Below are 56,130 nucleotides of genomic sequence, written 5' to 3'. Positions count from 1 at the left end.
GGCGCTGACAGCACGCCGATACCGAGTAACGCGGTGATCACCAACGCTGGCATTCGTCGATGCATGCGATGCCTCCCCGTGCCGGGACCATCCCGGCTCGGCATCGACAATTGCAGATGGGTGCTAGCCTCCGCTGCCCTGCCGCGGCGCGTACATGATCAGGGCGACCCCGGCCAGGCAGACGGCGGCGCCGATCACGTCCCAGCGGTCCGGGCGGAATCGGTCGACGACCATGCCCCAGAGCAGCGAACCGGCCACGAAGACGCCACCGTAGGCGGCCAGGATGCGGCCGAAGTGGGGGTCGGGCTGCAGGCAGGCGACAAAGCCGTACGCACCGAGCGCGATCACGCCCGCGGCGATCCACCACAGTCCGCGGTGCTCCCGCCAGCCCTGCCAGATCAGCCAGGCACCGCCGATCTCGGCGAGGGCCGCGAGCAGGAACAACAGCAGGGAACGGGCGATCGTCACGACGGAGAAGTTACCCCGTCCTGGTGCCCGCCCTCGGCGTCGCGGTCGCGGCGGTCGCGGTGGTGGTCGCCGCCCACCAGGCCAGCACGGCGACGTAGGCGATGGTCGGGTACCGCATCGAGCCGGTGGCGGAGACCAGCGCGTATCCGGCGCCGAGCAGCAGCGCGGTGACCAGCCGCAGGGTCGGTGCGAGCGGGACGGTCAGGCCGGTCGCGATGCCCAGCAGCGTCGCGCCGAGCATGTCGAGCGGCAGATCGGTTCCGGTCACCCGCTGCAGACCGACACCCAGGGCGGCCATCGCGACCGGCAGCGCGGGCGGGCGCGCGGTGCGCAGCCACTCCGGCAGGGCGGCCGCGGGCAGGCGGGGTGCCACCAGGGCGATCACCGCGGCGCAGGCGGCGATCGGGACGGCGCCGGCCAGGGCGGAGCGCAGGCTGGTCTCGGTCGGGTCGCCGGCGCTGACCCCCGCGACGAGACCGTAGAGCCAGGCCAGGACGATGCCGATCGCGGCGGCCGCGACGAAGCCGCGGCGCAGGCGGTTCTCACCCTCAGGCTGCTTTTTTCCCCCCGGCGCCAGCAGCGCGACGGCCCAGGCGGTCAGGGCGGCCAGGGCTGCCGACAAGGTCACATTCTCCAGAGGCAGGGGTACGGCCGGAGCACCGCTGACCACCTGGATGAGCAACCCGATCGAACAGGCACCGACCAGCACCGCCCCGCTCACCGCCCCGAGCATCGGGCGGGTACGCGGTATCCGGACCGGCGCCTCGGTCAGGCCCATCGGCGGGCTGCTCAGGCGCACCGCCCCGGTGAGCACGGCGTGCGGATCACGGACGGTGACGGTCGGCGGCAGCCCGGCGCCGGCCAGGGCGGCCTGCACCTCGGGCACGGTGCCGTCGTCGCCGACGAGCACCACGGCGTTCACCTCGGACGGGTCCAGGTCGGCGTCCGCGAGCAGCTGCTTGACGGTCTCGCGGAGCCGGGCCAGGTGGGCGGCCCCGGCGGCGGCCAGGTCGTCACGGGTCAGCACGACGGCCGGGTGCGGCTCGGGCAGCAGCATCGGCGCGCGGGGCTGGACCGCGAGCGCGGTGCGGGCCTGCTGGATCTCCCGGGCCACCCGCCAGTCGTCGAGGGCGGCGGACGGATCGGTGCCGGGCGTGGCCCGCTCGGCGGCCAGCTGGATGAGCGCCTCGTCGACGGTCGGCGCACCGGGGTCACGCACCGGCGCGGCGGCCAGCTGCTGAAATCCGTGCGCGGCGTCGATGACGGTCAGCTCGGGTGTGGCGTCGCCGGTGGTGCAGACCGCGACGAACGAGCCGGGCCGGGTGCCGCCGGTCAGGGTGCTGCCGGACAGGGCGGCCGCCGCGGCAGCCGCGGCGGCGGTGACGATGTGCGGCGGCGGCAGCCCCGCCGTGGCGGCGGCCTGGTGCAGCCGCTGCCGGGCACGGTGCCCCCACGTCTGCGCGGTGATGATCGTGAGCGCGGTGACAGTGCTGCCGGCCTGCACGGAGGCGGCCTCGGCGACCTGGACGAGCACCGCCGCGACGGCCGCGACCGGATCGAACCGGGCACCCGGTGCCGGGGTGCCGGTCTGCAGCAGCGTCATCGGGTCGGGACGGTAGTCCTCCGGGTGCGTGACGCTCGCCGCCAGCGCCGGGGTGCCGGTGCTGAGCGCCCGGGTGTCGCGGGCCTGGAAGACGCCGCTGGGAAGCCGGGGCCGCCCCTCGAAGACGACTGGCTGAACGGTTCCGCCGGACTCGTACACCGCGGTGGTCCACCAGGCGGAGATGTCGACGGCCAGATGGAGATCTCCGGCGGGCATGCCCGGAAGTGTCCCAAAGGGACGATTGACGGTGGGTTGCGATCGGTATCTTCTTCGCATAGTGCCAGATCGATGGTTCGCGGTGGCTTCTTCGATCGTCGGCCGGGTAGGGATTTTGTCGCCTTCGTCTTCTCCTAGAGTCGGCGGTGTGAGAATTTCGCAGCGGGCGCAGGCGGTGGCCCCGTTCTACGCCATGGAGTTCGCCAAGCACGCCGCCATGCTGGAGGCGGACGGGCACCGTGTGGTGCGGCTGAACATCGGCGAGCCGGACTTCGGGGCGACCCCGGTGGTCCGGGAGGCGATGCGCGCGGCGATGGACGGGCGGCCGATGGCGTATACGGCGGCGCTCGGCCTGCCCGCCCTGCGCGAGGCGATCGCCGGGTTCTACGCGGACGAGCACGGTGTCGAGGTGGATCCGGCCCGGGTGGTGGTGACGGCCGGAGCGTCGGCGGCCCTGCTGCTGACCGCGGCGGCCCTCGTCGACCCCGGTGACGAGGTGATCATCGGGGACCCGTCGTACCCGTGCAACCGGCAGATCATGGAGAGCTTCGGTGCGCGGGTGCGGCTGGTGCCGGCGACAGCGGAGAATCGGTTCCAGGTGGACGCGGCTGCCGTACGCGAGCACTGGTCCGATCGAACCGCCGGCGTCATGATCGCCACGCCGTCGAACCCGACCGGCACTTCGATCCCGACAGCCGAACTCACCGCCATCTGCGACCTGGCCCGCTCCCGGAACGCTTGGCGCCTGGTCGACGAGATCTACCTCAACCTGAGCGACCACGACGCTCAGGGCCGGCCACCGCAGACCGCCGTCGCCCTCGACCCGGGCGCTGTCGTCGTCAACAGCTTCTCCAAGTACTTCGGCATGACCGGCTGGCGCCTCGGCTGGTGCGTGCTCCCTCCCGCGCTGGTCCCCGCGGTGGAACGGCTCGCCCAGAACTACTTCATCTGCCCGTCCACCCCCGCACAGGTGGCCGCCCTCGCCTGCTTCACCCCGGAAGCCCGCGCCGTCTGCGAACAACGCCGGCTCGAGTTCGCCGCCCGCCGCGCCCTCGTCCTGGACGGCCTGTCCCGCATCGGCCTGCCCGTCCCGGTACGCCCGGACGGCGCCTTCTACGTCTACATCGACATCAGCGGCACGGGGCTGACGTCGTGGGAGTTCTGCGAGCGAGCCCTGCAGGAGGCCCACGTGGCGCTGACCCCCGGCCGCGATTTCGGCACGCACAGCGCCGACACCCACGTACGCCTCTCCTACACCGCCTCCATTCCCGACCTCGGCGAGGGCCTGACCCGCCTCAGCCGCTTCGTGGCCTCCCTCTGACCCACCCCACCTGCCCGCCTCCACCCGTCTGCCGCCGCTGATCGAGGAGATCGCGACAGGAGCCCACGGCGCCTGATAGGGATGTCCTATGTGCAACGAGACAGGCGCCACCCACAACCACAACGTGACTCGCCGGGCAGCACTCTTCGGCGGTGCGGCGCTCGTCGCCTCCGCCGCCGTGAGTGAACCGGCCCAGGCCGGGACGCGGAGCGGGCTCCGCGATCTCACCTACGTGCTGTCGCCGGCTTTCCCGGCCTTCGCCCCCGGTGAGGAAGCCGCCCGCCGGACGGTCACGACGATCGAGGACGACGGCTACTTCATGCAGGAGTGGACGGTGATCGAGCACACCGGTACGCACGTCGACGCACCCGCCCACTTCACCGCCGGTGGCCGGGTGTCGACCGAGCTCCGGCCGTCCGAGCTGATCCTGCCGGCGGTGGTCGTCGACATCGCCGACCGGGCACGCCGCGACGCCGACACGGTCGTGACCGTGGACGATCTGCGCGCGTTCGAGCGGCGGTACGGCCGCATCCCGGACGGCGCGGCGGTGCTGATGTACTCCGGATGGGGTGCCAAGGCCGGCGACCCGGACGCGTACCGGGGGAGCGACGCGGCGGGCGGCCTGCACTTCCCCGGCTTCGGCACGGACGCCTGCGAGTGGCTGCTGCGCCACCGCCGGATCCGGAGCCTGGGCGTCGACACGCTCAGCATCGACCCGGGCGTCTCGGCCACCTTCGACACCCACCTGGCCCTCACCGGCGCCGACCGGTACGGGCTGGAGAACCTGGCCAACCTCGACCGCATCCCGCGCCTCGGCGCCACCATCTTCGTCGGCCTCATCCCGTACGAGGGCGGCTCCGGCGGCCAGGCCCGGGTCCTCGCCACCTGGTGACGAGCCCTACCTGGTGACGAGCCCGCCCAGGGAATTTTCGCGTTCTTTCTCTCCGGCGGACACTGGGATTCTGGGGCCCGACCACCTAACCTCTCCCTACTGGCGAGTAACAAATTGAACCGGCGACCCGTGCCGCACGTTGTCACGATCACCTTTGAACCGAGGAGTCAACGATGATGATCGGTGTTCCACGAGATCCCCAACCGGGTGAGCGGCGGGTCGCGGCGACGCCCGCCACCGTGGCGGAGTTGGTCAAGCTCGGCTACGACGTGGTGGTCGAGGCCGGTGCCGGGGCGCAGTCGTCGTTCTCCGACGAGGCCTACGCGGGTGCCGGAGCGACGATCGGCGACCCCCTCGCCGCGGAGATCCTCTTCGCCATCAACCCGCCGCCCGCCGGGCAGCTCGACCGGCTGGCCGCCGGTACCACGCTGATCGGGATGCTCAACCCGCGCCTCGACCCCGCGCTCGTCGAGGACCTGTCCCGCCGCCCGATCACCGCACTCTCGATGGACGCCGTCCCGCGCATCTCCCGCGCCCAGTCCCTCGACGTGCTGTCGTCGATGGCCAACATCGCCGGTTACCGGGCCGTCGTCGAGGCGGCCCACGCGTTCGGCCGGTTCTTCACCGGCCAGGTGACGGCCGCGGGCAAGGTCGCCCCGGCCCGGGTGCTCGTGGCGGGTGCCGGCGTCGCGGGTCTCGCGGCCATCGGTGCGGCGGGCAGTCTGGGCGCGATCGTACGGGCGACCGACCCCCGCCCCGAGGTGGCCGACCAGGTCCGGTCCCTCGGCGGGGAGTACCTGCCGGTCGAAGCCGCCGACGTCGAGGTCTCGTCGACCGGTTACGCCAAACAGATGTCCGACGACTACAACGAGCGCGCCGCGCAGCTCTACGCCGCGCAGGCCACCGAGGTCGACATCATCATCACCACCGCGCTGATCCCCGGCAAACCTGCTCCGCGACTGTTCACCGCGCAGATGGTGGCGAGCATGAAACCGGGCAGCGTCATCGTGGACATGGCCGCGGCCAACGGCGGCAACGTCGAGGGGACCGTCGCGGGCGAGGTGGTGGTCACCGCCAACGGCGTCACCATCATCGGGTACACGGATCTGCCCGGCCGCCTGCCCGCGCAGGCCTCCCAGCTGTACGGCACGAACCTGGTCAACCTGATGAAGCTGCTGACGCCGGAGAAGGACGGGCAGCTCGTGCTCGACTTCGACGACGTGGTGCAGCGGTCGATGACCGTGGTCCGCGACGGCGAGCTGACCTGGCCGCCGCCACCGGTGGCGGTGTCCGCGGCTCCGGCGGCGGCTCCGGTCAAAGCCGTGGAGAAGGTGGTGCCGAAGCCACCCGCGAAGGGCCGGGGCCTGGTCGCCGTGGGCACTGGCGCCGCCGTACTGTTCCTGCTCGCGTCCCTCGCGCCGCCCGCCCTGCGCGGCCACCTCACGGTCTTCGCCCTGGCGATCGTCATCGGCTACTACGTCATCGGCCACGTGCACCACGCCCTGCACACGCCGCTCATGTCGGTCACCAACGCGATCTCCGGGATCATCGTGGTCGGTGCCCTGCTCCAGGTGGGACACGGCGACAACGTCGTGACAGCCCTCTCCTCCGTCGCGATCCTGCTGGCCGCCATCAACGTCTTCGGTGGTTTCGCCGTCACCCGCCGCATGCTCGCCATGTTCTCCAGGAGCTGATCAGATGACCGTCGAAACCGCGGCGCAGGGCGCCTACATCGTCGCCGCCCTGCTCTTCATCCTGGCCCTGGCCGGCCTGTCCAAGCACGAGACGGCCAAGGCCGGCAACACCTTCGGCATCGCCGGAATGGCGGTCGCGCTGGCAGCGACAGTCGCTCTCGCCATCTTCAGAGACATGAGTACGACCGGACTGGCCCTCGTCGTGGCGGCCACCTCGATCGGCGCCGCGATCGGTCTGTACCGGGCCCGCAAGGTCGAGATGACCGGCATGCCGGAACTGATCGCCCTGCTGCACAGCTTCGTCGGCCTCGCCGCCGTCCTGGTCGGCTGGAACGGCTACCTGCACGTCGAGGCCCATCCCGGCGGTGCCGAGGCGGCCCTGCTGACCAGCCAGGACATGCTCGGCATCCACAGCGCCGAGGTGGTCATCGGCGTCTTCATCGGCGCTGTCACCTTCACCGGCTCGATCGTCGCCTTCCTCAAGCTCTCCGCGCGGATCAAGTCCAGCCCGCTGATGCTCCCCGGCAAGAACCTCCTCAACGTCGGCGCGCTGGCCGCCTTCGTCCTGCTCACCGCCTGGTTCGTGGTGACACCCCGGCTGTGGCTGCTGATCGCCGTCACCGCGATCGCCCTGCTGCTGGGCTGGCACCTGGTCGCCTCCATCGGCGGCGGCGACATGCCGGTCGTGGTGTCGATGCTGAACAGCTACTCGGGCTGGGCCGCCGCCGCGGCCGGCTTCCTCCTCGAGAACGACCTGCTCATCGTCACCGGCGCCCTGGTCGGATCGTCCGGTGCCTACCTGTCCTACATCATGTGCAAGGCGATGAACCGCTCCTTCCTCTCGGTGATCGCGGGCGGCTTCGGCATCGAGGCCGGCCCCGCCGAGGACCGGGACTACGGCGACCACCGCGAGGCCACTGCCGACGGCGTCGCCGAACTGCTGTCCAGCGCCGACTCCGTGATCATCACCCCCGGCTACGGCATGGCGGTCGCCCAGGCACAGCACGGTGTCGCCGAGCTGACCCGGGTGCTGCGCGAACGCGGCGTGACGGTCCGCTTCGGCATCCACCCGGTCGCGGGCCGGCTGCCCGGCCACATGAACGTGCTGCTAGCTGAGGCGCGCGTCCCCTACGACATCGTCCTCGAGATGGACGAGATCAACGACGACTTCGCCGGCACCTCGGTGGTCCTGGTCATCGGCGCCAACGACACGGTCAACCCGGCCGCCACCGACGACCCGGCAAGCCCGATCGCCGGCATGCCCGTCCTCACCGTCTGGGAGGCCGACAACGTCATCGTCTTCAAAAGATCAATGGCCTCCGGGTACGCCGGAGTCCAAAACCCCCTCTTCTTCCGCGAAAACTGCGCCATGCTCTTCGGCGACGCCAAGGACCGCGTAGACGACATCCTCCGCGCCGTCACCGCCACCACCCCCGCAGCCGCCCGCCGCTGACCCACCCCCTCCCGCCGCCCGCCCGGCCCTCACCGCCCGGCGCGCCCTCACCCCGTCACCCGCCCGGCACGGCGCCCCACCCGGACGTCATGGCGAGCAACCGTTCCGCCACGGCGTCCGGGTCGACGAGCTGATGCAGGTGCAGGCCGGGAAGCCGTTCGACCCGCCAACCCCGTTCTTCCGCATCCAGAGCCATCGGCTCGTAGTGCGCGGAGAACAGCAGATATCCGCACGGCAGCCCGGCCCACCCCGGCGGGTTCGGGAGCGCAGCCTCGTAATAGCTCAGCGGCAGTCTCGACTGCTCAGCAGCAACCTCGGCCCGGGTCCGCGCGTCCGGGAACATCGGCGCCACGTCGGCCTCGTCGAACCACTCCGTCCACCGCGGCAGCCGTCCGCCGGTGGCCATGGCCCGCAACACCTCCAGGCGCTCGGCGGAGGCAACCGGAATCGGCCCGGCCCGGGCGGGCACTGACGCGTCGGCGAAACACACAGCCGGCCACCGGGCGCGGGCTCGCCTCGACGATCACCGGGACGAGCAGCCCCGCGTTGCTGTGCGCCACGATCACCACCGGCCGATCAGCGGGCAGCCGAGAGATGGCGTCCCCGACCGTCCGGGCAATCTGCTCAGCGAACGGTGGCCCCTTCCCGGCGCCGGTTCGCTGAGCTCCAGCACGGTCGGTGACACCGACGAGCGACGGCACGGCGACGGCCATGCCCGAGGCCTCGAGCCGCTGTGCCACCGGGACCCAGGTCAGCGGCCCGACCAGTGGGCTGTGCACCAGCACGAAGGCGGCATCCATCAGCTCACCTGAGCGAGCCCGATCAGATTGCCCTCGGGATCGGTGAAGTGCGCGACGATCAGCCCGGTCCCGGGTGCCCGCGCCGGGCCCATCACCCGGGTGCCACCCAGGCTCTCGGCTCTGGCAAGTGCCGCCTCCACGTCAGGGACGCCGACGTTGAAGACGGTGTGCGGAGTGAACCTCGCCCCGCCGCCGACGCCGCCGGGGATCGTCGCACTCTCGGTGAACCCGTAGTCGCCGGCGTCGGACACCTCCTCGGCAACCGGCCCACCGGTGGCGAACTCCCAGCCGAACAGCTCCCCGTAATAATCCCGGAGCTTCACCGGCCCGGTCCCGATGATCTCGAAGTGCACAACCTGCTGTGCCATGGCGACCACCCCGTCCTCCGCGCGATTCCAACGCCCCGAACCTAGCCCCGGGGTCCGACAATTCTCGGCCCGGCGGCCCGGCGGCCCGGCGGCCCGGCGGCCCGGCGGCCCGGCGGCCCGGCGGCCCGGCGGCCCGGCGGCCCGGCGCCCGCGGCCGCTGCTGTACAACCGGACGGGTGATCACGATTCCGTCCGACGAGCAGATCCGGGCCTGGCACGAGGAGTTCGCGCCGACCCGCGAGGCGTTCGACTCGGTCTACACGCACTGCCGGATCGTGTGTGAGCTGGCTGAGCAGCTCCACACCGAGGGCGACCTCGAGCTGATACGCGCGGGAAGCCTGCTGCACGACATCGGGGTCTACCGGCTGGGCGCCGGCGAGTACATCCGGCACGGCGTGCTCGGCCACGAACTGCTGCGCGGTCTCGGCCTGCCGGAGGAACTGAGCCGCTTCTGCTCCCACCACACCGGAGTGGGCCTCAGCAGCGAGGACGTGCGCCGCCAGGGCCTGCCGCTGCCGATCGCCGACTACCTGCCGGAGACCGTCGAGGAGGAGCTCGTGATGTACGCCGACAAGTTCCACAGCAAGAGCAGCCCACCGGCGTTCGTCTCGGCCGAGTCGTACTCGGCGCGCGCCGGCCTCTTCGGCGCCGACAAGGTGCACCGGTTCGCCGAACTCCGCGAGCGCCTCGGCGAACCCGACCTGGAGGCGGCCTCCCGGCGCTTCGGCCACCGCATCGTCTGATCCCGCGGCCCTGCAGCGGTGGCACGGAGCCCTAGGCTCTGTGGTCGTGCAGAGGCTGGTGCTGTTCGATCTCGACAACACGCTCGTGGACCGGGGCGAGGCGTTCCGGCGCTGGGCGGCCGGATTCTGCGAGGAGCGGAACCTGCCCGCCGATTCGCTCGCCTGGTTGCTCCGGGAGGACCGGGACGGGCTGGTGCCGCGCGACCTGTTCTTCGGGGACGTGCGGGAACGGTTCGGGCTGGGGGAGTCCGCCGAGTCCCTGTGGGTGGACTACCGGCGGCGGATGCCCGAGCTGGTCACCTGCCGGCCGGGCGTACTGGCGGCGCTGGTGGCGTTGCGGCGGGCGGGATGGGGGATCGGCATCGTGACGAACGGGCAGGCCGACAACCAGCTCGGCAAGATCCGCCGGACCGGGCTGGCTGAGCATGTGGACGCGTGGGCGGTGTCGGGGGAGCTGGGCGTCCGCAAGCCCGCCCGGGAGCTGTTCGAGGCGGCGGCCCGGGGGTGCGGGCTGGACCTCGCGGGCGGTGGCTGGATGGTCGGGGACAGCCCGGACGCCGATGTGCGAGGTGGGCGGGCGGCGGGGCTGGCCACCGTCTGGATCAGCCGGGGACAGGCCTGGCCGGACGGAGTGGAACCACCGGACCAGGTCCGCGCCGACGTGGAGAGTGCCGCTCAGGTGGTGATGAGCTCGGCGAACACCACGACGTTGTCCTCGTAGTGGCCGCTGCGCCGGTCGAAGTCGCCGCCGCAGGTGATCAGGCGCAGGCCGGCGTGGTCTGCCGGGCCGTAGACGGCGTCGGTGGGAAAGCGGTCCTTCGGGTACTGGTCGACCGCCGTCACGGCGAAGACCGCGGTCCGGCCGTCCTGCCGGGTCACCCGGATCCGGTCGGCGGGCCGCAGGTCGGCCAGGTGGGCGAAGGTGCCGTCAGCGCCCCGGTAGTCGACGTGACCGGCCAGGATGGCGGGTCCCAGGGAGCCGGGGGTGGGTGCCCTGGTGTACCAGCCGACCGTGCGGGCGTCGTCGGGAACCTCCATCGTGCCGTCGGGTGACAGGCCCAGGCCGGTCACCGGGACGGAGACGCGCAGGGCGGGGATCTCCAGGTGCTCCGGCGGCGAGGTCGGCAGAAGGTCACCCCTGGTCAGCGCATCCGCGCCGGGCGAGGTCACGGGCGCGGGAACCGGTGCGGCGGCGGGCGGGCGGTCACCCGGAGCCGCCGCCCCGCCGAGGACGGTCACCCCGGCCACCGCCGCCGCCCCGGCGAGCGCGAGAGCAAGGAGCCGGCGGGTCATCGCTGGGAACGGGGGAGGACGAAGAGGCGGCGGCGGGTGACGAGGACGGTGGCGAGGGCGGCCAGGAGGGTGAGCACGGAGGCGTACCAGATAGTTTTGGTGTTGTTCTGAGCACTGCCGTCGCCGGTGGCAACGCCGCCCACCGGGACGGAGCCCGCCGCTGCTCCGGAGACCATGCCGCACAGGGCGGGGTCGGTCGCCTCCTCGGGGATGCCGCTGAGGCCCGCGGCCTTGGCCAGGGTGGACTCGCCCAGGCCGTCCAGGTCGTACTTGTCGTTGTTGTTCGCGTCCACGCCGTGCTGGACGATGTGCAGGTCCTTGAGGTGGGCGACGGTGCCGGGCGGCAGGTCAGCCGCGGGGATCGTGCGGCTGTAGCCCAGGGCGCCCCGGGCGTCGGCCACCGGCATGCGGTCCACGGCCAGGCCGCTGGCCTTCGCCACGTCGCCGGTCGTGGTGAGAGAGACGAAGATGTCACCGTACGAGGGCATGCCCTCCTCGGTGCTCACGTAGCCGTCGCCATCCCGGTCGGCGGACATCGGTGGGCAGTGGAAGTCCATGCCGTCGGTGGATCCGTGCAGGTGCTGCGCGTGCGGTGAGCCGGGGACCAGGCCGGTGGACCGGATGCTGACCTTCAGGTCGCCGTTGTCCAGCGCGGTCAGGGTGGCGGTGCCGGTCGCGCCCGAGTTGTTGAGCTCCAGGAGCTTCACGTGCACGGACTCGCCGGCGAGTGCGGGAGCCGGGGTGAACAGGACCAGGAGGGCGGCTACGGACAGGATGCGGCCGGTTTTCATCGGGAGATCTCCAAACGAGAAAATAGGGGGGTCAGCGGGCGGAACCGAACAGCTCGACGAGCCGGCGCTGAAGGCGATCATTGGCGGACCAGTCGCTGTCGGCGACGGTCCAGCGCAGGAGATATGACGTACGGGCGGTGACCGCCACCAGCACCCGGCGCTCGTGCCGCACGGTGGTCGAGTCGGGGCGCCAGGTGTACTCCCAGTCGGCGCCGCCGCGTTTGAGCAGCAGGACGCCCATGCTGATCCGGCGATATCCGGGTAGGTCACCCGCGGCCCGTTCGGCCTTCTCGCGGCGCTGCCAGTGGTCGAGGGGCTTCGAGGTGGACACAGCGGCCACGTTGACCAGGAACGCCCGCCGGCCGGCCGGGTCGGTGAAGCAGACGTCGTTGCCGCTGGTGGAGCGCCGCCACCCGGCCGGCAGGGCGAGGGAGAATCCGGCCGGGTCGCGGGACCAGATCCAGTCGCGGGGCAGGCCGGCGGGGACGTTGCCGGACGCCCGTTCCACCGGTGGCGCGTCCGCCCCGTAGCCGCAGGCGTCCAGGTCGAGTGACATGAGGGTGGACGCGGAGGCGAGACCGGCGGAGCCGGGGGAGCCGGATGCGGACGGTGCGGCGGAGAACCGGGGTGGTGCGGCGGCCCGGTCGCCGGTGGCGAGGACGGCGGCCCCACCGGCGACCACCACGACCAGGGCGCCGGCGGACAGCAGCACCCCGGCACGGCGCTGCCGGGGTGCCGGTACCGGGGCGCGGCCGCGGAACGGTTCCGCGCGCAGCACCGCGCGCAGGCGGGCGTCGGTCTCGGCGCCGGACGGCCGCCGGGTGGGGTCCTTGTCGAGCAGGGCCAGCAGCAGGGTGGCCAGCGGGCCGGAGAGGATCGGCGGATCGGGTGGTTCGTTGAGCAGCGCCTCCAGGGAGCGCTCGGGTTCGCCGCGGCCGAACGGCGGGCGCCCCTCGGCGGCGGCGTAGAGGGTGGCGCCCAGCGACCACAGGTCCCCGGGCACGCCGGTCTCACCGGGGCCCAGCCGTTCCGGTGCGATGTAGTGCGGTGAGCCCAGCCTCGGGTCCGGGCCGCCCGTGCTGCCGATCGTGGCCAGGCCGAAGTCGGTGAGCACCACCCGGCCGTCGCCGGTGAGCAGCACGTTGTCCGGTTTGACGTCGCGGTGCAGCACCCCGGCGGTGTGTGCGGCCCGCAGGGCGGCCAGCACGCGTACGCCGATCCGCGCCACCTCGGCCGGCGGGAGCGGACCGTCGTCGCGGACGGCTGGTGCAGCGATCGCCCGTCGATGTACTCCATGACGATCCAGGACCGGTCCTGGAACCCGACCACGTCGAAGATCTTCACCACGCCGGGGTGGTCGAGCCGGGCCGCGGCCCGTGCCTCCCGGACCACCTGCTCGGCGAGCGGGGTACGGGACGGCACGGTGATCTCCTTGACCGCGACCGTCCGTTGCAGCAACTGGTCCTCGGCGCGCCAGACCCGCCCCATGCCGCCCGAGCCGATCTCCTCGAGCAGGCGGTACCGTCCGGCCACCGTCCCGGCCGTGTCCGTGCCGGCCATCGCCTCACCCCTGTTCCCTCGCGTGAAAGGGATTCGGAGCCGGACGGCCGGTGGACAGGTGCGAATATCAGGTAAGTGCCACGAGTGCTTCCAGCGGTGTCGTCGGTGTCGTCGCGGACGGCGCCCGCTCCACGGTGACCCCCACGGCGGAGGCTCCCGGCAGACCCTCGACCAGTTGCACCGACGCCGACTGGCCGGTGCCCAGCGCGCCCTCCGACGCCGGGGTCTCGCCGCGGATCGTCCACAGCTGGTAGACCTGGCCGGGCGGCGGTGCCCCGTCGGCGGCGAGCATGATCACGCCGGCGTTCCGCAGCCGGGAACTCGCCACGGTGACCCGGCCGCCGCTGGTCAGCGGCTCCTCGCGGATCACCACGTCGGGTGCGGCCAGGACCGAGCGGACCCGGGTCTCACGGGCCTGAGCCGCGGTGGCGAGTGCCTGCGCCTCTCGTACCCGCTGCTCCTGAACTGTCACGACGGCCGTGCCCGCCGCCACCACGGCGACCACCGCGGCGGCCGCGGCCACCAGCCTCAACCGCCGCGGCCGGGCGGGTGCGGTCGCGACGGTCGCCGGAGCGACCTGCCGGGTGTTGGCGATTTCGGTCAGCACGCTCTCCCGCAGACTCGGCGGCGGCACCGACCAGGCGCCGTCGGCCAGCCGCGCGGCGGTCTCCCGCAGGTCGTCGGCCTCGTACCGGCACGCCTCGCACTCGCGCAGGTGCCTGTCGAACGCGGCGCGCTCCAGATCGTCGAGAGCGTCCAGCGCATAGGCCCCGACCAGGGTGTGCACGTCTCCCGTCACGCCGCCACCCCCGCCGAAAGACAGTCCCGCAGCCGGATCAGGCCGTCGCGCATCCGGGTCTTCACCGTCGGCAGCGGCAGGTCGAGCAGTTCGGAGACCTGCGGATAGGTGTGGCCCTGGTAGTAGGCGAGGGTCACGGCCTGCCGCTGCAATTCGGTCAGATCGCCGAGGCAGTGCCGCACCTGCTGGCGTTCCAGGCGGACCGCGACCTCGTCGGCCACCGCGTCGTAGGGCGTGTCGACGGACGCCGCACCGACCCGCATCGTCCGCTCGGCGGCCGCCTGCTCGGCACGCACCCGGTCGACCGCGCGGCGGTGCGCGATCGTGAACACCCATGCCGTCGGCGAACCCCGGTCCGGGTCGAACCGCGCGGCCGTACGCCAGACCTCCACCAGCACCTCCTGCGCGACCTCCTCGGCCTGCGCCGGATCGCGCAGCACCCGCCGGATCAGCCCGTAGACCCGCGGCGCGACCAGGTCGTAGAGCGTGCCGAACGCCTTCTCGTCGCCGCGCGCGACGGCTTTGAGCAGGGTGCCGGCGTCAACCGCCGGTTCCGGGCCGGGCACCGGTGTCAGGTGCTCCGGTCGGCCTCCGAGGCCGGGCTCTGCCATGGCTCTCCGTTCTCCGGGGATGATATTGCCGTCCGGAAGGTGGTTCGCAGCCGAGGCACGCGCGGATGGGTCGGATTTTTGCTTTACCAACGTTGTATAGTCCTGAGCTGTGCCGCCGGGCCTGAAGGACGTCGCCGCGCGGGCCGGTGTTTCGATCAAGACGGTCTCGAACGTGGTCAACGGCTACGTGCACGTCTCGGCAGACACTCGCGCGCGTGTTCAGGCTGCCATCGACGCGCTGGGCTACGTGCCCAACGTCGCCGCCCGCCAGCTGCGCAGCAAACGCTCCGGGGTGATCGCGCTGGCCGTGCCCGAGCTGCAGTCACCCTATTTCGCCGAGGTGGCGGGGCTGATCGTGCAGGCCGCCGAGCGGCGCTCGTGGACCGTGCTGATCGACCAGACCGACGGGCACGCCGAGCGGGAGCGCAACCTGGTGGCGGGCCTGCGCCGGCACGCCATCGACGGACTCATCTTCAGTCCGCTGGCGCTGGCCGGTGAGGAGCTGGCGCGCGGCGGTGACACGCCGATGGTGCTGCTCGGTGAGCGGATCTGGCACGGCCCGGCCGACCATGTGGCGATAGACAACACGGTCGCCGCGATGGACGCCACCCGCCATCTGATCGGTCTCGGGCGGCGCAGCATCGCGGCGATCGGCGCGCAGGACGCCACCTCGGCGGTCACCTCACACCAGCGCCTGGCCGGTTACCGGAGTGCGCTGGAGCAGGCGGGCCTGGTGTACGACTCACGGCTCGTGGCCCGGGTGGAGCGGTTCCACCGGGCCGACGGTGCGGCCGCGATGGCGGCGCTGCTCGACCGCCCGCGACGGCCGGACGCGGTGTTCTGCTTCAACGACCTGCTGGCCCTCGGTGCTCTCCGGACGCTGCTGGCGCGCGGGATCCGGGTGCCGGAGGAGGTCGCGGTGATCGGCTTCGACGACATCGAGGACGGCCGATTCAGTACGCCGACGCTGAGCACGATCGCCCCGGACACGGCACGCATCGCCCAGCTCGCCGTCGACCTGCTCGCCGAGCGCCTCGCCGAACGCTCCGCCGGTGGCCCCGGCGATGGCACGGGCGCCGGGGCACCGGCGCGCGAGGTGCGGGTCACCCATCGTCTGGTCGCCCGGGAGAGCACCGCGGGCTGAGGCCGGTCCAGCGCGCTGGGCGTGAGCGGTGTCCCGGGCGGCCGAAAGCGGCGCCGGGAGCGCTGTCCCCGGCGGGACCAGTTCGTGGCCTGCCGCTACCAGGAGATCCAGACATTTAACGAGCCCTTTACAACCCCACTTCCAACGTTGTAAAAATGGCTCATGGCAGTGGCGCGACTCACACTCGACCCGTCCTTCTCCGTCGGCACGGTCGACCCCCGGCTCTTCGGCTCGTTCGTCGAGCACATGGGCCGCTGTGTCTACACCGGCGTCTTCGAGCCGGATCACCCCAGCGCCGACGCCGACGGCCTGCGCACCGACGTGCTGGAGCTGGTGCGCGAGCTCGGCGTCACCACGGTGCGCTATCCGGGCGGCAATTTCGTCTCGGCGTACCGGTGGGAGGACGGCGTCGGCCCGGTCGGCGACCGGCCCCGGCGGCTCGACCTGGCCTGGCGTTCGCTGGAGAGCAACGCCTTCGGGCTCAACGAGTTCATGCGGTGGGCGGGGCAGGCCGGCGCCGAGCCGATGATGGCGGTCAACCTAGGCACCCGCGGTGTCGCCGAGGCCGCCGAGCTGGTGGAGTACTGCAATCTCGCCGACGGCACCGCCGCGGCCGACCTGCGCCGCAAGCACGGTGTCGCCCGGCCGCACGACATCCGGCTGTGGTGCCTGGGCAACGAGATGGACGGGCCCTGGCAGATCGGCAGCCGCACCGCCCACGAGTACGGGCGGCTCGCCGCCCAGGCCGGGCACGCCATGAAACGTGTCGACCCGACCATCGAGCTGGTCGCGTGCGGCAGCTCCGACGGTGACATGCCGACGTTCGGCGCCTGGGAGGCCACCGTCCTGGAGCACACCTACGACCAGGTCGACTACATCTCCCTGCACACCTATTACGACCCCGAGAGATACGACGAGGCGAGCTTCCGCGCCTCCGCGGTGGACCTGGACGGCTCCGTCGAGGCCGTGCTGGCCACCGCCGACCACGTCCGCGCCAAGCTGCGCCGCACCAAGCGCATCCGGCTGGCGCTCGACGAGTGGAACGTCTGGTACAAGTCGCGGCTCGTCGAGCCGGAGGACCGCGGCATCGAGGACACCCCCGCCCTGATCGAGGACGACTTCACCGTCACCGACGCGATGGTCGTCGGCAACCTGCTGATCAGCATGCTGCGGCACGCCGACCGGCTGGCGATCGGCTGCCAGGCGCAGCTGGTCAACATCATCGCCCCGATCCGGACGCTCGCCGGCGGCCCGGCCTGGCGGCAGACGATCTTCCACCCGTTCGCGCAGACCGCCCGGTTGGCCCGCGGCACCGTGCTGCGGCCCGCGCTGACCGCTCCGGCCATGTCGACCGGGCGGTTCGGCGAGGTCCCGGCGGTCGACGCCGTCGCCACCCTGGACGGCTCGGCCCTCACCGTCTTCGCCGTGAACCGCGGCACCGAACCGATTCCCCTCCAGCTCGACCTGCGCGCCTTCGGCCCCCTGCGGCCCGGCGAGCACCTCGCGCTGCACAACTCCGACCCCCGTCTGACCAACACCGCAGCCCACCCGGAGCGGGTCACGCTCGGCGTCTCCCGCAGCGCCACCGAAGTCCTGCTGCCCCCCGTCTCCTGGCACGCGCTGAGCTACACCATCGAGGAGAAATCGTGAACGCACATATCACCCGCCGCGGCGTACTCGGACTGGGCGCCGGTGCCGGCGGCGCCGTACTGCTCGCCGCCTGCGGTGACAGCGGCCCCAACGAGAAGGTCACCGGCGGTGGCCAGAACGCGGCACCCGCCGCCACGTCGTACGACGGGCCGAACGTCGCGCTGGCCTTCTGGAACGGCTTCACCGGTGGTGACGGCGCGTTCATGAAGCGGCTGGTCGACCAGTTCAACACCGAGCACCCGAACATCAAGGTCACGATGAACGTCTACCAGTGGGCCGACTACTACCAGAAGGTTCCCGCGGCGGTGGCCACCGGCAACGGGCCGGACCTGGGCATCATGCACGTCGACAGCGTGGCGACCAACGCCGCCCGCGGTGTGGTCCTGCCGCTCGACGACCTGGCGAAATCGCTGAGCCTGACCGAGGCCGACTTCTCCCCGCCGGTCTGGCAGGCCGGTGTCTACAACGAGAAGCGCTACAGCATTCCGCTCGACGTCCACCCGCTCGGCCTGTTCTACAACAAGACCCTGATGGAGAAGGCCGGCCTGGACCCGGAGAAGCCGCCGGCCACCGGTGACGACTACATCGCCGCCCTGGACAAGATGAAGTCGGCGGGGATCCAGGGCAGCTGGGCCACCCCGTTCGAGTTCACCGGCAGCATGTGGTTCCAATCGCTGCTCTGGCAGTTCGGCGGCGAGCTGTTCGACTCCGGCGCCCAGAAGGCGATGTTCGCGCAGGACCCCGGTGTGCAGGCGCTCACCTGGTACACGGACCTGGTCCGCAAGGGCTACAGCCCGCGCAACGTCGCGCAGGACGCCGACCTGGTGTCGCTGCGCAACGGCAAGAACGCGTTCAACTGGAACGGCATCTGGACGATCAACACGCTCACCGAGGACAAGAACCTCAAGTGGGGCGCGGCGCCCGTGCCGCAGATCGGCTCGCAGCCCGCGGTCTGGGCCGGCTCGCACCAGTTCGTGCAGTACAAACAGGCCGCCAAGGACGACAACAAACTCACCGCGGGCAAGGTCTTCATCAACTGGATCAGCCAGAAGTCCCTGGAGTGGGCCAAGGGCGGCCAGGTGCCGGCCCGTAAGGACGTCCGGGAGAGCGCCGAGTTCAAGGCCCTGCCGGCGCAGGCGGCGCTCGCGCAGCAGATCGACTACGTGCACTACCCGCCGTCGGTGCCGGGCATCGGCGACGCGATGAAAATGGTGGTCACCGCGGTGAACGAGGCGGTGCTGCTGCGCAAGGAGCCGGCCAAGGCGCTCTCCGACGCCGCCACCAAGGCCGATCAGATCCTCGAGCAGAACCGCAAGAAGTACGGCGGCTGAGGTCGTGACCGTTCTCGAGGAGCGCACGGCGGTCCGGGCCGACGACCGCCGTGCGCCGATGAAACGGCATGCCTCCGTCACGCCGTACCTCTATCTGTTGCCTTATTTCCTGCTGTTCGGCACTTTCACGCTGGTGCCGGCGGTCTACGGCCTGTGGATCAGCCTGCACGACTGGGACTACCTGCTGCCCGGCAAGCCGTTCGTCGGGCTCGACAACTACCAGGCGCTGTTCGACCCGGCCTCCGCGGTCTTCGACTTCTTCTGGCAGTCGATGCAGGCCACCGGCCTGTTCACGGTGCTCAGCGTGCCGCTGCTGCTCGCGGTGCCGCTCGCCGTCGCGCTGCTGCTCAACCGTAAGTTCCCCGGGCGGACGTTTTTCCGGGGCGTCTACTTCGCCCCGTACGTCCTCGGTGTCGCCGTCATCGGCGTGCTCTGGCGTTTCCTGCTCGACCCGAACCTGGGTGCCGTCAACGCGCTGCTCGGCGGCACCATCCCGTGGACGACCGACCTGCCGTGGGCGTGGATATCGCTGGTCGGCGTCACGGTCTGGTGGACGCTGGGCTTCAACGCGGTGATCTACCTGGCCGGTCTCCAGGACATCCCCAAGGAGTTGTACGAGGCGGCGCGCATCGACGGCGGCGGCAAGTGGGCCGAGTTCCGTCACGTGACGCTGCCCGGTCTGCGGCCGGTGCTGCTCTTTGTCGTGATCAACACGATCCTGACGTCGAGCAACATGTTCGGCCAGTCCTACCTGATCACTCAGGGCGCGCCGGGCGTGGAGACCCGCACGGCGATCATGTACATCGCGCAGACCGGCCTGCGCGACTTCAAGATGGGCAGCGCGGCGGCGATGAGCTACCTGCTCACCCTGGCCCTGCTGCTGATCAGCCTGCTCACCTTCCGCCTCTTCCGGACCAAGGACTGATCGCGATGCACCGCGTACGAGGGATCGCCTGGTACACCGTCCTGCTCGGGCTCAGCCTGATCTTCATCGCCCCGCTGGTGTGGATGCTGCTCACCTCGATCAAGACACCGGGGGAGGCGACGCAGGTCCCGCCGACCCTGCTGCCGCAGGAGCCCACCACCGACGCGTTCGCCACGCTGTTCGAGTCCGGCTCGCAGACACCGGTGCTGCGCTGGTTCCTGAACAGCATGCTCGCCGCCACCGGCCAGGCGGTCCTGGTGCTGATGGTCGCCTCGACGGCCGCCTACGCCCTGGCCCGGATGCAGTTCCGCGGCAAGAATTTGATCTTCGGCATGATCCTCGCGACCCTGTTCGTGCCGATCTTCACGCTGATCATCCCGAACTTCCTGATCGTTGACCGGCTCGGCTGGCTGGACACCCTCTGGGCCCTGATCGTCCCGGGCGCGGCCAGCGCCTTCGGCGTCTTCTTCCTCCGGCAGTTCTTCGAGAGCCTGCCGCGCGAGCTGGAGGAGGCGGCCGTGATGGAGGGCGCCAACTCCTGGCAGATCTTCACCAAGGTGATCCTGCCGCTGTCGAAACCGGGCCTCGCCACCCTCGGGCTGATCAGCTTCCTGAGCAACTGGAACGACTTCATCTGGCCGATCTACGTGCTGTTCAGCCCGGAGAGCTTCACGCTGCCACCCGGGCTCGGGATCCTGCAGGGCGCGTACACGATCAACTATCCGGTCGTGATGGCCGGCGCCGCCGTCGCGAGCATCCCGGCGCTGCTGTTGTTCGTCCTCGCGCAGCGCTACATCATCGAGGGCGTCTCCCGCTCCGGACTGAAGGGATGACCGTGCGCCGACTCCTCGCCGCCTGCACCGCGGCACTCACCCTCCTGACCGCTGCCCCCGCGTCCGCGCACGGGGGCGACCGCTACCGCAACCCCGTGTCCGCCGGCTTCGCCGACACCTTCGCCGATCCGGTGATAATCCAGGGCAACGACAAATTCTTCTATGCGTACGGGACAACCGATCCGCTTCGTGAGGGGGAGAAGACCCCGCACCGGATCCCGATCGCGCGCTCGTCCGACCTGGTGAACTGGAAGTACACCGGTGACGCGTTCACCGCCGGCCAGCTACCGCCCTACGCCCGGTCCACCGCCGCCCTGTGGGCCCCCGAGGTGCGCCGGATCGGCAACCGCTGGGTCATGTACGTGACCGTCACCGAGACCGAACCGGACGGCGGCTCGGCGATCGGCGTGGCCACCGCGCCCTCGCCGGCCGGCCCGTGGACGTTCGCCGCCGAACCGGCAGTGCCGCCGCGCGCGGCACCCGGCGGTGGATGGTGGTGGACCTTCGACCCGGCGCAGCTGACCACACCGGACGGCACGCACTGGCTCTACTACGGCAGCTACTTCGGCGGCATCTGGGTCAGCCGGCTCAGCCCGGACGGCCTGCGGATCACCGGCGAGCCCACCCGGGTGGCGGTCGACAACAAGTTCGAGGGCGCGTACGTGGTACGCCGCTCCGGCTGGTATTACCTGTTCGCCTCGTCGGCCAACTGCTGCGCCGGGCCGACCACCGGATACTCCGTGTCGGTGGGCCGCTCCCGCAGCCCGCTCGGTCCGTTCGTGGACCGCGACGGCCAGTCGCTCAACGTGTCCCGCGCCGGCGGCACCCCGGTCGTCGCGCCGAACGGCAACCGCTGGGTCGGCACCGGCCACAACGGCCTGATCACCGACCGGGCCGGCCAGGACTGGCTGGTCTACCACGCCATCGACCGTTCCGACCCGTACCTGGACGAGCCGTTCGGCATCAACGAGCGGCCGATGCTGCTGGACCGCCTCGACTGGATCGGCGGCTGGCCGGCGGTGAACGCCGGCGCGTGGGCGTCGGAGACGGCGATGCCCGCACCCGGGCGCCGGGTGGGACCGGTCCGGCCGGTTCCGGTGCCGCAACCCGGGCGGGCGCTGCCGGCCTACTCCGACGAGTTCAGTGGCGCTCTCGGCCCGGCGTGGGACTTCGTGCGGCCCGACGCGGCGGCGACCGTGTCCGGCGGGCAACTGCGCTGGCCGGTGCAGGGTGCCGACCTGACCGGGGACTCCAACAGCGCCGGTGTGCTGCTGCGGGACGCCCCGGCCGGCTCGTGGATCGCCGAGACCCGGATCCGGCTCGGCCTGGGTGAGGACACGGTCCGCAACTTCCAGCAGGCGGGGCTGATCGCCTATGTCGACGACGACCAGTTCGCCCGGTTGTCCACGGTGGCGATCTGGAACACCCGGCAGGTCGAGTTCGGCAAGGAGATGCCGTACGCCGGAACCACCTCGTACGGCGGGACCATCGCCGGAACGCCCGGCCTCGACACCACCTGGCTGCGTCTCGCGCACCGGGTCGATCCGGGCAACGGGGAGCACGAGTATCGGGCCGGGGTGAGCCGGGACGGCCGTACCTGGACCTGGGGTGGGGTCTGGACCCTCCCCGCCGGAACGGCGCCGCGGATCGGCCTGATCGCGCACGGTGGTGCGGAGCCGGCGGTCACTGCCGAGTTCGACTACTTGCGGTTCTCCCGGTGGTGAGACGTGCTCTTCTGGTTCTCGTACTGCTCCTGGCCGGATGCGGTCAGGATTCGCCCGAGACGACGAAGGAGGCGCCGGTGACCTTCACCAACCCGGTCTTCGCGGAGAACTTCCCCGATCCCGGTGCGCTGCTCGTGGACGGCACCTGGTTCGCCTACGGCACCAACGGCCCGGCCGGCAACGTGCCGGTGATGACCTCGCCCGACCTGGTGCACTGGACACCGGCCGGTGACGCGATGCCCTCGATCGGGCGGTGGGCGCTGCCCGGCAACACCTGGGCGCCGGAGGTCATCGCCGGCGGTGACGGCCGCTACCTGCTGTACTACACGGCCCGGTCGGCCGAAACCGACCGGCAGTGCCTCGGTGTGGCGGTGAGTGACCAGCCGGGCGGTCCGTTCCGCGACGGCGCCGGGAAACCCCTGGTCTGCCAGGCCGAGGAGGGCGGGTCGATCGACGCGAGCCCCTACCGCGATCCGGACGGCGGGCTCTGGCTCTACTGGAAGAACGACGGCAATGCCATCGGACAACCCACCTATCTGTACGGGAGCAAGCTCTCCGCCGACGGATTGTCCCTGAGCGGGGAGTCGAAGCGGCTGCTCGTCAACGACGCGGCGTGGGAGGCGCACGTGATCGAGGCGCCGCAGATGGTCCGGCGCGACGGGCGGCTGTACCTGTTCTACTCGGCGAACGCGTTCGACGCGGAGGCGTACGCCCTGGGTTATGCCGTTTGTGAAGGCCCCCTGGGGCCGTGCCGGAAGGCGGACGAGAACCCGATCCTCAGCACGTCACCGGCCGCCGCCGGACCGGGGCACGGTTTCCTGGTCGAGGCGGCGGGCGGGCGCACCTGGCTGCTCTACCACGCCTGGCCGCCGGACTCGATCGGGAGCGTGACACCGGGCCGGCAGCTGTGGCTCGACGAGGTGGTCTGGGAGGACGGCAAGCCCGTCGTCCGCGGGCCGACCGCCGAACCGCAGCCGATGCCGTAGATGGGGTGACCACCGCGACCGCCGGGCTCATTTCGGCGGTCGCGGTGGCCGGTTCTCAGCACTTCGCGACGTCGCGAAGTGCTGACTCGAAGGAGTAGTCGGCCGACTGTATGTCAGCTGTCGCTGTCATGTTCGTCCTCTCCCTTCCGCGTTTTTTCAGTTGCCGCTTCCGCGTTTTCGTCAGTTGCTTCGGGCGGTGATGTCGCCGAGGCCGGTGGTGGCGCGGATGTCGAGGTCCGCGGTGCCGTCGTTCTTGAGGGAGTTGCTGACCCGGCCCTGAGCGGTGCCGGCGTCCAGGGATGCCGAGACCCCGGCGGCGGCACCGATCGAGATGTCGCCCATCTGGGTGCTGAGCACGACCGTGCCGCGGACGGCCTCGGTGATCCGGATGTCGCCCCGGGCGGTGCTGATCTCCGCGGGGCCGGTGAGCCGGCCGACCTCGACGTCGCCGTCGACCGCGGTGAGACGCAGGGCGGCCGCCTCGTCGATCTTGATCTGGCGGTACGCGCCGTCGAACGTGACGTCGCCGAGCCGGCCGACTCCGCGCAGCTCGGCGCTCTCGGCCCTGGCCTCGACGCGGGAGCCGGCGGGCAGCTGGACGGTGACCTCCACGGACCCGAGCCGGTTTCCGGCGGACGGGACCGCGATCCGCAGGACGCCGTCGGTGTAGGCGACCGTCGTCTGCTCGGCGGTCCTGGTGTCGCGGCTCTTGGCGGGATCGGCGGGCCGGACCTCGACGATGGTGTCGGTGCGGTCCGAGGCGATGACCTGGATGCGGCCGGCGGGGACCTCGAGGACGGCGGCGATCGGGGCGGGGGTGTCGAAGTTCTTCATTGTCTTCTCCCGTGTTGGTGTGTCTTTCCGATGTGCGAAACGCTACGTTGCATTCCACTTCACGGCAACATTGTTGTTGCACCCCGTCCGTAATTGCGCAGCCCAGCGGGCATTTATCGTTGCAACTGGCCTGGCCTTAATGCAACGAGCGGTAGGCGTGTCGTTGCAACAGCATGAGAGTTAACGCTATGCTGGGCGGGTCAGAGGCCGCCGTGGGGACAGCGAGGAGATCACGATGCCGGGAGGCAGACTCACCCAGCAGGAGCGCCAGCAGATCGCGCTGGGGCTGGCCGACACCCTTCCCTATGCCGAGATCGCCCGGCGCCTCGACCGTCCCACCTCGACGGTCACGCGTGAGGTGATGCGCAACGGTGGGCCCAACGCCTATCGCGCCGACCTGGCCCACCGCGCCACCGAGCGCCGCGCCCACCGCCGGCCCGTCTCGTCCCGCGGTGCGGAGCCGGCTCCGCTGCCTCACGGCCGCGACGCGGAGGCCGTGGCGGAGTATGAGGAGACGTTCACGACCGTTCTGATGGGCTCCGGCCTGCCCAAGATGACGGCCCGGGTGCTGACCTGCCTGTTCACCACCGACGCGGGCAGCCTCACCGCGTCCGAGCTGGCGCAGCGCCTCGGGGTCAGCCCGGCGTCGATCTCCAAGGCGATCACGTTCCTGGAGGGCCAGAGCCTGGTCCGCCGGGAGCGCGACGAGCGCCGCCGCGACCGCTACGTCGTCGACGGCGAACTCTTCTACCAGGCCACGATCGCCAGCGCCCGCGCCAACGACAAGCTCGTCGAGACCACCCGCCAGGGAGTCGCCATCCTCGGCGCCGACACGCCCGCGGCGCACCGCCTGGAGAACATCGCCCGCTTCCTCGACTTCATCAGCGAGAGCATCATCCGCGCCGCCGAGCAGGCCCGAGCCGTCCTCCACGCCAAACCGGAGTAACCCGGCGCATCCAGCTCGCGCCGTCTCGCGCGCCTGCGTTCGGGCTCGCGCCGTCTCGCGCGCCTGCGTTCGGGCTCGCGCCGTCCTCCATTGCCGCGCCGGAGTAACCCGGATTACATTTACGACCGGTCGGTCTTTTTGTAGTGTCGCAGCATGACTACCGACGGCAGGCTCCTCCGCGGCGAGCGGACGCGCACCGCGGTGCTCGACCAGGCGCTGCTGCTCGCGACGGTGGCCGGGCTCGACGGCCTCTCGCTGAACCAGGTGGCGGACGCGCTCGGGGTGAGCAAGAGCGGTCTCTTCGCGCACTGGCGCTCCAAGGAGGCCCTCCAGCTCGCGGTCATCGACCACGCGCGGGCGCAGTGGACCGACCGGGTCATCCGGCCCGCCCTGCGAGAGCCGGCCGGTGTCCGCCGGCTGTGGGCGGTCCACCTGAGCCGGTTGCGGTTCTACGAGGAGGGCGTCCTGCCCGGCGGGTGCTTCTTCGCCAACGCCCAGTTCGAGTTCAACGCCCGGCCCGGGGTGATCCGCGACCGGCTCGCCGTCGAGATGGGCGACTGGATGACCTTCCTGACCCGGCTCGCGGCGGACGCGATCGCGCTTGGTGACCTGCGGCCGGAGGCGGATCCGGCACGCCTCGCCTACCAGACCGAGTCGCTCGGTGTCTGCGCCGTCATGCAGGCGCCGCTGATGGGATCCGCGTCCACGTTCGGACAGGCCCGCCGGGCGCTGCTCGAACACCTTCTGCTCTTCGCGACCGACCCGACGACCCTCCCGGAGCTGACATGATCACCGTACGGATGCCCGTCCACTTCGACGACCTGGACGCCATGGGAGTCCTGCACAACTCCCGCTACGCGGTCCTGATGGAACGCGCGATGATCCACTGGTGGACGGAGCAGGGCGTCTCGTTCACCGGAGGACGGCCTTCCACACCCGACGCGTTCAACGTGGTCCGTGAGTACGCGATCACCTTCCACCGCCCGGTCCGCGGCACCGGTGAGGTCGGCGTGGAGATCTGGATCGACCACCTGGGAACCACGAGCGCGGAGTACGGGTTCCGCGTCGTGTCCCTCGACGGGGAGACGGTGTTCGCCGAGGGCCGGCGGGTGAATGTGCGCCTCGATCCGGCAACCATGCGCCCCGAACCGTGGACCGACCACGGCCGCGGCATCGCCGCCACCCTCCTACGCGCCTGATCCGCCCGCTCCCGTTCCCTGCTCTCTCCGCGATCTTGGATATTTGAGCCGGTTATAGCCGGTCCAGATGTCCAAGATCGGGGTGAAGGTTTCAGGCGGGGCCGATCAGGGCCGCGATCCGCGCAGCGTCCCCCCACGACAGCGTGTATCCCGCGCCCCCGTGCCCGTAACACGCGTAAACCGGCCGCGAGAACCCCTCCACAGCCTCCACCCGCACATCAGACCGGGCCGGCCGCAACCCCACCGCCCGCGAGATCACCGCCTGCCCCGCGAGAGCGGGCACCAACCCCTCCACCCGCTTCAGAATCGCACTCTCGACAGCGGGATCCACGTCCAGATCCCACGATCCCGCCTCACCCGTACCCCCGCACACCACGTCATTGGCGCGCGGCACGACATAGGTCAGCCCCTCCGGGTTGTCATTGTCGATGATCCACTCAGTGAGCCCCGGATTCGCCAGCCGCACCACCTGCCCGCGAATCGGGTAGACCGCCTCGTCGTCCCCGAGCAGCGCCCCCGACCGCAGCCCCGCCGCCACCACCAGCGCGTCCGGCTCCTCCATAGCGAGCACCTCGGGAATGCTGCTCACCTCGGCCGTCCGCACCCGCACGCCCAGCGCCAGCACCGAAGCCCGCAGCCAGTCCAGGTACACGTCCGTCAGCACCAGCGGCACCGTGCACCGCACCCCCGCCGCACCGGCCGGTGCACTCGTCGCCGGTGCGTGCTGCGGCACCGCCCGGGTCCATGACGTGTCCGGATCGGGCTTGCGCGTCAGCACCGTGCCCGCCCTCATCCGTACCCCCGTCCCCGGGTCCCGGGCCAGCTGCTCCAGGCGCTGATAGGTCACCCGCGCGGAATCGATCACCGGACCGGACCGGTTGACGTCGTGCGGGAACCAGATCGCCGCGGCCACCGCGGAGACGCTGGACAGTGCGTCCTCGGCTGCCAGGATCCGCACCTGGTGACCCGCCGTAGCCAGCTCATGGGCCACGCTCAGCCCGATCACCCCGGCGCCCACCACCGTCACCTTGCTCATGACCATGACACTAGAGGCACCTGGGCGGTCCCGAACTTCTCAGGTGTGACCATGGGAAACCGATGCCGGTATGGTGACCGGGCGTATGGGGGAGAGGATTGCGGCGATTCCCGTACCCGATCTGATCGTCCCTGTCCTGATCCTTCTCTACGCCCTGGCGACCCTCGACGGCCCGCATCGTCCGGCCGTGCTGGCGCTCGCGGTGGCGATGATCGCCGTCCGGGCGGTGCGCCCGCGGTGGGCCGCCACGCTCCTTCAGCTGCTCGGCGCCGCCGCGGCCGGCTTCCTCGACGGTGGTGTCGCCTCGCCGGCCGGTGCGATGCTGCCGTTCGCGCTGGCCATCGTGGCCTTGCGCACCCGCCCGGGCCCGTTCGCCGCGATCGCCGCGGTGGCCGGTGTCGCGTACGGCGCGGTTGCTCTGTTCGGGGGTCCCGCACCTCCGGGGTACGCCTTGGCGTGCACACTCGGCTATGCGGGCCTGTCGTACCTCTGCCTTCGCCACGCCGCGGCGCTGACCTCCCTGGGCCGGCGCCTCGCGCGGCTGTCCGTCACCGACCCGCTGACCGGCGCCCTGAACCGGCGCGGTTTCGACGACCGGCTCGAGACCGATTTCGCCGCCGCCTCGCGCGACGGCACCCCGCTGACGCTGGTCCTCGCCGACCTGGATCTTTTCAAGCAGGTCAACGACAGGTACGGCCATCAGGCCGGTGACCAGCTGCTGACCACCCTGGCGACCCGTCTGGGGCGGGATCTCGGTGCCGAGGGCGCGGTCGGCCGGATCGGTGGCGACGAGTTCGCCGTCGTGCTCCCCGGCACCGGCCCGGAGGAAGCGGCCGCGCTGGTGAGCCGTCTCGACGCGGACCTGCCGGCGAGCATCGGGCTCGCCACCTTCCCCGCCGACGGCGCGACCACCGCCGACCTGCGCCGGATCGCCGACAAGCGCCTCTACCAGGCCAAGATCTCCCGGGACCGCCGCCCGCCTTCGGCCGCCGCGGTCGCCGAGGCCGCCGGTGAGGCCGCCGGAAGCGCCCCGCCGGTACGGGTGTCCGCCCGGGAACGCCGCGGCCGCTCGTTCGTCGACATCGGCTGGATGTCCATGCTGGGCGGCGGCTGCGGCCTGCTCTACGCGCTCGCGTTCGCGCACGGCCGCCCGCACCAGGCGACGATCACCCTGCTGGCGTTCCTGCTCTGGGCGGCCGGTGCCGGTTTCGTCCTCGCCGCCGGCCGTCTCAGCCGGCTGCGCCGGGCCCGCGAGTTCATCTTCAGCGCCACCCTGATCCAGGTCGGTTTCATCGGCGGGATGGCAGCCCTGGACGGCGGTGTCACCGGCGTACCGGCGCTGGCCCTGCTCGTACCGGTTCCGCTCATTGCTCTGAGCAGCCCGCTGCGGATCTCGGTGCCGGTGGTCGCGCTGTTCGCCTCGGTGTATCTGGCGGTGGCCGTCCTGGTCGGGGCGTCGAGCGGCTGGTACGTCGCGCTGCACCTCGGCGGCACGATCCTGGTGTCGCTCGTCTGCATGGTCCAGGGCCGGGCCGCGGGCCGCCACCGGCGGCGGCTGACCGAGCTCGCCCGGATGGACGCGCTGACTGAGGTCCTCAACCGGCGCGGGTTCGGTGAGCGGTGCGCCGGTGAGTTCGCCGGCTCCGGCCGTACCGCTGCCCTGGTGATCGTCGACCTGGACGGCTTCAAGCAGGTGAACGACAGGTTCGGGCACGAGGCCGGCGACGAGCTGCTCCGATGGGTCGCCGCCACGCTCTCCGGCTGCGCCGGCCCCGGTGACGCCGTCGGCCGCCTCGGCGGCGACGAGTTCGTGGTCCTGCTGACCGGCGCCTCGGCGGCCGATCCGGACCCCGTCACCGCCGGCATCCGTACGGTCCTCGCCGCCCGCACCGGCGTCAGCCTCGGCACGGCCGTCCTCGGCCACGACGGCACCACGTTCGACACCCTCTACGCCCACGCCGACGCCGCCCTCTACGCCGACAAGCAGACCCGCCGCACCACCCGCCGCACGGACGCCGCCTGACGGTAGGGTCCGTAACCGTGCCGATCACTTCCGAGTCCTGGGGCTCCGTGCCCGATGGTGCCGTCGACCGCTACACCGTCACCAACGCGCGGGGAGCGCGGGTGCGGGTCCTCAACTACGGCGGGATCCTCCAGTCGATCGAGGTCCCGGACCGGGCCGGCGAGCTCGCCGGCGTCGTGCTGGGTTTCGGCACCGCCGGTGAGTATGTGGACCATCCGGGCCCGTACTTCGGCGCGCTCATCGGCCGCTACGGCAACCGGATCGCCGGTGGGCGGTTCACCCTGGACGGCACCGAGTACCGGCTTCCGGTCAACAACGGCCCGAACAGCCTGCACGGTGGCAAGCCCGGTTTCGATCAGCGGCTCTGGTCGGTCACCGCGTTCGGGGAGGGCGACGCGCTGCTGCTGACGCACGTCAGCCCGGACGGCGACCAGGGTTACCCGGGCGAGCTGTCGGTGTCCGTCCGCTACACGCTGACCAGCGACAACGACCTGCGGATCGACTACGAGGCCACCACCGCCGCGCCGACCGTGGTCAACCTGACGAACCACAGCTACTTCAACCTCGGCGGTGCCGGCTCCGGCGACGTCTACGGGCACCTGCTCCAGCTGAACGCCGGGTCGTTCACCCCCGTCGACTCCGGCCTGATCCCGACCGGCGAGATCGCCCCGGTCGAGGGCACGCCGCTGGACTTCCGCAGCCCGACAGCGATCGGGGCGAGGATCAGGAGCAATCACCACCAGCTTCTGTACGCCGGCGGCTACGACCACAACTGGGTCCTGGACGGCGAGGGTCTGCGGGACGTGGCCCGGGTCGTCGAGCCGGTGAGCGGCCGCACCCTGACCGTGCGGACCACCGAGCCGGGTGTGCAGTTCTACTCGGGCAACTTCCTCGACGGCACGTTCGCCGGTAACGGCGGCCACGCCTACCGGCAGGGCGACGGGTTCGCGCTGGAGACCCAGCACTTCCCCGACTCGCCCAACCAGCCGGGCTTCCCGTCGACGGTGCTGCGGCCGGGGGAGACCTACCGCTCCACGACGATCCTGAGCTTCGGCGTCACCGGCTGACCGGGTTTCCTGGGCTGATCGGGGCACCGAACCAGCGGAGCAGGCTGCGGGACAGGTCCTGCTGGTCGTCGCCGGCCCAGGCCACGTGGCCGTCCGGGCGCAGGAGCACGGCGGGCGCGTCCAGCTCGTCGCTGCCGTCGGCCACGTGGTCGACCCGGCCGGCCCAGCCGTCCGCCGTGAGCCGGCCGGTACGGTCGAGCAGCAGCCCGCGTCCCCGCCGCATCAGCTCGTAGAGGCGCCCCTGCTTGAGCGGGACGTCCCGCACCCGCCGGCCGAGCAGCTCATGGCCGTCCCCGAGGTCGTAGTGCACCCCGATCGCGGTGATCTTCTCGATCAGGTAGCGGTTCACCTCCTCGAAGTCCATCAGTTCCGCCAGCAGCCGGCGTACCGCCCGCGGGCCCGGCTCGAGCGACATCAGCACCGTCTGCGCGCGGGTGTTGTCCAGCACACCGGCGGCGACCGGGCGACGCTCGGCCTGGTAGGTGTCGAGCAGCCCGTCCGGCGCCCACCCGGCGGCCTCGGCGGCCAGCTTCCAGCCCAGGTTGAACGCGTCCTGGATGCCGAGGTTGAGCCCCTGCCCGCCCAGCGGCGGGTGGACGTGCGCCGCGTCCCCGGCCAGCAGCACCCGGCCGTCCCGGTAGCGCTCGGCGAGCCGGGTCGCGTCGCCGAAGCGGGACAGCCAGCGCGGTGAGTGCGCGCCGAAGTCGGTGCCCGCGGTCGCCCGCAACTGCTGCCGGAACTCCTCGATCGTCGGCGGGACCGTACGATCCTCGGCCACCGCCGCGGCCGGGACGACGACCCGGAACGTCCCGTCGCCGAGCGGCCCGGCGCCGAACCGCAGCTGGGTCTTACGGATCTCGGCCATCACCGCCGCCACCTCCTCCGGCGGCGCGGTCAGCTCCATCACGCCGAGCAGCGTGTCGGCAGTGCTGGGCTCACCGGGGAAGCCGATGCCGAGCAGCTTGCGCACCGTACTGCGGCCCCCGTCGCACCCGACGGCGTAGCGCGAGCGCAGCCGGGTGCCATCGGTGAGCTCCACGGTCACCCCGTCCGCGTCCTGATCCAGGCCGGTCACCTCGCTCCCGCGCCGGATCTCGGCACCGGCCCCGGCGGCGTGCTCGGTCAGCAGCCGGTCGGTGACGGGCTGCGGGATGCCCAGCACGTAGCCGTGTGCGGTGTCCATCCGCTCGGGCCACCCCTTGGTGATGCCCGCGAAGTAGCCGCCGAGCGTGAACCGGTGGCCGTGGGCGAGGAAGCGCTCCAGCAGCCCGCGCTGGTCCAGCACCTCGATGCTGCGCGCGTGCATGCCGAGCGAGCGGACGACCCGCGGCGGTTCCGCGTCGCGTTCCAGCACGACCACCCGTACGTCATGAAGCCGCAGCTCGGCGGCCAGCATCATGCCCGTCGGCCCGCCGCCCACGATGATCACATCAGTCATGAAACCCCCTGAGCCGGCGATTCTGCGGCACCACCCGGGTCTTGCCGCAAGCCCCGGGGTCGGCTATACGTTAGATATGGCAGGGAGTGAGGCAGACCTCCTTGCCCTTCCTTCTGCGCTGCTCTTTTCATGCCCGGTATCCGTTTTCGGCTCGGGTGGCATCGGCCGAGGCGAGGTTCACTCCCTGTCGTGAGGCGAGTCCGGGCGGGGCACGCTAACGTTCGGTGGAGTTTCGACACGAGGGCGGCTTCGGCAGCTGCCCTCGTGGGCTGCCGGGGAAAGGGAGAACAAGTAAGGCCATGGGCAGCACTCCACACGAACGGTCACGCTCGGCCGGGATCGACGTCTTCACCGCGGGCGGGGAGGTCGGCCGGGATCTTGCAGCGGTCGATTGGGAGGCGACACCTCTCGGTGCACCGGCGGACTGGCCGCAAAGCTTGCAGACCGCGGTCAGCATCCTGCTCTCCTCACGGTTCCCGATGTGGATGGCGTGGGGACCGCAGCTGACGTTCTTCTGCAACGCCGCCTACCGGCGCGACACCCTCGGCCGTAAGTACCCGTGGGCGCTCGGCCGCCCGGCGAGCGAGGTGTGGGCGGAGATCTGGGACGACATCGGCCCGCGCATCGAAACCGTCCTCGGCACCGGTGAGGCGACCTGGGACGAGGCACTGCTGCTGTTCCTCGAGCGCTCCGGATACCGGGAGGAGTCGTACCACACGTTCTCCTACAGCCCGCTGCGCGACGACGACGGTGCGCTCGTCGGCATGCTGTGCGTGGTCAGCGAGGAGACCGACCGGGTGATCGGCGAGCGGCGGATGGCCACGCTGCGCGACCTCGGCTCCGACCCCAGCGTGGTGCGCACCGAGCAGGAGATGCTCACCTTCGCCGGCCAGCAGCTCGGCCGTAACCTCCGCGACCTGCCCTTCACCCTCACCTACCTGTTCCAGGAGGACGGCGGCGCCCGGCTCGCCGCGGCGACCGGCATGCCGCCCGGGCACCCCGCCGCGCCGCCGGCGCTCGGTCCGGGCGACGGCGAGGCGGTGTGGCCCGCCGCGGCGCTGACCCGGGCGGAACCGGTGCTGGCCGACCTGACCGGTGACGACTTCACGGCCCTGCCCTCCGGTGACTGGCCGGAGCCGCCCGAGCAGGCGCTGGTCCTCCCGCTGCTGCGGCAGGGCGGTGCGCCGTACGGGTTCCTGGTGGCCGCCCTCAACCGGTACCGCACCCTGGACGACACCTACCGCGGGTTCGTCGAGCTGGCGGCCGGGCACGTGGCGGCCGGGATCGCGAGCGCCCGCAGCTATCAGGCGCAGCAGCGGCGGGCCGAGGAACTGGCCGAGCTGGACCGTGCCAAGACCGCGTTCTTCTCCAACATCAGCCACGAATTCCGTACGCCACTCGCGCTCATCATGGGCCCGGTGCAGGAGATCAGCGCCCAGCTCGGTGACGCCGACGGGCGGGTCCGCGAAGAGCTCGACGTCATCCACCGCAACGCGCTGCGGCTCGGCAAGCTCGTCAACTCCCTGCTGGACTTCTCCCGCATCGAGGCGGGGCGGATGCAGGCCCGCTACGAGCCGATCGACCTGGCGGCCACCACCGCCGACCTGGCCAGCGCCTTCCGGTCCGCGTTCGACCGGGCCGGCCTGACGTTCGAGGTGGACTGCCCGCCGCTGTCACCGCCGGTCTACATCGACCGGGGCATGTGGGAGAAGGTCGTCCTCAACCTGCTCAGCAACGCGCTCAAGTTCACCTTCGAGGGCTCCGTACGGGTGGCGGCGCACGCCGAGGACGGCCAGGCGGTCGTCACCGTGGCCGACACCGGCATCGGGGTGGCGGCCGGTGAGATGCCCCGGCTGTTCGAGCGGTTCCACCGCATCGCGAACGCCCGATCGCGGTCCAACGAGGGCAGCGGCATCGGTCTGGCCCTGGTGCGGGAGCTCGTCGGGCTGCACGGCGGCACCATCACGGCGGACAGCGCCGTCGGCGAGGGCACCACGTTCACCATCCGGCTGCCGTTCGGCTCCGCTCACCTGCCGTCCGACGCGCTGGCCCCGGCCGCCGGCACGGCCGCGCTCACGGCCACCGCCGAGCCCTACGTGGAGGAGGCTCTGCGCTGGCTCCCGGAGGACGACAAGGAGAACGAGCCGGCTTCCGGGGAGGTACCCGGTGGTACGGCCCCGGGTGCGGCCGGTACCCCCGCTCCGGGTGCCAGGGTCGCGAAGGTGCTGGTCGCCGACGACAACGCCGACATGCGGGACTATCTCGCCCGGCTGCTGCGCACGGCCGGGCACCACGTCCACGCCGTGCGCGACGGCCAGGAGGCGCTGGAGTCCGCGCGGGCCAACGCGTACGACCTGGTCGTCAGCGACGTGATGATGCCCCGCCTGGACGGCCTGCAACTGCTGGCGGCGCTGCGGGCCGATCCGCGTACGGCCGGCATGCCGGTGCTCCTGCTCTCGGCCCGCGCCGGTGAGGAGGCCTCGATCGAGGGCCTCGAGGCGGGCGCCGACGACTACCTGGTCAAGCCGTTCTCCGCCGCCGAACTGCTGGCCCGGGTCCGTGCGAACGTCGAGCTGGCGCGGCTGCGTACCCATCACGCCCGCTGGCGGACCGCCCTGGTCGACTCCCTCCAGGAGGCGTTCTTCGTCTGCGACGAGAACGGTGCCGTCGTGGAGATCAACGCCGCTTTCACCGACACCCTCGGCTTCGGCCCGGAGAACCTGCCGTACGCCCCGGTCCACCCCTGGTGGCCGGACGAGGAGACCGACGCCGACGCGTTCCGTCAGGTGTCCGCGGCCTTCGCCACCCTGCTGGACCAGACCCAGGGCACGTACACGATCCCGGTCACCCACGCCGACGGCCACCGCCTGTGGGTCGCCGCCGCCTTCAACCAGGTCGTCGACCCGGACGGCGGGCGCCGCGTCATCGTCGGGACGTTCCGTGACGTGACCGCCGAGCACTACGCCGTTCAGCGCGAGTCCGCCCTGGCCGCTGTCGGCCTGCGGCTGTCCCGGGCCGACGACCTGGCCGACGGCCTGCGCGGTGTCCTCGACGAGCTGCGCGAGCTGTGGCAGGCGAAGTACGCGCTCGCCGCCGTCTTCGACGGCTCCACCGAGGTGACCGTGAGCGCCACCGACGAGCAGCTGCGGTGGACCGGCCTGCCCGAGGAGCGCCGCGAGACCATCACGGCCATGGGCGATCGGGCGCTGCTGACGCCGTACGCCGAACAGACCGCCGGTGCCGGGATCGCCCTGGAGCATCCCGGCGGGACCATGGTGCTCTGGGTCGAACTCGGCGAGAAGCGGCCCTTCACCGAACAGGACCAGACCCTGCTGGCGCTGCTCGCCGGCCACATCGGGCAGGGCCTGCGCCGTATCCACCAGATCGACCAGCAGCGGGAGACCGCCCTCGCCCTGCAACGAGCCATCCTCGGCCCGGCCGAGCTGCCCAACGGCTTCGCCGTGCGGTACGAACCGGCCACCCGCCCGCTCAAGGTGGGCGGCGACTGGTACGACACCGTCCAGCTGCCGGACGGCTGGATCGGCATCGTCGTCGGCGACTGCGTCGGGCACGGCCTGCAGGCGGCCACCGTGATGGGACAGCTGCGCAGTGCCTGCCGCGCCCTGCTCCTGCAGCACTCCAGCCCGGCCCGGACGCTCACGGCCCTCGACCGGTTCGCCGTGCTGCTGCCCGGCGCCACCGCCGCCACGGTCTTCTGCGGCGTCCTCGACCCGGCCTCCGGGCAGCTGCGGTACTCCAGCGCCGGCCACCCGCCCGCGGTCGTCGTCGACTCCGACGGCGTCTCCCACCTGCTCGACCAGGCCCGATCCCGCCCCATCGGGGTGGTCTCCGACGGCCCCCGCGCCGAGGCCGACTTCACCGTTCCGGCCCGCGCCACCCTGATGCTCTACACCGACGGGCTCGTCGAACGCCGCCGCCGCCCGCTGACCGCCGGCATCGAGGAGGCCACCGCCGCCGTCCAGGCCGGCCGCCGCACCCACGTCGAGGACCTGGCCGACGAGGTGATGGGCCGGCTGGCGCCGGCCGCCGGCTACGACGACGACGTGGCGCTGCTGCTGTACCGCCACCCGGCGCCCCTGGAACTCGAGTTCCCCGCGGAGGCGACCCGCCTCGCTCCCGTACGCAAAGCCCTGCGCACCTGGCTCGAACGGTGCGGCGTCGACCGGATCACCGCCCAGAACGTCCTGGTGGCCGCCGGTGAGGCCTGCGCCAACGCGATCGAGCACGGCCACCGCGACGCGCCGGGCGGCCGAATCCGTCTTCGCGCCGCCGCGACGGTCGAGGACCTACGATTGGTCATCGTCGACAGTGGCCGGTGGAAGACACCACTTCCGGCGGCGGAGACGCATCGGGGCCGGGGGCTGATGCTGATGCGCGCTCTGATGCAGGACATCACCGTGACCACCGGCATTGCCGGCACCACCGTCGAGATGCAGGCAAGGATCAGCGGATGACCACCCAGCTCAGCCTCAACACCGGCCGCCGCCCGGACGGCGCCCTGGCCCTGACTGCCGTGGGTGAGATCGACATGAGCAACGCGGCGGTGTTCGCGGAGGCCCTCGCCGAAGCCGTCGCCCAGTCGGAGCCCAGGCCAGTGGTGATCGACCTCACCGAGGTGGAGTACATCGACAGCGCGGGCCTGGCGTCCCTCTTCCAGCACGTCGAGCGCATCCATCTGCTGGCTGGTCCGCTGCTGGCCCCGGTACTCACCATCTCCGGCCTCGCCGGCCTCACCACCGTCGACGGCTCCTGACCCCACCGACCCCACCCGAGGGTGGACGCGCACACAATTCCACCGTGTGTGCCTGCTGTCGCGCCGCGGAGATCAGCGGCAGATATAGATCGCGGCGGTGGTCTACAGTGTCTCGCAGTGGCCGCTGACTCACGGGGAGTGATCAAGATGCGCCGGGCTCTGTTCCGTCTGTTCGTCCTGATCGGCGCGGTTCTCCCGCTGATGGCCGTCTCGGTGACACCCACCCTCGCCGGGAGCCGCGACGGCGACTGGCCGACCTGGCAGGGCGACACGAAAGGCTCCCGTCACAACGCCGCCGAGCGCCGGATCACCCCCGCCAACGTCGGCAAACTCAAGCTGAAGTGGGCCTTCGCCTATCCGAAGACCGGCGCCCCGGCGAAGAGCCAGCCCGCCGTGGTCGACGGCGGCATCTACTTCGGCGGGCCGGACGGCAAGTTCTACGCGCTCGACGCCCGGACCGGCGCCACCCGCTGGACGTTCGAGCTGACCTCGGTCGACCCGGCCGCCGGCGGCGCGATCGTGCTGGACGGGCCGGCCGTCGCGCGCGGCAAGGTCTATTTCGGCGACAGCCGGGGGTACGTGTACGCGCTCGACCAGCGGACCGGCCGCCTGCGGTGGGCCAAGGACACCGAGACGCACCCGGCGGGCATCCACACGAGTTCCCCGCTGTACTACCGCGGCAAGATCTATATCGGTGCCTCGAGCGGGGAGAACACCGGTGACGCCGCCACACCGTGCTGCACCTTCCGCGGGCACATCGACGCGCTCGACGCCGACACCGGTGCGCTCACGTGGCGCTACTGGACCGTGCCGGAGCCGGTCCAGGTCGGCACCTGGCCGAGCGGCGCGGCCCGCTTCGAGCCGTCCGGCGCGGGCGTGTGGAGTTCCCCGGTCATCGACCCGGCCACCGGCACGCTCTATGTCGGCACCGGCCAGAACTACACGGGCAGCGCCGGCGACTTCGACTCGCTGCTGGCCCTGGACGCGCGCAACGGTTCGGTGCGCTGGAAGCAGCAGGTCACCCGGGCGGACACGTGGCGCAGCCTGTGCAACGAGCCGGACGCCGAGGGATTCTGCCCCGGCCTGCGCGACGGGTCAGCACTCGACTACGACATCGGCGCCACACCCAACATCTTCCGAGCCGGCGGGCGGACCCTGGTGGGCGTCGGGCAGAAGAGCGGGGTCTACCACGCGTTCGACGCGCGCACCGGGACGGTCGCCTGGCGGCGGCAGCTGGGTGTGCCGCTGCCCAGCGGCGGCATCTCCGGCCTGCAGTGGGGGAGCAGCTACGACGGGCACCGGCTCTACGCGGCGTCGTACTTCGCCGATCCGGGCACGGTGTTCGCGCTGGAGCCGGCCACCGGGCAGGTGCTGTGGCAGACGCCGAACCCGGCCGACGGCTGCACGACGGGTGGCGCCGCCGCTCACCCCGACCTGTGCGCGCTCGCACACACCCCGGCGGTGACGTCCAGCCCCGGCGTGGTCTGGGAGGGCAGCACCGACGGCAAGATGCGGGCCTACTCGGCTCGCACCGGCAAGGTGCTGTGGCAGTTCGACACGGTGCGCGAGTTCGCCGGGGTGAACGGCCTCACCGGCTACGGCGCCTCGATCTCCGGCAGCGGCGGCGCGGTCGTGGCGAACGGAATGGTCTACGTCCAGGCCGGTTACTACCCGTTCTATCCCAGCGACCACGGCAACGTGCTGCTCGCCTTCGGCCTCTGACCCGACCAGGCAACGGCGTGGTTGACGACGGCGGGCGGCGGTGCGGCGGGCGGCGGCGGTGCGGCGTGTGAAGGCCGGCGGCGGCGCGGCGGCGCGGCGGCGGTGCGGCGCGTGAAGGCCGGCGGCGGCGCGGCGGCGGTGCGGCGCGTGAAGGCCGGCGGCGGCGCGATGCGGCCCGCGACGACGGGCGGCGGTGCGGCTCGGGAGGGCTGATGGCTAACTCCGGGGTGGTGACGCTTGGCCACCACCCCGGGGTGCGCTAGTTGGTCAGCATTCCGCGCAGCAGGCTGCGACCCGAGTGGGTCGCGTCCCCGTCGTGCGGTTCGTCGCTGACGTCGACCAGGCGGTACCGGTTGAGGTCGGTGCCGGGTGGTACCGGCAGCACCACGTCCCGCTCGTCGGACAGGTTGCCGAGGGCCACCATCTTCGTCAGGTCGTCCGGATCGATCAGCCAGACCTCGTGGAAGCCGGTGGTCAGCGGCAGATTGCGCACGTCGATCCGCATCTCCCCGTCGGTGAGCACCCGGACACTGCCGGCCGCGTCCGCCGGGACCGTCGGTAGCGGGGCGAGCGTTGCCCTCGCCGTCACTTCCGCGGGTGCCGTGCGCCCGGAGAACCGGTAGACCGCCACCGTCCCCGCCACTGCCAGGACCGCTGCCGCCGCCGCGGCGATCACCGGCATCAGGCGGCGGGTCCACTTCCGGCCCGTGCCACGCCGGGCGTTCAGGTCGATCACCGGAGCCGCGGCTGACGTCGCGGCCGGTGTGGCAGCCGGTGTGGAGGCCGCGATTCCCGCCTCGATCCCGCGCCAGAGATGCTCCGGCGGCGGGGGCAGGTCGCGCAGGTCCTGTGCCTCGGCGCCGAGCTCGGCGACGTCGCGCAGGGTGTCCAGGTCGTACCGGCAGCCGGCGCAGGTCGCCAGGTGATCGGATTCGCCCAGCTCCTGTGGTTCCTCAGAGAGCGCGAGTAGGACCAGCCGATCGGGATCCAAATGCTGCACCGTCCACCTCCCAACGACGTCGCAGGTTCGCCATTCCACGCCGGATATGGCTTTTGACCGTACCGATGGGTAATCCGGTGACGGCCGCTATCTGTGTATGCGAGAGGTCGTCGAAGAACGCCAGCTCCAGGGTGCGCCGCTGCTCGTCGGAGAGCCGGTTCAGCTCGTCGGCGACGACGAGCCGGTCGACGATCCGTTCCGGCGTCTCCCGTTCGTCCGGCGGTGCCACCTGCGCCCGTACGATGTCTTCCACCCGGTTCTCGCGTGCCGCCGATCGCATGCGGTCGACGGCTTTGCGCCGGGCGATGCCCAGCAGCCAGCCCAGCATCGTGCCGCGCTGCGGATCGTAGGAGTCACGCCCGGTCCAGGCCGCCACGAACGTCACCTGGGTGACGTCCTCGGCGTCCGCCCTGTTGCCCAGCAGCCGCTGGGCCAGGTACAGCACGGCCGCGCCGTGCCTGTCGTATGCCGCACGCAGAGCTTTCTCGTCGCCGTCACGCAACCGCTCTGCGAGCTCGTCGTCGGAGCTCATCGACCTCCCTTCCACGTACAGGATTCGCTCGGGGAGGATCCCGCGGATGCACTGTAAGGGAAGAAGATTCAGGCGAAGAGCTTGCTTCCCCAGAAGTCGTCCCCGCCCGCGACACCGGGCGGGCAGGCGAAGATCCCGCTGGAGACGTGCCGGATGTACTCGTTCATCTCGTCACGCCCGGACAGGCTCCGCTGCACCGGGATGAACCCGGTACGCGGATCCCGCTGATAGGCGAGGAAGAACAACCCGGCGTTGAGGCGCCCGAGTCCGTCCGAACCGTCGACGAAGTTGTACCCGCGGCGCAGCATCCGCGCCCCGTTGTTGGTGGCCGGGTGGGCGAGCCGCACGTGTGCCGTCTCCGCGAGCAGCGGTTCCCCGTCCGCGCCGACCGACGTGAAGTCGACCTCGTCGAATTCGTTCGCCATGCCGAGCGGCGCACCGCTGCCCTTGGTACGCCCGACGATCGCCTCCTGCTCCACCAGCGACGACCGGTCCCACGTCTCGATCAGCATCCGGATCTTGCGGCTGACCAGGTACGAGCCTCCGGTCATCCACTCCGGCCCGTCACCGGGCTGCACCCACAGGTGTTCCCGGAGCAGATCGGTCTCCTCCGCCTTGAGGTTGCGGGTGCCGTCCTTGAACCCGAACAGGTTCCGCGGTGTCGCCTGCCCGGTGCTCGTCGACGACGTACGCCCGAACCCGAGCTGCGACCACCGCACGCTGACCACGCCCATCCCGATGCGGGCCAGGTTACGGATCGCGTGGACCGCCACCTGCGGGTCGTTGGCGCACGCCTGGATCGCGATGTCCCCGCCCGACAGCGCCGGGTCGAGGGTGTCGCCGGTGAACTTCGGCAGTGTCTCCAGCGCGGCCGGCCGCTGCTTGGCCAGCCCGAACCGGTCGAACAGGGCGGGACCGAACCCGACCGTCACGGTCAGCTGGGACGGCGGCAGGCCGAGGGCCTCGCCGGTGTCGTCCGGCGGTGCCTCGGGGATGCCGCCGACGGCACCGATCTCACCGGCGTCGCGCCCCTGCGTCATCCGCGCCGCGGCGGCGGTCCACTCCTTGAGCAGCCGGATCAGCCGGTCGCGGTCCTTCGTGATCACGTCGAAGGCCACGAAGTGCAGCCGGTCCTGTGCCGGCGTGACGATGCCGGCCTGGTGCTCGCCGGTGAACGCCACCGCACCGGTGACGGCGTTCGCCGCCGGCTCCGCGCCGTCGTCGCACCCGGCGAGGGCGAGCCCGGCGGCGCCCGCCCCGGCAAGGGTGAGCGCGCGCCGGCGGGAGAGCGTCATGCCTTCTTGGCGACCACGGCGGCCACCTGGCTGATCGGCTCGGCGAGCGCGTTGATCGCGTCGGAGAGCTTCTTGAGGTCCGCCTGGGTCAGGGCGGTGTGCAGCTTCCAGCCGTCACCGGCGCGGTGCTCGGCCAGCGCCGCGTCGACGTTGGCGAACTCGGTGTCGAGGGTCTTGACCAGCTCGGGGTCCCGCTCGTCGAGGACCGGCCGCAGCGAGGCGATGGCCGCCTTGGAGCCTTCGATGTTGGCGTTGAAGTCCCACAGGTCGGTGTGCGAGTAGCGGTCCTCCTCGCCGGTGATCTTGCCGGAGGCCACCTCGTCGAGCAGGGCCTTCGCGCCGTTGGCCAGCTGCAGCGGGGACAGCTTCTCGGCGTTGGCCTTCTGCACGATCTCCTTGACGTCGGTCATCAGCTGGTCGGCGATCGGGCCGGAGTTCGACACGTCGCCGCCCTCCCAGAGGTCCTTCTCGATGCGGTGGAAGCCGCCGAACGTCAGGCCCTCCTCGGTGACCTCCTCGCGGCCGTCGATCCGCGGGTCCAGGTCGCCGAAGATCTCGGCGACCGGCTCGATCCGCTCCCAGTAGGTGCGGGCGACCGGGAACAGCGCCTTCGCCTTCGCGACGTCGCCGGCCTTCACAGCGGTGACGAACTCGCCGGTCTTCTCCTCCAGGGCCGCGGTCTGCGACTTCACGTACCGGGAGTAGCTGTCGGTCGCGGCGAGCAGCGCGGCGTCGTCGGTCAGCGGCGCCGCCGAGCCGGAGACGGTCAGCGCCCCGCGGATGCCCTTGCCGATCATGCCGGGCTTGCAGGCCGTCTCGTAGGTGCCCGCGGGCAGTTCGACGTGCAGGTTCCGGGACAGGCCGGGTGCGATGTTCTCGACCTCGGCCATCACCCGGTCGCCGGGTGCGTACACGTAGAACTCGGTGACCTTCTGCCCGCCGTTCGTGATGGCGAAGACGCTGGTGCCGGCGTCGACGGAGGTCCTGGCGACCTCACAGCCGGTGTCGGTGGCCTTGACCGCGATCGGGCCGCCCGCCGCGGCGCTCTCCGGCTCGTCGGCGCCGCATCCGGCGAGGAGGGCGACCGTCGCGAGGACGAGCAGCCGGGGGAAGATGCGCACGATTTCTCCTAGGACTGGGGCGCGGGAAGGGGAGCAGGCTTGCGCCCGGCGGGACGCAAGAAGATCAGGAGCACGGGTACGGCGTAAGCAGCCCACGCGACCACCTCGAGCACACTCGCGGTCGGTGTGACGTTGAACATGCCGGTCAGCAGGGCGGTGTACCAGGCGGACGGGTCGAGGACCCCGCTCACGTCGTACGCCAGGGTGTTGAGTCCCGGCAGCACACCCGATTCCTGCAGGTCGTGGACGCCGTACTTGAGGATCCCGGCGGCGACCAGGATGAGCAGCGCCCCGGTGACCGTGAAGAAGACGGTGAGGTTGATCCGGACCGCGCTGGCGTACATCAGGAAGCCGATCGCGACAGCGGTGAGGATGCCGCCGACAAGGGCGAGCAGCGGGCCGCCGTCGACACCGGCGCCCTGCACCGCCGAGTAGAAGATCAGCGACGTCTCGAGCCCTTCCCGGACCACCGCGAGGAACGCCATCACGGCCACCGCGATCGACCCGACGGCGAGCGCGTCGGCGAGCTTGCCGCGCAGGTCACCGGCGATCGACCGGGCCGCCCGGCGCATCCAGAAGATCATCCAGGTGACGAAGACGACGGCCAGGATCGAGGTGATCGCCTCGAAGAGCTCACGCTGCTCGTACTCGCGCAGCAGGGTGGTGGAGGTGTAGCTGAGCAGCCAGCCGAACAGCACGGAGAGCGCGACCGCGGTGGCGACGCCGGCCCAGACCTGCGGCAGCCGGTCCTTGCGGTCGGCCTTGACCAGGAACGCGATCAGGATGCTGACCACCAGGGTGGCCTCCAGCCCTTCGCGAAGGCCGATGAGGTAGGTGGCGAGCAAGGGACCTCGATTCGGTACGGCCGACATGACGGCTGGCGTTCGGTAAGGCTTGCCTTATCTGTCTGCTACAGACTGTAGATTAGGTTTGCCTCGCCTCACTGTCCAGGGTCACCCTCCCCACGTGCGACACTGCGTTTTCCCCCGGGGTCCCCGCGGGAAAGGAGGCGCCGTGTTCGATCACTTCGTCTGGGAGGTCGTGATCTGCCCGGTCGTGGTCGCGTTCGCGATCAGCTACCTGGCCGACCGGCTCCGCCCCGAGCGCGCCGCGATCTTCCTCGCCGTCTCCCTCGCCGCCGCCGCTGCCGCGAGCCTGGTGACCATCACCGCGTTCGCCCTCAAGGCGATCGCTGAACTGCCGGCCGCCGGCCCGCTGCTGAACATCTCCGACGAGTACGTGCGTGCCGACACCGCCCAGGAGCCGTGGGTCTCCTGGCTCTCCCTGGCGATGACGATCGCCGCGGTGGCCGGGCTCGCCCGCGTCTGGCACACCCACCGCCGCGACACCCGCTTCGCCCGCCGCTGGACCGCGCGGCCCGCCGGGAGCGACCGGGTCCTGCTCGTCGACGACGACCGGGCCGAGGCCTTCGCGGTGCCCGGCCCGGACGGCCGGATCGTGGTCACCACCGGCATGCGCGCCGCCCTCGACGACACCCAGTACGCCGCCCTGCTCGCCCACGAACGGGCCCACCTCGAAGCGCGGCACCACCGGCTGGTCCTGCTCGCGCACCTGTCCGCCGCCGTCCACCCGGCGTTCCGGCCGCTCACCCGCCAATTCGGCTACCTCGTCGAGCGCGCCGCCGACGAGCGCGCCGCGGCCCAGCTGGGTGACCGGCGGGTGGTGGCCCGGGCCATCGCCGCGGCCGCCCTGGTGTCGGAGGGCGCCGCCGGCCTGCGGGTCGCGCCGTCCCGCGAGGACCTGCGCCAGGCCGGTGCCGTCCCGCGCCGGGTGGCCTCACTGCTGGCGCCGCGCCGCACCCGCTCGCTGCTGACCCTGGCGATCCCGGCAGCCGTCGCGGCGTTCTCCCTGGTCTGGACCGCCGAGTGCGTCTGGGACCTGGGCGAACTGCTCTACATCGCCCACAACTGACGGCTACTCGTCGCTCAGCAGGCGCCGCAGCAGCTCCTCGTCGCCCGGCTCCAGCCCGGCCACGAAGCGGCGCAGCACGGTCGCCCGGTCGGTCCCGGTGCCGAGGGCGGCGCTCATCCGCTCGGCGGCCACCGACGCCTCGTCGGTCAGCGGCGCGTACCGGTACGCGCGCCCCTCCCGGTAGCGGGTCACCCGTCCCTTGCCGTGCATGCGGGTCAGGATCGTCACCACGGTGCTGTACGACAGCGGCAGCGCCAGCCGGTCGAGCACGTCACGCGGATTGAGCGGCGCGGACGCGGCGACGAGCACCCGGAGCACCTCCGACTCGAGCGCGCCCGCAGGCCGTCGCTGCGAGATCTCGTCGGGCGGCACCCGGGCAGCATAGCCGCCGGGTCATCCCCGCGTCATGATCAGTTCCAGGCCGTCCAGCAGGCGCTGGAGGCCGAACTCGAAGAGGTTCTCCAGGTCGAAGTCCTGATCGCCGTCGGTCAGGAAACGCTCCAGCATGGGCAGTTCGCCGGTGGCCAGCACCGTCGCGAACCGGTCCCGCTGGGATCGCAGCCACTGCTGGTCGGTCATCCCGGTCTCCTGCTCGGCCTGTGCCTCCTCCTCCAGGCCGACGGCAGTGCCGCGGACGTGGTTGGCGAGCATCACGGCGGCCCGGAACTGGACGCCCGGGGTGAGGCCGTGCCCGTCGATCGCCCGCATCGCCCACTCGGTGTGCGCCATGGCGCGCGGTGCCAGCAGCGGCCGGGTGAACGAGACGGCCTGGGCGAGCCAGGGATGCCGCCGGTACATCGCCCACTGCAGGCGGGCGTGCGCCTGGAGGCAGGTGCGCCAGCCGTCCCGCGCGGGGGAGAGGTGCCGGGGTGGCGCGGCGGCGGCCATCACCTCGTCCATCATCAGCAGGACGAGCTCGTCCTTGTCCGCGACGTGCCGGTACAGCGACATCGTCGGCATGCCCAGCTCGGCGGCGAGCCGGCGCATCGACAGGCCGGCCAGCCCTTCGGCGTCGGCGACGGAGATCGCGGCCCGCACCACGCGGTCGCGGTCGGGTGGTGCGAGCCCGGCCCGGGCGAGGGGGGTGACGACGGTGCCGGAGCCGGGCCGGGTCTGCACCAGGCCCTGCTCGCGCAGCGTCGTGATGACCTTCGTGGCGGTGGCCATCGCCACGCCGTACTGCGCGACGAGCTGCCGGGTCGACGGGATCCGGGCGCCCGGGGCCAGCTCGCCCGAGGCGATCCGGGCGGCGATCTCCGCGACGATCCGGCGGGACACGGGTACGTCCATGGCACTCCTCACCGCACTAGTGCACCAACCATAGTGCACTGGGAAAATAGGGGGGACAGCACTACCGACCACTACGGTAGTGCGCTCGTACGGTGTACCCATGACTCAGAGAAACGACGCGGTCCGGGTGGAAGAACTGCGCAAGACGTACGACGGAACCGTCACGGCGCTCGACGGTGTCACGGCGGCCTTCGCCAACGGGACCTTCACCGCGGTGATGGGCCCGTCCGGCTCCGGCAAGAGCACCCTGCTCCAGTGCGCGGCGGGGCTCGACCGGCCCACCGCGGGCCGGGTCTTCCTCGGCGGCACCGAGCTGACCGCCACCACGGACACCGCGATCACGAAGTTCCGCCGGCAGCGGGTGGGCTTCGTCTTCCAGGACTACAACCTGCTGCCCGCGCTGACCGTGGAGCAGAACGTCGTGCTGCCGCTGCGCCTGGCCGGCAAGCGCACCGACCGGCGCCGCTGCCGGGCGATCCTCGGGCAGCTCGGCCTCGGCGACCGGCTGAACGACCTGCCCGAGAAGCTCTCCGGCGGCCAGCGGCAGCGTGTCGCGGTGGCCCGGGCGCTGGTGCTCGAACCGGCGGTCATCTTCGCCGACGAGCCGACCGGTGCCCTCGACCTGCGCAGCGCCCGCGAGGTGCTCACGCTGCTGCGGGCGGTGGTGCACGAGCACGGCCGTACGGTTGTCATGGTCACCCACGACCCGGTTGCCGCCGCGTACGCCGACTCGGTGCTCTTCCTGGCCGACGGCCGCCTGGCCGGCGCACTCCGCGCGCCCACCGCCGACGCCGTGGCCGAGCGCCTGGCCCACCTCGGCGACCAGGTCCGCCCGGCCGGAGCGGTCGCATGATCGCCGTCGCGCTGCGCAACCTGCGGCACCGCCCCGGCGGCTTCGTCGCCACGTTCCTCTCCTCGTTCCTGGGCGCGGCCCTGCTGATGGGGTTCGCGTCGCTGATCGACACCGCCGCGGGCGCGGACGCCGCCGGCCGCGAGTCCCTGACCACCACGGCTAGCGTCGGCGGCGGCTGGTGCCTGGTCATCGTGGCGTTCGCGGTCACCTCCACGCTCAGCCTGGCCGTGCGACGGCGCGCCGATCAGGTCGCCCTGCTGCGCCGGATCGGCGCCACCGGCCCGCAGCTGCGCCGGATGATCGTCGGGGAGGCGGCCGCCGTCGCGCTGCTCGCGTCGGCCCTGGCGGTGCCCGCGGGCCTGCTCCTCGGGCGGGTGCTGCTCGGCCTGCTGCAAGACACCGGGCAGGTCGCCGAGTCGGTGGCCAGCACGTTCGGGCCGGTCGCGGTGGCCACCGGGTTCGGCGTCACGCTGGCCGGGAGCGTCGTCGCCGGATTCGCGGCCGCCCGGCGTACCTCCGCCCCGCCCGGCGCCACACCGCCCCGGCCTCTGCTGCGGCGTCTCGGCGCGGGTGTGTTCCTGCTGGCCGGCGCCAGCTGCGCGGCGCTCACCGCGACGGTGATGGACGGTAAGGGCATCGACGCCATGCAGACCGCCGGGCAGGCCGGGATCTGGGCCGCGATCGGGCTGGCCCTGCTGGCTCCGGAACTGCTGCGGCTGGTCACCGCGGTCCTCGGCGGGCCCCTGCGGTTGCTCGGCCGGGTGGCCGGCGAGCTGGCGGTCCTCGGTGTCCACTCGCGGACACGGCAGCTCGCCGGTGCGGTCATGCCGGTGCTGATGTTCACCGGGATCGCCACCGGGACGGTCTACATGCAGGCGGTCGAGGACCGCGCGTCGGCGGGGCAGGTACGGCCGGACTACGCCCAGGACGTGCAGACGCTGAACTACGTGGTGGTCGGCATGGTCACCCTGTTCGTCGCGGTGATGCTGGTCAACACGCTGATCGCGGCGACCTCGGCCCGGCGGCGGGAGTTCGCCCAGCAGCGGCTGGCCGGCGCCACCCGCGGGCAGCTGATCGCCATGGTCGGCCTGGAGGGAGTGCTGGTGACGGTGGCTGGCGTGATCGGCGGGTCGGTGGCCTCGCTCTTCACGATCCTGCCGTTCGGCTCGGCCCGGGCCGGACGTCTCTGGCCGGAGGAGACACTTTCCGCGTACACGATGGTGGTCTTGATCGCGGTGGCCCTGACCGCCGCGGCGATGATCGGGACCGCCCGCCGGACCACCCGCGGCCCCGCCGTCGCAGCGATCCGAGCCTGAGGCGATCCGAGCCTGACGCGATCCGAGCCCGAGACGATCCGACGGCGATCCGGGCGTGAGAATGTGGCCCGCGCCGGGCTCCGGGTGTATCCGGGGCCGGCGCGGGAACGCACGTGTCATGGCAAAGGCACGGGCCGCGTCGGTCGCGGCATCCAGCGAGTTCGTGGGCGATGACGGCATCCGCCAGCCGGCCGGCGAGGTCCACGCGTGGACACCCGGCCTCAACCAGACGCTGTGCGGGCTGGCCCTGAGCCGGACGCGGCTCAGGCGGTTCCCGCACGTGAGGTTCGACTTCCGGGCCACGGACGTGCTCACCGCCGCGGATCAGGTCGGCTACATCTGCCCCCGCTGCGTGGCGGCGACCAGCCGGCGCGGAGAACGTTCCTGGGTGCGCACCGCACCGCGGCCATGACCGCGGCCTGATCGATAATGGCCCGATGGCGAACGACAACTCCCCGAAGCTGGCCGTGCTGATCGACGCGGACAACGCCCAGGCGGCCATCGTGGACGGCCTGCTCGCGGAGGTCGCCAAATACGGCACCGCGCACGTGAAGCGGGCCTACGGCGACTGGACCGGGACCAGCCTGCGAGGGTGGAAGGACCAGCTGCTCGCCCAGTCGATCCAGCCCATCCAGCAGTTCTCCTACACGGTCGGCAAGAACGCCACCGACTCGGCCATGATCATCGACGCGATGGATCTGCTCTACACGGAGCGGTTCGACGGGTTCTGCATCGTCTCCAGCGACAGCGACTTCACCCGGCTCGCCTCGCGGATCCGCGAGTCGGGGCTGACCGTCTACGGCTTCGGCGAGCGCAAGACGCCGAAGCCGTTCGTCGCGGCCTGCGACAAATTCATCTACACGGAGAACCTCCGGGAGCCGGTGGAGATCGCCCCGCTGAGCCCCGCCGCCGTGGAGAGCCCGGCGCTGCTGCTCAACGCCGCCCAGCTGCGCGGGGACAGCAGCCTGATGAACCTGATCCGGGCGGCGGTCGAGGCGGCCTCGGGCGACGACGGCTGGGCGCCGCTCGCCGCGGTCGGGCACATCGTCACCAAGCAGCGCTCCGACTTCGACCCGCGCAGTTACGGCTATCCGAAGCTCGGCGGCCTGGTCACCGCGATCGGCCTGTTCGACATCGACCGGCGCGACTCCGGCGACGGGAAACCGGCGATCATCTGGATCCGGGACAAACGCCGCCGCAAGCCGATCGCGGAGTGACACGAAGCCGGGATACCCGGACGTTGCGCCGAACCTGTACCGTCTCCTGCGCCGCTCGGCGATCGGAGATCATCTCTGGCCTCGCCGCGGCTTTCGTGACCGGGCGGGGGAGAGGTAACCGTGGATCAACGCAGGCTGGCCCGAGTGGGGGCGGTGGTTTCGGCGGTGGCCCTCGCGGCCGGATGCTCGTCCGGCGAAGAGACCGCACAGACGCCGGGCCTGGAGGAACGGGGCACGGTGCTGACCACCGTGCAGCCCACCCGGCAGGACATGAACAACAAGATCAGCCTGAGCGGCAAGGTGGTCATCAACCCCGTCTTCGGCATCGTCGCGCCGATCGACGGTGAGGTGCGCTACCGCAGCTTCAAGCCGTCGACGACGCCCGACGACGACCCGATCTGGGTGGCGACGATCTGGGAGGACGGCCACCCGAACGAGGTGAGCATCCCGGCGAACTCCACCATGGCGGGCCGCCTGATGGAGGACCGCACCAAGGTGACGGCGGGGATGCCGATCGTGTCCGCGCGGCACGCCGGATACGGGATCGTCGCGGACATCGACAGCGCCCAGGCGTACCGGATCTCCGGTGCCGTCAAGTCGGTGCAGGCGCAGATCAAGAACGGTCCGGGGCCGTTCAAGTGCAAGGCGCGCGGCACCATCGCCGCGCTGCCGGCCGGTACCGTCCCCGAACCGCCCGAGCCGACACCGACGACAGGCGCCTCCGGCGCCCCCGACCCCGTTCCCGACGACCTCAAGGGTGGCGCGCCGGAGAGCGGGCCGGAGGGCTCCGAGGCGACCGGGCTCCAGCTGGTCTGCACCGCGCCGAAGAACGTCAAGCTGATCAACGGTGCCGCGGTCACGCTGGACCTGGTGACCGACAGCGCGAAGAACGCCCTGGTCCTGCCGGTCGAGGCGGTCGCCGGCACCCAGGGCAAGGGCAAGGTCGACCTGGTCGGCGAGGACAAGACCCGCAAGACGGTCGACGTCGAGCTGGGCCTCACCGACGGCAAGGTCGTCCAGATCAAGAAGGGCCTCAAGGGCGACGAGACGATCGCCGTGCCGGGACCGAACCTGCCCGCCGCGGAGCCCGAGCCCGGGGTGACCGGATGACCGACGCCCTGATCGAGCTGAACGGGATCACCAAGGTCCTGAAGGGCCAGGAACAGCCCCGCACGATCCTCGACGGCGTCGACCTCACCGTGCTCCGCGGTGAGAGCGTGGCGATCGTCGGGCGGTCCGGCTCCGGCAAGAGCACCCTGCTCAGCATCCTCGGCCTGTTCGACCGCCCCGACCAGGGCACCTATCACCTCGTCGGCCAGGACATCAGCCGGCTGCCCGAGCGCCGGGCGGCCCGGCTGCGCAGCTCGCACTTCGGGTTCGTGTTCCAGCGGTTCTTCCTGCTCAAGCACCTGACCTCGGCGCAGAACGTGTCGATGGCCCTCGTCAACGGCCAGGGCTGGCTGCCGCGGCGGCAGCGCCGCAACCGGGTCATGGAGGCGCTCGACCAGGTCGGCATCGCGCATCTCGCGAAGAACCGGCCGGCCAAGATGTCCGGCGGCGAGCAGCAGCGGGTGGCGATCGCCCGCGCGCTCGTACGGGATCCGCAGGTCCTCCTCGCCGACGAGCCGACCGGCGCCCTGGACACCGAGACCGGCACCGCCGTGATCGACGCCCTGATGTCGGCGACCACCCGCGGGTGCGGTCTGGTGCTCGTCACCCACGACCGGGACCACGCCGCCCGGATGGGCCGCACGATGAGCCTGGTCGACGGCGTGCTCACGGAACGGGTTCCGGTATGAGAAGGCTTTCCGGCGGCTACCGTTCCGCCCTGATCATCGGCGTCCAGGGCATCCGGGCCCGCAAGCTGCGCACCCTGCTCTCGATGATCAGCCTGTTCCTCGGTGTGCTCGCCGTCGTCGTGGTGCAGGCCGGTGCCAGCATCGCCGAGCGCGCGCTGCTCGCCGACCTGGAGATGACCCAGGGCTACGACGGCACGAAGGTCGTCGAGGTGATGACGAGTGACAAGCTGGGCTCGATCGTCACCGACACGGTGAAGGGACGCTCCGACGCGATCGCCATGCTGAGCACCCAGGCGATCATCGGCGAGCCGGACGTCCGGCCGGTCAACGAGGGCGGCGCCCCGATCGGCGAGGACTGGGGTGGCGGCATGGTCTGCTACGGCCCCGGCCCCGACGACTGCGAGCCGACCAGCACCGGGCCCAAGGGCGCCGCGATCGAGGTGCAGCTGACCGCCCTCACCGGTGAGGTGCGCACCTTCCGGCCGCTGCGCCCGTCGTCCGGGGAGTGGCTCGACTTCTCCTCGGTGCCCTCGCTCGCCCCGAAGATCGTCATCAACGAGGAGGCGGCGAAGGGGTTCCAGCAGTACCAGGTGCCGGCCGAGATGCGGATCCGCGGTGCGAGCGCCAACCTCACCCCGCAGATCGTCGGCGTGGTCGACGACGGCGGTTACCAGCCGCGCGCCTATGTCCGGCTGGACGAGCTGACCAACTGGCTCTCGGCGACGGCGATGGCCGACCCGAACGGCGGCACGCAGATGCAGGTGCTGCTCAGCGCGGACAGCCCGATCGAGCCGGTGCTGATGAGCAAGCTCAAGGCGGCGGGTGTCGAGAGCTATCCGCAGACGGTCGAGTCGTACAAGCAGCTGGAGAAGCAGCTCACGCTGATGCGCCTGATCTTCCTGTCGATGGCCGGCCTGGTCCTGCTCATCGGCGTCGCCGGCATCCTCAACGTCGGCCTGGCCACGGTCGGTGAACGGGTCGAGGAGTTCGCGCTGCGGCGTGCGGTCGGCACGCCACGCCTGCTCCTGGCCGGCATCGTGCTCGCCGAGACGTTGCTGACCGGCCTGCTCACAGCGGGTGCCGCGATCGGCGTGGGTGTCGCCGGGCTGAAAGTCGTGTCGATGGTCGTCGGCCAGTCCGAGCCGATGCTGCGGGACGTGCAGTTCCCGTGGGAGGCCGGCGTGGCGGGCATCATCGCCGGCATCGTCGCGGGGGTGCTGGGCGGCTTCATCCCGGCGTTGCGCGCGGCGGGCATTCCGATCGCGACGGTCATGCGGGCTTAGCGCCCGGTGATCGTCTCGCTGCGGCCGTTCACCGCGGAGCTGTTGCCGGTCGTCCAGCCCTGGTTCCACCATCCCGAGGTGAACCGGTGGCTGGGCGGTCCGGACTGGCCGGCGATGGCGTTGCGGGAGCAGGACGAGGGGCCCTTCCGGGGCCGGCGGGTGCTGCGCACCCACACCTGGGTCGCGGTCGAGGCCGGCGGCGAGGTGGTGGCCTATGCGGGCGGTGAGGTGTACGACCGATGGAGCCGTTACCACGAGCGGCCGGAGGGGCCGGTCGTCACCGATGTCGAACCGGGGCCCGCGATGGGCCTCGCCTACGTGGTGGCGCCGCATCGGTGGCGGCAGGGGTACGGGACGGCGACGCTCCGGGCGATCGTGAACGCGCCGGAGATGGCGGATGTGGTGGTCTTCGCCGCCGGGATCGAGCCGGAGAACGTGGCGAGTGTGCGGTGCGCGGAGGCGGCGGGCTTTCTGCGGGACGACCCGGAACCTGATTTCGAAGGCATCGTCCACTACGTCCTGCGGCGTTGACATAACCACGGTCATCGATAGTAGGCTTCTTCCTGGCCATGGGGAAAGCGCTTTCCTGGGCCTGGGGAGGAATCGATGCGGGCCATACGTGTGCTGGTAATGGCGGTTGCTGTGACGCTGGCCTGGCCGCCGGTCGCCGCCACGGCCGGCCCCGGCTCGACCGCGCCGGGGACTGTCACCCGGCCGATCCTTTCCGCCGAGGAGGCCGAGCCGTACGTCGCCGCCAACTATCTGGGCTTCTCCGGCAGATATGACGCGCCGGTGGCGGACCCCTGGAACCCGCAACCCATCCGCACGCACGTCCGGCCCGACTTCGTCGTCGGCGGGCGCGGCTTCGCCGGCGTTCAGGAGGCGGTCGACGCCGCCTATCGGAAGGGCGGCACTGCCCGCCGTACGATCGCTGTTCTTCCCGGCACCTACACCGGCACCGTGTTCATCCCGGCCGGCACACCGCCCCTGACCATTCACGGACTCGGCCGCGTCGACATCGAGTTCTCCCTGGACGCGACGATCACCCCCGCCCAATGGGCCGCGCAGGTCAACGCCGGCGGCCGCTACGCCGAGGGCGACCCCGCCTGGCGGATGTTCCAGTCCTGCGCCACCCGCACCGCCGCCACCGCCGGACTGTGCGCCACGGTGGTCTGGTCGCAGAGCACCGACCTCCAGCTCAAGAACCTGACGATCACCAACACGCTGCTGGACACCGTCGACCGCGGAACACACCAGGCGCTCGCCCTGCGCACCGACGCCGACCGCACCCAGCTCGAGGACCTGCGGTTGATCAGCAGGCAGGACACGTTCCTCGCGAACGCCGACGACGTCGACCGGATCGCCCGTGTCTCGGTCCGCGACACCTACATCGAGGGGGACACCGACTTCGTGTTCGGGCGGGCGTCGGCGGTCTTCACCGGGTGCACCTTCAACCTGGTTTCGACGCGGAAACCCAGCGGGGGCGTCGTCTTCGCTCCGAACACGGCGCCGCTCCACCCGTACGGATTCCTGGTCCGCAGATCGCGCATCATCGCGGACGAGGCCTACCGCGCAGCGCCGACCGGCCGTCTGGGCCGGGCCTGGGACCAGGGCGCGGGCAGCACCGGCTACCTGCCGGGGGTGACCGCTAACGGTCAGCTTGTCATTCGGGACAGCCTGATCGGCGCGGGTTACGACACGGTGAGCCCGTGGGCGCCGGCCGCGACGACGGCCCGGCCGTTCTCCGCGAGCGTCGATCCGGGCCGTGACCTTGACGATGTGAATCACAACCGGCTGTGGGAGTTCCACAATCACGGCCCGGCGGCGTAGCTCCTGCTATCTCGCTTGCGTTTCCTACGTTTCCTACGTTCCTGCGTTTCCTGCGGTTCCTGCGTTCCTTGTGTTCCTTGTGTTCTTTATGTTCCGCAGAAGGTCTGGAATCCGTCGCGGAACTCCTTGGGGGCGGGTTCGGCGTAGCGCTCCAGGCCGGCGCGTTCGGTGAAGGGGTCGGTCACCGCTCCGAGCAGGCGATGTACCGGGTCGAGGTCACCTGACGTCGCTGCGGCCAGGGCTTCTTCGACCAGGTGATTGCGGGGGATGTAGACCGGATTGACCCGATCCATCGCGTCGGGGTCGGGGCTGTGCGCCAGCCAGCGTGACATCCAGGCCGCGGGCGCGGGCGAGGCCGCGTTGCCACGGGCGGAAGAAGCGAGGGTACGGAAGAACGACGTGTGGTCGACCCGCTCCTCCTGCATGAAGGCGACCAGGTCGTCGAGCAGTTCCCCCTCTTGCTCGCCGTCCTTGTCGAGTCCGATTTTGTTCAGCATTCCGGTGGTCCACGCCTGCTGGTATCGGGGCTTGAACCGCTCGAGGACCTCGGTGGCGAGAGCGACCGCCTTGTCCTCGTCGTCGCTGAAGAGCGGCAGCAGAGCCTCGCCGAGCCGCGCCAGGTTCCAGGTGGCGACGACCGGCTGATTCCGGTACGCATACCGCCCGGAGTGATCGATCGAACTGAAGACGGTCGCCGGGTCGAACGCGTCGAGGAAGGCGCACGGCCCGTAGTCGATGGTTTCGCCCGAGATCGTCATGTTGTCGGTGTTCATCACGCCGTGGATGAATCCCGCCAGCATCCACTTGGCGATCAGCGACGCCTGCGCGGTGACCACGGAGTCGAAGAAGGCGAGAGGGCCGGCGGCTTCCGGGTAGTGGCGCGCCATGGCGTGGTCGGCCAGCCGCCGCAGCAGGCCGAGGTCGCCGGTGGCCCTTGCATACTGGAATGTTCCGACCCGCAGGTGGCTGGCGGCGACCCGGACCAGCACGGCACCGGGCAGTGGCGTCTCTCGGTGGACGGTGCCGCCGGTGGCCAGCACGGCCAGGGAGCGGGTGGTCGGGATGCCGAGGGCGTGCATGGCGTGGCTGATCACGTACTCGCGCAGCATCGGCCCGACCGCGGCCAAGCCGTCACCGCCGCGCGCGAACGGCGTGCGGCCGGAGCCCTTGAGGTGCACGTCCCGGCCGTCGATCTCGCCGAGCAGCAGCGCGCGGCCGTCGCCCAGGCGCGGAGAATAACCGCCGAACTGGTGCCCGGCGTAGGCCTGGGCCACCGAGTGCGGGCTCGCCAGCAGCTGCTCAACGCCGCCCGATTGCCGCGGCTGCTCGGTGCCGCCGGATTGCCGCGGCTGCTCGGTGTCGCCGGATTGCCGCAGCTCGGACGGGTCGAAGCCGAGTTCGGCGGCGAGTTTGTCGTCGAGCACCAGCAGCGCCGGGCTGGGGAACTTCTCGGCCTGCCAGGGCACGGCCAGTTCCGGGAGTTCCCGGGCGAATCGATCGTCGAAGTTCACTTGTCGAGCGTACGCGCGGCTCTTGATCGCGACCGGATCGCTCACTCCTGGCCATCGCCGTCCTGGTTCTTTTCTCCGGTGCGGCCGTCCTGGCCGCGGATGTTGCGGCAGGCCAGGATCACGACGACCGCCACCGCGGCCAGGTCGATGAGGATCAGGGCCGCCTTCGGGCCGAGGAAAAGCGCCACGAACGGCAGTGCGAGGAACACCGTCGCGCACAGCACCGCGATGGCCGGGAACGAGCCGCGGACCGTGGTGGCGTTCATCCGCCGCGCGAACGCCGGGTCGTCGGCCCGCAGCCGCTGCTCGATGTCGGCGAGCGCACGGCGATCCTTCTCGTCAAGCATGGTCATCTCCCGCGGCATTCACGGTGTGCGAGGGCGTCGGGTGTGCTATCCGAGTTCCTCGGCTGTGCCATTCCGGCTTTCCGGCTGTGCCAATCCGGTTTCCCGGCTGTGCCATTCCGGTTTCCCGGCCGGCTGGACCGACACTGGCGAACCGCGTCACCTGGGTGATGCGGAAATGCGGCTGATGAGCGGATCTGGCACGGATCGCCGCCGCCGAAGCATATAACGGAGGGTGAGCAACAGTTCTCCGTATGTGAAGCCGAGGAGCTTGCATGACCACCGTCGCCCCGAGGCCGGTCCAGGTTCGGCCGCACCCTGTACGCCGGCAGGTCAAGGGTTCGGCTCTGGCCAGGATCCTGCGCACCACCGACGCGAAGCAGATCGGGATCATGTACATGGTCACGTCGATCGTCTTCTACGTGGCAGGCGGCTTCATGGCCCTGCTGATGCGTGCGGAGCTGGCGCGGCCGGGCATGCAGATGTTGTCGCCGGAGCAGTTCAACCAGCTGTTCACCATGCACGGCACGATCATGCTGTTGTTCTTCGCGACGCCGATCGTG

General features: G+C 71.4%; 55 protein-coding genes and 1 pseudogene (1 of these 56 only partly in view). 33 read left to right on the top strand and 23 right to left on the bottom strand.

Annotation, left to right across the window (positions count from 1 at the left end):
- The 3 genes from ACFQV6_RS40110 to ACFQV6_RS40100 all read right to left on the bottom strand — a co-directional run.
- Positions 1-53, bottom strand: the start of a protein-coding gene (locus ACFQV6_RS40110; protein ID WP_378032958.1) for a S8 family serine peptidase. It extends 3,193 nt beyond the left edge of the window; 53 of the gene's 3,246 nt are visible here — the first part of the coding sequence; the start codon lies at positions 51-53; its stop codon lies off the left edge, out of view.
- 70 nt (positions 54-123) lie between these two features.
- Positions 124-468 (bottom strand): YnfA family protein, encoded by a 345-nt coding sequence (locus ACFQV6_RS40105; RefSeq protein WP_378032957.1) that lies wholly within the window; start codon positions 466-468, stop codon positions 124-126.
- Positions 469-478: 10 nt separating this feature from the next.
- Positions 479-2,287 (bottom strand): Hsp70 family protein, encoded by a 1,809-nt coding sequence (locus ACFQV6_RS40100; RefSeq protein WP_378032956.1) that lies wholly within the window; start codon positions 2,285-2,287, stop codon positions 479-481.
- Positions 2,288-2,435: 148 nt separating this feature from the next.
- Here ACFQV6_RS40100 and ACFQV6_RS40095 point away from each other — a divergent pair, with 148 nt between their 5' ends.
- The 4 genes from ACFQV6_RS40095 (at position 2,436) to pntB (ending at position 7,647) form a co-directional block, all read left to right on the top strand.
- Positions 2,436-3,608: a pyridoxal phosphate-dependent aminotransferase gene (locus ACFQV6_RS40095; RefSeq protein ID WP_378032955.1), complete on the top strand. Its 1,173-nt coding sequence runs from the start codon at positions 2,436-2,438 to the stop codon at positions 3,606-3,608.
- A gap of 88 nt (positions 3,609-3,696) precedes the next feature.
- The gene (locus ACFQV6_RS40090) at positions 3,697-4,500 is read left to right on the top strand and encodes a cyclase family protein (RefSeq protein ID WP_378032954.1); all 804 of its coding nucleotides are present in this window, start codon (positions 3,697-3,699) and stop codon (positions 4,498-4,500) included.
- Positions 4,501-4,673: 173 nt separating this feature from the next.
- Entirely contained in the window at positions 4,674-6,194 is a 1,521-nt protein-coding gene (locus ACFQV6_RS40085; RefSeq protein WP_378032953.1) for a Re/Si-specific NAD(P)(+) transhydrogenase subunit alpha, read from the top strand.
- Between the two features lie 4 nt (positions 6,195-6,198).
- A complete protein-coding gene (gene pntB, locus ACFQV6_RS40080) occupies positions 6,199-7,647 on the top strand; it encodes a Re/Si-specific NAD(P)(+) transhydrogenase subunit beta (protein WP_378032952.1) in 1,449 nt (482 codons plus the stop codon).
- Positions 7,648-7,702: 55 nt separating this feature from the next.
- Here the strand turns inward: pntB and ACFQV6_RS40075 are convergent, their stop codons facing one another.
- The gene (locus ACFQV6_RS40075) at positions 7,703-8,137 is read right to left on the bottom strand and encodes a hypothetical protein (RefSeq protein WP_378032951.1); all 435 of its coding nucleotides are present in this window, start codon (positions 8,135-8,137) and stop codon (positions 7,703-7,705) included.
- Between the two features lie 309 nt (positions 8,138-8,446).
- Entirely contained in the window at positions 8,447-8,815 is a 369-nt protein-coding gene (locus ACFQV6_RS40070; RefSeq protein ID WP_378032950.1) for a VOC family protein, read from the bottom strand.
- 176 nt (positions 8,816-8,991) lie between these two features.
- Here ACFQV6_RS40070 and ACFQV6_RS40065 point away from each other — a divergent pair, with 176 nt between their 5' ends.
- Together ACFQV6_RS40065 and ACFQV6_RS40060 are read left to right on the top strand one after the other, a co-directional pair.
- Positions 8,992-9,558, top strand: a complete 567-nt coding sequence (locus ACFQV6_RS40065; RefSeq protein ID WP_378032949.1) for an HD domain-containing protein — start codon at positions 8,992-8,994, stop codon at positions 9,556-9,558.
- Positions 9,559-9,604: 46 nt separating this feature from the next.
- Positions 9,605-10,279 carry an HAD family hydrolase gene (locus ACFQV6_RS40060; protein ID WP_378032948.1) on the top strand — a complete coding sequence of 225 codons (675 nt, stop codon included), beginning with the start codon at positions 9,605-9,607 and terminating at the stop codon, positions 10,277-10,279.
- On the opposite strand, the gene ACFQV6_RS40055 is transcribed toward ACFQV6_RS40060, so the two are convergent.
- The 6 genes and pseudogenes from ACFQV6_RS40055 to ACFQV6_RS40030 all read right to left on the bottom strand — a co-directional run bounded on the left by ACFQV6_RS40055 (position 10,234) and on the right by ACFQV6_RS40030 (position 14,612).
- Entirely contained in the window at positions 10,234-10,851 is a 618-nt protein-coding gene (locus ACFQV6_RS40055; RefSeq protein WP_378032947.1) for a class F sortase, read from the bottom strand. The genes ACFQV6_RS40060 and ACFQV6_RS40055 overlap by 46 nt on opposite strands.
- Complete coding sequence (locus tag ACFQV6_RS40050; protein WP_378032966.1) at positions 10,848-11,642, bottom strand: hypothetical protein; 795 nt, start codon at positions 11,640-11,642, stop codon at positions 10,848-10,850. Before ACFQV6_RS40050 ends, ACFQV6_RS40055 begins: the two co-directional genes overlap by 4 nt.
- Before the next feature lie 31 nt (positions 11,643-11,673).
- Positions 11,674-12,918, bottom strand: a complete 1,245-nt coding sequence (locus ACFQV6_RS40045) for a protein kinase (protein ID WP_378032965.1) — start codon at positions 12,916-12,918, stop codon at positions 11,674-11,676.
- A pseudogene (locus tag ACFQV6_RS40040) lies at positions 12,918-13,202 on the bottom strand (protein kinase); the annotation flags it as partial. The gene ACFQV6_RS40045 and the pseudogene ACFQV6_RS40040, both read right to left, overlap by 1 nt.
- A 67-nt stretch (positions 13,203-13,269) precedes the next feature.
- Positions 13,270-14,001, bottom strand: coding sequence for an anti-sigma factor domain-containing protein (locus ACFQV6_RS40035; RefSeq protein ID WP_378032946.1), 732 nt, complete (start codon positions 13,999-14,001; stop codon positions 13,270-13,272).
- Positions 13,998-14,612, bottom strand: a complete 615-nt coding sequence (locus tag ACFQV6_RS40030; protein ID WP_378032945.1) for a sigma-70 family RNA polymerase sigma factor — start codon at positions 14,610-14,612, stop codon at positions 13,998-14,000. The genes ACFQV6_RS40035 and ACFQV6_RS40030 overlap by 4 nt, the downstream gene beginning before the upstream one ends.
- Positions 14,613-14,721: 109 nt before the next feature.
- On the opposite strand from ACFQV6_RS40030, the gene ACFQV6_RS40025 reads away from it, so the two are divergent.
- The 7 genes from ACFQV6_RS40025 to ACFQV6_RS39995 all read left to right on the top strand — a co-directional run bounded on the left by ACFQV6_RS40025 (position 14,722) and on the right by ACFQV6_RS39995 (position 23,205).
- Entirely contained in the window at positions 14,722-15,756 is a 1,035-nt protein-coding gene (locus tag ACFQV6_RS40025) for a LacI family DNA-binding transcriptional regulator (protein WP_378032944.1), read from the top strand.
- A gap of 162 nt (positions 15,757-15,918) precedes the next feature.
- Complete coding sequence (locus tag ACFQV6_RS40020) at positions 15,919-17,406, top strand: alpha-N-arabinofuranosidase (RefSeq protein ID WP_378032943.1); 1,488 nt, start codon at positions 15,919-15,921, stop codon at positions 17,404-17,406.
- A complete protein-coding gene (locus ACFQV6_RS40015) occupies positions 17,403-18,737 on the top strand; it encodes an ABC transporter substrate-binding protein (protein WP_378032942.1) in 1,335 nt (444 codons plus the stop codon). The genes ACFQV6_RS40020 and ACFQV6_RS40015 overlap by 4 nt, the downstream gene beginning before the upstream one ends.
- Before the next feature lie 4 nt (positions 18,738-18,741).
- Entirely contained in the window at positions 18,742-19,662 is a 921-nt protein-coding gene (locus tag ACFQV6_RS40010) for a carbohydrate ABC transporter permease (RefSeq protein ID WP_378032941.1), read from the top strand.
- A gap of 5 nt (positions 19,663-19,667) precedes the next feature.
- Entirely contained in the window at positions 19,668-20,495 is an 828-nt protein-coding gene (locus tag ACFQV6_RS40005) for a carbohydrate ABC transporter permease (protein WP_378032940.1), read from the top strand.
- On the top strand, positions 20,492-22,219 hold the full coding sequence (locus ACFQV6_RS40000) for a family 43 glycosylhydrolase (protein WP_378032939.1): 1,728 nt from the start codon (positions 20,492-20,494) through the stop codon (positions 22,217-22,219). The genes ACFQV6_RS40005 and ACFQV6_RS40000 overlap by 4 nt, the downstream gene beginning before the upstream one ends.
- Positions 22,213-23,205 carry a glycoside hydrolase family 43 protein gene (locus tag ACFQV6_RS39995; RefSeq protein WP_378032938.1) on the top strand — a complete coding sequence of 331 codons (993 nt, stop codon included), beginning with the start codon at positions 22,213-22,215 and terminating at the stop codon, positions 23,203-23,205. Before ACFQV6_RS40000 ends, ACFQV6_RS39995 begins: the two co-directional genes overlap by 7 nt.
- A 180-nt stretch (positions 23,206-23,385) precedes the next feature.
- Here the strand turns inward: ACFQV6_RS39995 and ACFQV6_RS39990 are convergent, their stop codons facing one another.
- Positions 23,386-24,039 (bottom strand): DUF4097 family beta strand repeat-containing protein, encoded by a 654-nt coding sequence (locus ACFQV6_RS39990; RefSeq protein WP_378032937.1) that lies wholly within the window; start codon positions 24,037-24,039, stop codon positions 23,386-23,388.
- A gap of 235 nt (positions 24,040-24,274) precedes the next feature.
- Here ACFQV6_RS39990 and ACFQV6_RS39985 point away from each other — a divergent pair, with 235 nt between their 5' ends.
- The 3 genes from ACFQV6_RS39985 to ACFQV6_RS39975 all read left to right on the top strand — a co-directional run bounded on the left by ACFQV6_RS39985 (position 24,275) and on the right by ACFQV6_RS39975 (position 26,184).
- Positions 24,275-24,985, top strand: coding sequence for a helix-turn-helix domain-containing protein (locus tag ACFQV6_RS39985; RefSeq protein ID WP_378032936.1), 711 nt, complete (start codon positions 24,275-24,277; stop codon positions 24,983-24,985).
- 153 nt (positions 24,986-25,138) lie between these two features.
- Positions 25,139-25,774 carry a TetR/AcrR family transcriptional regulator gene (locus ACFQV6_RS39980; protein WP_378032935.1) on the top strand — a complete coding sequence of 212 codons (636 nt, stop codon included), beginning with the start codon at positions 25,139-25,141 and terminating at the stop codon, positions 25,772-25,774.
- The gene (locus ACFQV6_RS39975) at positions 25,771-26,184 is read left to right on the top strand and encodes an acyl-CoA thioesterase (RefSeq protein ID WP_378032934.1); all 414 of its coding nucleotides are present in this window, start codon (positions 25,771-25,773) and stop codon (positions 26,182-26,184) included. The genes ACFQV6_RS39980 and ACFQV6_RS39975 overlap by 4 nt, the downstream gene beginning before the upstream one ends.
- Positions 26,185-26,275: 91 nt before the next feature.
- Here ACFQV6_RS39975 and ACFQV6_RS39970 read toward each other — a convergent pair whose 3' ends face one another.
- The gene (locus ACFQV6_RS39970) at positions 26,276-27,220 is read right to left on the bottom strand and encodes an FAD-dependent oxidoreductase (RefSeq protein WP_378032933.1); all 945 of its coding nucleotides are present in this window, start codon (positions 27,218-27,220) and stop codon (positions 26,276-26,278) included.
- An 85-nt stretch (positions 27,221-27,305) separates the two neighbouring features.
- Here ACFQV6_RS39970 and ACFQV6_RS39965 point away from each other — a divergent pair, with 85 nt between their 5' ends.
- Complete coding sequence (locus ACFQV6_RS39965) at positions 27,306-29,243, top strand: diguanylate cyclase domain-containing protein (protein WP_378032932.1); 1,938 nt, start codon at positions 27,306-27,308, stop codon at positions 29,241-29,243.
- 17 nt (positions 29,244-29,260) lie between these two features.
- Positions 29,261-30,310 carry an aldose epimerase family protein gene (locus ACFQV6_RS39960; protein ID WP_378032931.1) on the top strand — a complete coding sequence of 350 codons (1,050 nt, stop codon included), beginning with the start codon at positions 29,261-29,263 and terminating at the stop codon, positions 30,308-30,310.
- On the opposite strand, the gene rox is transcribed toward ACFQV6_RS39960, so the two are convergent.
- The gene (gene rox / locus ACFQV6_RS39955) at positions 30,300-31,748 is read right to left on the bottom strand and encodes a rifampin monooxygenase (protein ID WP_378032930.1); all 1,449 of its coding nucleotides are present in this window, start codon (positions 31,746-31,748) and stop codon (positions 30,300-30,302) included. The genes ACFQV6_RS39960 and rox overlap by 11 nt on opposite strands.
- A 299-nt stretch (positions 31,749-32,047) precedes the next feature.
- On the opposite strand from rox, the gene ACFQV6_RS39950 reads away from it, so the two are divergent.
- The 4 genes from ACFQV6_RS39950 to ACFQV6_RS39935 all read left to right on the top strand — a co-directional run bounded on the left by ACFQV6_RS39950 (position 32,048) and on the right by ACFQV6_RS39935 (position 38,457).
- Positions 32,048-36,223, top strand: a complete 4,176-nt coding sequence (locus ACFQV6_RS39950; protein ID WP_378032929.1) for a SpoIIE family protein phosphatase — start codon at positions 32,048-32,050, stop codon at positions 36,221-36,223.
- Entirely contained in the window at positions 36,220-36,522 is a 303-nt protein-coding gene (locus ACFQV6_RS39945; RefSeq protein WP_378032928.1) for an STAS domain-containing protein, read from the top strand. The genes ACFQV6_RS39950 and ACFQV6_RS39945 overlap by 4 nt, the downstream gene beginning before the upstream one ends.
- A 117-nt stretch (positions 36,523-36,639) precedes the next feature.
- Entirely contained in the window at positions 36,640-38,244 is a 1,605-nt protein-coding gene (locus ACFQV6_RS39940; protein WP_378032927.1) for a PQQ-binding-like beta-propeller repeat protein, read from the top strand.
- A 21-nt stretch (positions 38,245-38,265) separates the two neighbouring features.
- The gene (locus tag ACFQV6_RS39935; protein ID WP_378032926.1) at positions 38,266-38,457 is read left to right on the top strand and encodes a hypothetical protein; all 192 of its coding nucleotides are present in this window, start codon (positions 38,266-38,268) and stop codon (positions 38,455-38,457) included.
- Positions 38,458-38,503: 46 nt separating this feature from the next.
- Here the strand turns inward: ACFQV6_RS39935 and ACFQV6_RS39930 are convergent, their stop codons facing one another.
- From ACFQV6_RS39930 to efeU, 5 genes are all read right to left on the bottom strand, one after another.
- Positions 38,504-39,244, bottom strand: coding sequence for an anti-sigma factor (locus tag ACFQV6_RS39930; RefSeq protein WP_378032925.1), 741 nt, complete (start codon positions 39,242-39,244; stop codon positions 38,504-38,506).
- On the bottom strand, positions 39,198-39,776 hold the full coding sequence (locus tag ACFQV6_RS39925) for an RNA polymerase sigma factor (RefSeq protein WP_378032924.1): 579 nt from the start codon (positions 39,774-39,776) through the stop codon (positions 39,198-39,200). The genes ACFQV6_RS39930 and ACFQV6_RS39925 overlap by 47 nt, the downstream gene beginning before the upstream one ends.
- A 68-nt stretch (positions 39,777-39,844) precedes the next feature.
- Positions 39,845-41,071: an iron uptake transporter deferrochelatase/peroxidase subunit gene (efeB, locus tag ACFQV6_RS39920; protein WP_378032923.1), complete on the bottom strand. Its 1,227-nt coding sequence runs from the start codon at positions 41,069-41,071 to the stop codon at positions 39,845-39,847.
- Complete coding sequence (efeO, locus tag ACFQV6_RS39915; protein WP_378032922.1) at positions 41,068-42,192, bottom strand: iron uptake system protein EfeO; 1,125 nt, start codon at positions 42,190-42,192, stop codon at positions 41,068-41,070. The genes efeB and efeO overlap by 4 nt, the downstream gene beginning before the upstream one ends.
- Positions 42,193-42,200: 8 nt before the next feature.
- Positions 42,201-43,037, bottom strand: coding sequence for an iron uptake transporter permease EfeU (gene efeU / locus ACFQV6_RS39910; RefSeq protein WP_378032921.1), 837 nt, complete (start codon positions 43,035-43,037; stop codon positions 42,201-42,203).
- A 169-nt stretch (positions 43,038-43,206) separates the two neighbouring features.
- Between efeU and ACFQV6_RS39905 the strand changes: the two genes are divergently transcribed.
- Positions 43,207-44,124, top strand: coding sequence for a M48 family metalloprotease (locus ACFQV6_RS39905; protein ID WP_378032920.1), 918 nt, complete (start codon positions 43,207-43,209; stop codon positions 44,122-44,124).
- A 3-nt stretch (positions 44,125-44,127) separates the two neighbouring features.
- Here ACFQV6_RS39905 and ACFQV6_RS39900 read toward each other — a convergent pair whose 3' ends face one another.
- Positions 44,128-44,496, bottom strand: coding sequence for a BlaI/MecI/CopY family transcriptional regulator (locus tag ACFQV6_RS39900; protein ID WP_378032919.1), 369 nt, complete (start codon positions 44,494-44,496; stop codon positions 44,128-44,130).
- Positions 44,497-44,517: 21 nt separating this feature from the next.
- Entirely contained in the window at positions 44,518-45,414 is an 897-nt protein-coding gene (locus ACFQV6_RS39895) for a TetR/AcrR family transcriptional regulator C-terminal domain-containing protein (RefSeq protein ID WP_378032918.1), read from the bottom strand.
- A 100-nt stretch (positions 45,415-45,514) separates the two neighbouring features.
- On the opposite strand from ACFQV6_RS39895, the gene ACFQV6_RS39890 reads away from it, so the two are divergent.
- From ACFQV6_RS39890 to ACFQV6_RS39850, 9 genes are all read left to right on the top strand, one after another.
- Positions 45,515-46,267 (top strand): ABC transporter ATP-binding protein, encoded by a 753-nt coding sequence (locus ACFQV6_RS39890; protein WP_378032917.1) that lies wholly within the window; start codon positions 45,515-45,517, stop codon positions 46,265-46,267.
- A complete protein-coding gene (locus tag ACFQV6_RS39885; protein WP_378032916.1) occupies positions 46,264-47,583 on the top strand; it encodes an FtsX-like permease family protein in 1,320 nt (439 codons plus the stop codon). Before ACFQV6_RS39890 ends, ACFQV6_RS39885 begins: the two co-directional genes overlap by 4 nt.
- Before the next feature lie 118 nt (positions 47,584-47,701).
- Positions 47,702-47,995: a hypothetical protein gene (locus tag ACFQV6_RS39880; protein WP_378032915.1), complete on the top strand. Its 294-nt coding sequence runs from the start codon at positions 47,702-47,704 to the stop codon at positions 47,993-47,995.
- Between the two features lie 25 nt (positions 47,996-48,020).
- On the top strand, positions 48,021-48,800 hold the full coding sequence (locus ACFQV6_RS39875) for an NYN domain-containing protein (protein WP_378032914.1): 780 nt from the start codon (positions 48,021-48,023) through the stop codon (positions 48,798-48,800).
- 120 nt (positions 48,801-48,920) lie between these two features.
- Positions 48,921-49,910 (top strand): efflux RND transporter periplasmic adaptor subunit, encoded by a 990-nt coding sequence (locus ACFQV6_RS39870; RefSeq protein WP_378032913.1) that lies wholly within the window; start codon positions 48,921-48,923, stop codon positions 49,908-49,910.
- Positions 49,907-50,599: an ABC transporter ATP-binding protein gene (locus tag ACFQV6_RS39865; protein ID WP_378032912.1), complete on the top strand. Its 693-nt coding sequence runs from the start codon at positions 49,907-49,909 to the stop codon at positions 50,597-50,599. The genes ACFQV6_RS39870 and ACFQV6_RS39865 overlap by 4 nt, the downstream gene beginning before the upstream one ends.
- The gene (locus ACFQV6_RS39860) at positions 50,596-51,882 is read left to right on the top strand and encodes an ABC transporter permease (protein WP_378032911.1); all 1,287 of its coding nucleotides are present in this window, start codon (positions 50,596-50,598) and stop codon (positions 51,880-51,882) included. Before ACFQV6_RS39865 ends, ACFQV6_RS39860 begins: the two co-directional genes overlap by 4 nt.
- A gap of 6 nt (positions 51,883-51,888) precedes the next feature.
- The gene (locus ACFQV6_RS39855) at positions 51,889-52,413 is read left to right on the top strand and encodes a GNAT family N-acetyltransferase (protein WP_378032910.1); all 525 of its coding nucleotides are present in this window, start codon (positions 51,889-51,891) and stop codon (positions 52,411-52,413) included.
- 75 nt (positions 52,414-52,488) lie between these two features.
- Positions 52,489-53,712: a putative acyl-CoA thioester hydrolase gene (locus ACFQV6_RS39850; RefSeq protein ID WP_378032909.1), complete on the top strand. Its 1,224-nt coding sequence runs from the start codon at positions 52,489-52,491 to the stop codon at positions 53,710-53,712.
- An 86-nt stretch (positions 53,713-53,798) separates the two neighbouring features.
- Here ACFQV6_RS39850 and ACFQV6_RS39845 read toward each other — a convergent pair whose 3' ends face one another.
- On the bottom strand, positions 53,799-55,223 hold the full coding sequence (locus ACFQV6_RS39845; RefSeq protein WP_378032908.1) for a YdiU family protein: 1,425 nt from the start codon (positions 55,221-55,223) through the stop codon (positions 53,799-53,801).
- A gap of 41 nt (positions 55,224-55,264) precedes the next feature.
- Positions 55,265-55,570 carry a DUF3040 domain-containing protein gene (locus ACFQV6_RS39840; RefSeq protein ID WP_378032907.1) on the bottom strand — a complete coding sequence of 102 codons (306 nt, stop codon included), beginning with the start codon at positions 55,568-55,570 and terminating at the stop codon, positions 55,265-55,267.
- Between the two features lie 272 nt (positions 55,571-55,842).
- Here ACFQV6_RS39840 and ACFQV6_RS39835 point away from each other — a divergent pair.
- Positions 55,843-56,130: cbb3-type cytochrome c oxidase subunit I (locus tag ACFQV6_RS39835; RefSeq protein WP_378032906.1), on the top strand; the 288-nt coding region annotated here is incomplete at its 3' end.

This window comes from Actinoplanes sp. GCM10030250 (assembly GCF_042666575.1).
Taxonomy (GTDB): domain Bacteria; phylum Actinomycetota; class Actinomycetes; order Mycobacteriales; family Micromonosporaceae; genus Actinoplanes.
This window is presented reverse-complemented; position numbering and strand designations above follow the sequence as displayed.

Excerpts from the sequence above, each read along its gene's own strand:
- ACFQV6_RS39975 (WP_378032934.1), top strand. The coding sequence starts at position 25,771 with ATGATCACCGTACGGATGCCCGTCCACTTCGACGACCTGGACGCCATG.
- pntB (WP_378032952.1), top strand. The coding sequence starts at position 6,199 with ATGACCGTCGAAACCGCGGCGCAGGGCGCCTACATCGTCGCCGCCCTG.
- ACFQV6_RS39895 (WP_378032918.1), bottom strand. The coding sequence starts at position 45,414 with ATGGACGTACCCGTGTCCCGCCGGATCGTCGCGGAGATCGCCGCCCGG.
- ACFQV6_RS40005 (WP_378032940.1), top strand. The coding sequence starts at position 19,668 with ATGCACCGCGTACGAGGGATCGCCTGGTACACCGTCCTGCTCGGGCTC.
- ACFQV6_RS39880 (WP_378032915.1), top strand. The coding sequence starts at position 47,702 with ATGGCAAAGGCACGGGCCGCGTCGGTCGCGGCATCCAGCGAGTTCGTG.
- ACFQV6_RS39970 (WP_378032933.1), bottom strand. The coding sequence starts at position 27,220 with ATGAGCAAGGTGACGGTGGTGGGCGCCGGGGTGATCGGGCTGAGCGTG.
- ACFQV6_RS39890 (WP_378032917.1), top strand. The coding sequence starts at position 45,515 with ATGACTCAGAGAAACGACGCGGTCCGGGTGGAAGAACTGCGCAAGACG.
- ACFQV6_RS39985 (WP_378032936.1), top strand. The coding sequence starts at position 24,275 with ATGCCGGGAGGCAGACTCACCCAGCAGGAGCGCCAGCAGATCGCGCTG.
- ACFQV6_RS39875 (WP_378032914.1), top strand. The coding sequence starts at position 48,021 with ATGGCGAACGACAACTCCCCGAAGCTGGCCGTGCTGATCGACGCGGAC.
- ACFQV6_RS40020 (WP_378032943.1), top strand. The coding sequence starts at position 15,919 with ATGGCAGTGGCGCGACTCACACTCGACCCGTCCTTCTCCGTCGGCACG.
- ACFQV6_RS39860 (WP_378032911.1), top strand. The coding sequence starts at position 50,596 with ATGAGAAGGCTTTCCGGCGGCTACCGTTCCGCCCTGATCATCGGCGTC.
- ACFQV6_RS39950 (WP_378032929.1), top strand. The coding sequence starts at position 32,048 with ATGGGCAGCACTCCACACGAACGGTCACGCTCGGCCGGGATCGACGTC.
- ACFQV6_RS40050 (WP_378032966.1), bottom strand. The coding sequence starts at position 11,642 with ATGAAAACCGGCCGCATCCTGTCCGTAGCCGCCCTCCTGGTCCTGTTC.
- ACFQV6_RS39885 (WP_378032916.1), top strand. The coding sequence starts at position 46,264 with ATGATCGCCGTCGCGCTGCGCAACCTGCGGCACCGCCCCGGCGGCTTC.
- ACFQV6_RS40085 (WP_378032953.1), top strand. The coding sequence starts at position 4,674 with ATGATGATCGGTGTTCCACGAGATCCCCAACCGGGTGAGCGGCGGGTC.
- ACFQV6_RS39980 (WP_378032935.1), top strand. The coding sequence starts at position 25,139 with ATGACTACCGACGGCAGGCTCCTCCGCGGCGAGCGGACGCGCACCGCG.
- ACFQV6_RS39865 (WP_378032912.1), top strand. The coding sequence starts at position 49,907 with ATGACCGACGCCCTGATCGAGCTGAACGGGATCACCAAGGTCCTGAAG.
- ACFQV6_RS40100 (WP_378032956.1), bottom strand. The coding sequence starts at position 2,287 with ATGCCCGCCGGAGATCTCCATCTGGCCGTCGACATCTCCGCCTGGTGG.
- ACFQV6_RS39850 (WP_378032909.1), top strand. The coding sequence starts at position 52,489 with ATGCGGGCCATACGTGTGCTGGTAATGGCGGTTGCTGTGACGCTGGCC.
- ACFQV6_RS40090 (WP_378032954.1), top strand. The coding sequence starts at position 3,697 with ATGTGCAACGAGACAGGCGCCACCCACAACCACAACGTGACTCGCCGG.
- rox (WP_378032930.1), bottom strand. The coding sequence starts at position 31,748 with ATGACTGATGTGATCATCGTGGGCGGCGGGCCGACGGGCATGATGCTG.
- efeB (WP_378032923.1), bottom strand. The coding sequence starts at position 41,071 with ATGACGCTCTCCCGCCGGCGCGCGCTCACCCTTGCCGGGGCGGGCGCC.
- ACFQV6_RS39925 (WP_378032924.1), bottom strand. The coding sequence starts at position 39,776 with ATGAGCTCCGACGACGAGCTCGCAGAGCGGTTGCGTGACGGCGACGAG.
- ACFQV6_RS40030 (WP_378032945.1), bottom strand. The coding sequence starts at position 14,612 with ATGGCAGAGCCCGGCCTCGGAGGCCGACCGGAGCACCTGACACCGGTG.
- ACFQV6_RS39990 (WP_378032937.1), bottom strand. The coding sequence starts at position 24,039 with ATGAAGAACTTCGACACCCCCGCCCCGATCGCCGCCGTCCTCGAGGTC.
- ACFQV6_RS39840 (WP_378032907.1), bottom strand. The coding sequence starts at position 55,570 with ATGCTTGACGAGAAGGATCGCCGTGCGCTCGCCGACATCGAGCAGCGG.
- ACFQV6_RS39965 (WP_378032932.1), top strand. The coding sequence starts at position 27,306 with ATGGGGGAGAGGATTGCGGCGATTCCCGTACCCGATCTGATCGTCCCT.
- ACFQV6_RS39945 (WP_378032928.1), top strand. The coding sequence starts at position 36,220 with ATGACCACCCAGCTCAGCCTCAACACCGGCCGCCGCCCGGACGGCGCC.
- ACFQV6_RS40000 (WP_378032939.1), top strand. The coding sequence starts at position 20,492 with ATGACCGTGCGCCGACTCCTCGCCGCCTGCACCGCGGCACTCACCCTC.
- ACFQV6_RS40070 (WP_378032950.1), bottom strand. The coding sequence starts at position 8,815 with ATGGCACAGCAGGTTGTGCACTTCGAGATCATCGGGACCGGGCCGGTG.
- ACFQV6_RS40055 (WP_378032947.1), bottom strand. The coding sequence starts at position 10,851 with ATGACCCGCCGGCTCCTTGCTCTCGCGCTCGCCGGGGCGGCGGCGGTG.